Here is a 57,671-nt window from a genome sequence, read left to right as displayed (position 1 = left end):
TTTAAATTTTGTTGATTTATTCCTTTATTATATTTTAATCAACATCTTTTTTATTTTTCCCTGAGAAGGCTGGTTTACCTAGAAAGAATACAGATGAACAAGCCGCTATTATACAAATTGTCGAGACTCCAGAGGGATAATATATAACAGCTAAAATAGTGGATATAAGGAATATTAAACCATGCACAACTAGTTTTTGTTTACTGATGCTATTATTACGCATTACTCATCATGCAATGCATTACATGCCCACCTAAACATCCGGCACAAACTGCAGCACCCCAAATATTCCCTCCAAATACAACGCTGAAACAAGCAGAAGAGCAAACTGTCCTTAACCAACTTAGGATTTTACTCCAAGAATTCTTAATACAACTTTGCAACATCGCTCCAATAGCCATTCACTTGATTATCATGGTATTCAATCTTTTCCAAATATTCACCATCCTCACTAAATAAGAATCCAGCAACAGCAACGTTATCAAGGGTTTTATATTCGACACTTGGCCGTTCATCATTTTCTTGTGGGTTAATTTCCATCAAAATTGGGTTTAGAATCTACCCATCTTCCACTGAATAACCAGCCATTAGAAATACTAAATTACCACCTTGTTCAAGTTTGGTAGAAGGTACAACTAATGAAGAGTCACCATTTTCGTATTTTGTTAGTGTAACTTCATTCCAATACAACAGCAATCAATAATTTTAAATCTCAGTATAATCAGTGGGAATCTTTAGGAGTAACTTATTATAATACCAATGAGTTTACTTTAATGGATTCTTTCACTAATTATTTTTCAATATTATCGTTTTCACATGATTAAGGAAAGATTTATAAAGAGCGTTTACTTACCTTTATTTCTTTCATTACTTTAGTTTTAAGGTCTTTCTCGAAGCCATCTAATTAAATAATCATAGAAATTGATAACACAGTTAACAATTATATTTATAGATTGCTCACTTCTTTTTGCTTTTTCTCCATAAAGGTATTTAACTTTCCCTTTTTGTTGCGGCATCCTCAACCAACCTATGAAACTTGCTAATAAATTTAGATCAACTTCTTTAAAGCTCTTATCGTGGCTAAGTAGGAACTCCCAGTAAAGCTTTAAATGATAACAATAGGATATGAGTGTATTAGGAGCCTTTCCTAGACTATCAAGGTACTTTATATATTTCATTATTGGAATGACTGGCTCAATTTGATTAGTTAACACTATCCACCTTTTCTCCCCTGAAGGTATAACAACCTCTCTTACTACAACCATCTTGTTCCTCCGTTTGATTAATCATTAATTACTATAAGATCTATATAGAATTAAATATTGATAATGAACTTACAACGTAAAAAAAGAAGGGGAAGTATATCGTTAAAAACGATTTAGCCTCCCCTATATTATAGTATTGTTTAAATTCTGCCCCGATCGCGAATCATAAGCTGACCCCCCTTTTACATTTTATGGCCGCCGACCAATGTCGCACGGTGTTTGGCGGTTCCTGCACCTGTATAAGAAACGGCTCTCAGCAGAGCTCCTCCTCCAAACTTGGAACGGATCCGGTCGACAGTATAGCCGAGCTCCCTTTTTTTCCAGCCATCCAAGTCGAACAGACTCAGCTGCATTTCGCTATCATCCGTAATATTGCCGAGGGAAATGGAAATCTGCCGTACTGTTTTCCCCTCATAATTCTCGTCAAAAAGCTCGAGGCAGACCCGATAAAGATCCATCGTAATATTGGTTGGCTGATCGACGGTCCTGGAGCGATAAAAACCCCCTCCGAATTCATCCTGGCTGTAGCCAAGGCCAAAGCTGATGGTTCTGCCGACTTTGCGGTGGCTGCGGGCCCTTCTTGCCACTTCTTCACACATCTCAAGGACCACATGCTTAATTTCCTTTTCCTCTTTGTAATCTCTCAGTAATATCTGGCTTTTACCGAAGCTGATCTGTCCTGCCATGATCGGCGCACCTATTTCCGACAAATCAATCCCCCATGCGTGGTGATAGAGCTGATTGCCCATAATCCCAAACTTCTTCTCCAGCTTAGCCAGATCATAGCGGGCAAGCTGGCCGACTGTAAAAATCCCCATTCCATTCAATGTCTTTTCAACACGGCGGCCGATGCCCCACATTTCCCGTAACGGAGATATATTCCACAGCTTTGTTTTTACATCTCCATACGTCCATTGTGCAACTCCCTCTTTTTTCGCTTCAAGGTCCAGGCAGAGCTTTGACATTAATAAATTAGGCCCTATTCCTATGGCACAGGGAAGCTGAAATTCCCGTTCAATATCATCTTTTATTTTCCAGGCAATCGTCTGGGCATTACCCCAGAGGTGCACTGCGCCATCAACTTTTATGAAGCTTTCATCGACACTGTACGTATGGATGGCTTCCTTGGGGACATAACGGTTAAACACCCTGGTGATTTCAGTGGAGATTCTTAAATAAGTCGCCATTTTCGGCTCCTCAATTCTAATGCGTGGATCTTGGGGGACCTCAAAAAGACGGGACCCTGTCTTTATTCCAAACTCTTTTTTCATTCGCGGAGAGGCCGCCAGAACAACGCTCCCCTTCCGTTCCACATTCCCTGCAATTACAAGATAGCAGTCAAGAGGATCCAGACCAAGCATGACAGCAGAACAGCTTGCATAAAAGCTCTTCATATCAACACACAAAATTTGATGGTTCGGCATTGAGCTGTAATCAATCATGACTTCGACATCCTCCTTCAAAAAAGCATAAGGCTCTGCTTATCAGCTTCTATGCTGCATAGCCCCTATAAACCCAAAAACACACCGAGAACATTCGTTCTGTATATGTATACCCATTATATTAAGCGAATATGCGTTCGGTTTCAATGGAAATTTTACGCGTTTTTTCTTAAAAATAGTACTTTCTCCCCGGGATAGGCGCCTACCCAGACAAAAATAAAGGCTCTTTTCGTATAAATTGTTGTTTTTCGCTTATCAATGTTGTCCGTTGATTGCAGTGAGAGGATGCTCAGCAAACCACGGGGCGGGCGGTGAGCATCCTCGACGCTACGCGTCTGTGGGGTCTCACCTGTCCCGCTACTCCCGTAGGACGTTGAATAGGCTACCTTGAGTAAACACCGCACGAAGAAAATGCGCATGCATTTTCGAGGATCTCGCACCTTCCACTACAATCAACTCAGTAAATATAATATAAATAGCAACAAACTTTGCGAAAACAGCCAAAATAAAAGAAGCTGCAGGCATTTGGCTGCAGCTTCTAGCTTATTATTTTTGATTGAATGCGCGCTTTCCAATTTTTTCGAACAAACCCGGAAAAAGGGCATAGATGATGCTCCCCGCATTCATCCACCGCGGAAGGTTGATTTCCCTGACCGGCCGGAGCATGGCATTGACTACCTTGCGGGCCACGTATTCAGGCTTGAGCATAAATTTGCTGACATTTTTCACATATGTGCCCTTTTCATCTGCAATCGAAAAGAAATTCGTTTCAATCGGTCCGGGGTTAACTGCTGTCACGAAAACATTGCTGTCAGCCAGCTCCATCCGAAGGCTGTTTGTATAGCCAAGAACTGCATGCTTGGTTGCGGAATAGACACTCGATTTCGGTGTGGCCATTTTGCCGGCCTGTGAAGCGATATTAATAATATGACCGCTCCTCTGTCTCCTCATCACTGGAAGCACCATGCTCGTACAGGCCATTAAACCTACAACGTTCACATCAAACATTCCCTTTATTTCTTCAACTTTTGCTTCATGTGCCTCGCGGAAAACACCGAAGCCGGCGTTATTCACAAGCACATCTATGTGACCAAACCGGGCAATGACCTCTGAGAAAACAGCCGAAATTTCGTCAGTGTCTGAAACATCAAGCTTATGCACATGAACATCGACTGAAAATCGCTTTCGCAAGTCTGCCTGCAGCTCCTGCAATTTGTCAAGGCTGCGGGCAAGAAGGACAAGATTTGCTCCCCTTTCGGCACAAAGGACGGCCATTTGCGCCCCGATCCCGCCAGATGCACCGGTGATAATCACATTTTTATTTTTTAATCTGTCTGACAATCAAACCACCTCTTTTGATGCGGAATACAAGAATGCTTTCTCCTCTTTATTTATATAAATCTCTCCTATTGAATGCAAATAGTCAAGCTGTGCGACTGTTTCGGAAATGGTGAGGGAAAGCTCCTTCTCATAAACCTTCGGAAAAAGGCGGCGGCACACCTCAAAAACAGTGAGAGATTCAGACTCAAGCCATGCTTTTACTTTCATCGCCCGCTCATGCTGACGGCCAAGCCTTTCGTTTATTAACCCATTCACATTTATAATCTCCTCTCCATGTCCGGAATAAAAAAGGGATATCGGCAGCTGCCGCAGTTTTTTCAGAGATTCGTTATACTGAAGCTGAGGCTTCGGCCTTTCCGCATGGCCGGGAAGCGGCGGCTCCAGTATAGGATTGGGTGAAATGTGTGCAAGCAAATGGTCTCCTCCAAGGAATACACCATCCTTCTCTCTGAACAGACCTATATGGCTCTGTGCATGCCCGGGGGTCTCTATTACCGTCCAATCCTTTAGCCCTTCAGCCTCTCTGCCTTCCTTCAACTCTCCTGTCAGAGTACGATTGCAGGAATAGCGCAAAGTCTTTTTCATTTTGTTAATAAAGGAAGCATACCGTTCAGGGATTCCAAATTCGTTAAACAGTTTTATGTAGAACTCATCATGAAATTTTAGAAATTCGTCAGTGCGGGACAGCCACCTTTGGTTAACCGGGTGCCCGAACACATCAAGATTGTCCGGGAAAAAGTCAAGCAGCCCGGCGTGATCGGGATGATGATGCGTGAGAACAACCTGTTCAAAATCTTCGGGTGTTAAATTTAGCTCTTTAAGCTGGGATTTTAAAGCTTCCCATGCTTCATCCGTTTTAGGGCCGGCATCGACAAGAGTCAGCTTTTCCCCTTTTACTGCATATACATTTACGTCGCCGACAGGAAATGGTGTCGGGATAACAAGCTTTGCAATTCCATCCTTCCATTTTGCCATTTTACAATCCCCCTAAAATCACTATATTTAAATAAAATAAAGCTGTTTTTTATATACTTCCGCAGGCATGCTTCCTTTAAGTAAAATGTTCTGTTAACCCTTGAAATATCAGCATTTGCCATACAAAAATATTACCGAAATTCAATAACACAATTTAGAAATTTACATATATAAAAATAAGTGTACCGTTCTTTTTAATAATTGTCATTATTTTCACATAATTTTTATGCAATATTGATAATTTTCCAAAAAATACTGCTTGACAAATAAGTGTGTCTTCTTGCATAATCACAATTAAATTTTGATTTTCATAAATCAAAGCTGTACTTCTGTACAGCAGAAAAATAGCGATGAATAAGATTAGTAAATGGAAAACGGCGAAAGAGAGTGAAGCTCGAGCGGCTGAAAGGCTTCACCGTCCACTTGACCATTGAACCTGCCTTATGAGCTGTTAGGAAAACCTAAACGCACCCCCGGCGTTATCGGGATCGAGATGCCTTTTCAAATACACAGCGGCAGCGGCAGGCTTGCTGCACGAATAAAGAAGGGGCAATGAAGGTGGTACCGCGAAAGCAAAGTCTTTTCGTCCTTTACAGGATGGAAAGGCTTTTTTATTTTGACAGCCGGCAAATAGAGCACCAATAAGGAGGAGTTATAAGCATATGAAAAAATTAGCTATTGTGGGAGCAGGATCAATGGCAGAAGCGTTACTCTCAGGAATCGTAAAAAGCCGGCTCATTGCCGGAAGCGATATTTGGGTGACAAACAAATGCAGCCAAGAAAAGCTGCAATCCTTGCAAAAAGCCTATGGCGTTCAGGCCACTTACAATCTCAGTGAGCTGTTAAGCGGAGCCGACGCTGTTATTTTAGCGATAAAGCCAAAAGATGCTCAGGAGGCCATCAATCTTATAAAGCCTTATTTACAGGAAGACATGCTGGTCATTTCCATTCTCGCCGGCGTTTCGATCGAAAGCATTGAACGATTGGCAGAGAAAAAACTGCCTGTCGTGAGAGCCATGCCGAATACATCAGCCGCAGTCGGAAAATCAGCAAGCGCCTTATCTGTTAATGAAAGAGTGACCAAAGAACAGATGAAAACAGTAAGTGACATTTTTGATACAGTGGGAAAATCAGCATTTGTTGAGGAAAGACAGCTGGATGCTGTAACAGGCCTGTCAGGCAGCGGTCCGGCATATATATACTATCTCGCGGAAGCTATGGAAAAAAGCGCCGAAGAAATCGGGCTCGAAAAGGGTATGGCGAAAGAGTTTATTATCCAGACACTCATCGGGGCAGCCGAAATGCTGGCCAGATCAGCCAAGGACCCCGAGCAGCTTAGGAAGGAAGTTACAAGCCCTGGCGGCACCACTGAAGCAGGCGTAAAAGTGCTTGAAGCGAATGGAGTGCAGGAAGCTTTCATTGATTGCATCAAGGAAGCGACAGCCCAATCGAGGCGGCTTGGCCAAAGCTTCAGCAGCACCGTCAAAACATAACTGACTGCACCTCCCCTAAAAAAGTGCCTTAGTGCAAACTATGAAAAAAGGATGCGAAATCTGCAAATGCTCATTATTCTATTAAGCGCAAGCCTTCTGGTATGGATTGCAGTACTAATTGATGCCGTTCTGGGATTAAAAAGCCTGGACCGCCTTGAAGAAAGCGTTGCGATGACCGAAGGCCCCCTTCTATCCGTAATTACAGCGGCAAGGAATGAAGAAGCCATGCTGGCGGAGAGTATAGAATCCCAGCTGCGGCAGAGCTACAAAAACATTGAATGGATATTGGTCAATGACCGTTCAACCGACAGGACAGAAAGCATCATGGACCGTATTCAGAAGAGTGACTCAAGGGTTAAGTGTATTCATATCGATTCTCTCCCAAGCGGATGGCTGGGGAAAAACCACGCTCTTTATAAGGGCTATCGGGAATCATCAGGGGAATTAATTCTTTTTACAGATGCCGATGTATTATTTAAAAAGGATGCCTTCAGCAAGGCTGTTCATTATTTCACCAAGAATGAACTTGACCATTTAACCGCGGCACCGAGCTTGACGGGCAGGAGTTTCTGGGTCAGCACGTTTATTGCTTTTTTCCTTTTCGGCTTCTCCTATTATAAACGTCCGTGGCTGGCGAACAATCCGCGTTCTAAGAGTGGAATTGGCATTGGAGCGTTTAACATGGTGTCCAAAAGTTCCTATGAAGCAGTTGGAACACATAAGGCAATAAAAATGAGGCCTGATGATGATTTAATGCTCGGAATGAAAATAAAACAAAATGGCCACAGGCAGAAATTAGCAACGGCGATGGACCTCATTGAAGTTGAATGGTACGAAAGCTTGCCAGAAGCCTTCAAAGGCTTGGAGAAGAATACTTTTGCAGGTCTGCATTATCGGATTAGCATGGTGTTATTTGCAATTGCCGGCACATTCATTTCACAAGTACTTCCCTTTCTCACCATTTTTTCAACTGACAAATTTATTTTCAGTTTAAGCTTTGCAAACATTATTTTTTTAGCAGGTGTTTATACCATCATCATAAAAAGAATGACCAAATTTACTCCGCTTCTGTTTACAGTATTTCCAATTACAGCTCTCCTGTTTATTTATTCTATCATCCGTGCCAGCATCCTAACCTTTGTGCGGGGCGGCATAGTCTGGAGAGGCACATTATATAAGCTAAGTGAGCTAAGGAATAAACGCTGAGTGCATGTTCTTTTCCAATTATGAAACTGCCTGATATACTTAATATTTAGGATAGCGAAATAAGGGAGGAAGAAATTATGGAAACAAAGCTTTTTTCACCTTTAACAATTAAAGGCGTCACCTTTAAAAACAGAATTGTTATGGCACCGATGTGCATGTACTCCAGCCATAATGAAGACGGAATGGTTGAAAACTGGCACAGGACTCATTATATGAGCCGGGCTGTCGGGCAGGTGGGATTAATTATTCTGGAGGCAACCGCTGTGACTCCGCAGGGCCGGATTTCTCCTCAGGATCTGGGGATTTGGAGTGATGATCACATCGCAGGACTGAAAGTATTAACCGGTCTAATGAAAGAACATGGTGCTTCACCTGGAATACAAATTGCACATGCGGGCAGAAAAGCCGCTGTCGAAGGAGACATTATCGCCCCTTCAGCTATTGCTTTTAATGAAAAAATGAAAACACCAAAAGAAATGACAAAAGAAGAAGTTTCAGAAACTGTGGAAGCATTCAAAAAAGGCGCTGAAAGAGCGAAAAAAGCCGGCTTTGAAGTAATTGAAATTCATGCGGCACACGGCTATCTGATCAATGAGTTTCTTTCACCCTTAAGTAACAAACGGAATGATGAGTATGGGGGATCGGCTGAAAACAGATACCGCTTCCTACGTGAAGTCATTGAAGCCGTTAAAGCCGTTTGGGATGGACCTTTATTTGTCAGAGTATCAGCCCATGATTATCATGATGAGGGGTTAACCGCAGAGGATTATGCAGAAATGGGAAAATGGATGAAGGAGCAGGGAGTGGATCTAATTGATGTAAGCTCCGGAGCAGTAGTGCCGGCCAGAATACATACTTACCCGGGCTACCAGGTCAAATTCTCTGAAACCATTAAAGAAGGTGCGAATATCCAGACTGGTGCAGTCGGGCTTATTACATCCGGCCTGCAGGCTGAAGAAATTCTCCAAAACGAACGGGCGGATTTAATCTTTATTGCCAGAGAATTACTGAGAGACCCCTATTGGCCGCGGACAGCAGCAAAAGAACTTGGCGCAACAATCGAACCTCCTAAGCAATATGACCGGGGATGGCTGTAATATAGAACGAGGGATGGCATCTGTTAGCTGCCATCCCTCGTTTTTATTATATAATCTGCAGTGAATCAAGGAATACAATGATAATAACCAGAGGAACCACATAGCGCAGAAGCAAATACCACGCTGAAAAGATTCCATTCAGTGACTTTGACCCCTGAAGCAATTCACTTCTCAGCAGGTCTTTCTTCATTTTATAGGACACAAATATGGAGATCAGCAAAGCTCCAACCGGCATCAAGATGTTGCTGACAAGGAAATCAGCAGCATCAAAGATAATTTTGCCGTAAATTGAAATATCGGATAAGATACTGAAAGATAATGCAGACGGAACCCCGACGATAAAGATTGCCAGTCCTGTCAGCCAGGCTGCACGGGTTCTGCCACTGCCCTTCTTATTCGTCAAAGCAGCCACCACAATTTCAAGCATTGAAAAAGCGGAAGTTAAGGTTGCAAAAAGAAACAGTGCAAGAAAGAAAAGCAAGAATACCCGCCCAAACATAATCTGATCAAAAACAGATGGCAGGACAATGAACAATAAGCCAGGACCTGCGGCAGGCTCAAAGCCCAATGAGAATACAGCAGGGAAAATAGCCAATCCAGCCAGAATTGAAATAAATAAGTTCATTCCGACAACAGAAAATGCAGGCTGCATCAAATTTTCTTTTTTAGATAGATAAGAGCTATACGTTACCATGACCGATACCCCGACACTTAGAGAGAAGAACGATTGGCCCATCGCATATAGTACGGTTTCAGACGTCAGGTTTGAAAAATCAGGCTTTAAAAAGAACGAAACGCCTTCCATCGCATTATCCAATGTCAGGGATCGTGCAATCAAAATAATAAATAAAAGAAACAAAGCAGGCATCATAATTTTGCTGACCTGTTCGATCCCCTTCTGAATGCCTTTTGCTACCACTAAGACAGTTATGAATAAAAAGATTCCCTGTGCCGCTACAACAGATACAGAGTCTGACACGGCTGCGCCAAATAGCTCCTCATAATTGCCTGCACCATTCATAGACCCGGTAACGCCGTATACAATGTACTTCAGAATCCACCCGCCTATTACACTATAGAAGGATAAAAGCAGAAAACACGTGAATACGCCAAGGTAGCCAATCCAGTGCCATTTAGTTCCCGGAGCAATATCTTTGTATGCCGAGATTGCCTCCTTACCTGTACTGCGGCCAACCACAAACTCGGCCAGTAATAGCGGAAAACCAATCAAAAGGGAAAATAACAGAAATAATAAGATAAATGCCCCGCCTCCGCTTGTTCCTGTCACATAAGGAAGCTTCCAAATAGCTCCAAGTCCGATTGCCGAACCAGCCGATGCTAAAATAAATCCTATCTTCGATGACCATTGCTCATTTTGCTGCATACCTGTACCTCCAAATTTTTTTAAAAACAAAAAAGCCACATTCTTCAAAAGGGACGTGATTTTAGGTTCACGCGGTACCACCCTTTTTGAAAGCATGTGACTTTCCACTCAAAAATATAACGGATTTACCGTCTTTTCTGCTATATGCAGGAAAGATAAGCTCCAAGATGAAATTCATTTTATCTTTGTGCCAGTTTCCACCATCCACTGGCTCTCTTTAAACAGGGAGATAAAACTTACTAGAGTCTCTTCATAGCTTTTTACTATATTGTTTTAAAGTATAAGTGTGATTATAGTATGCAAGCATAAAACCGTCAATGCCAAATTTGAAAAATTCAATTTTTCCAGGCATTACTTTTCATTCCAAATACGCTTCCAAACAGTATCTTCACCATTTACTTTAATTTCGAAAACATCCGGATTGCTCATCTTCATCAGATGCTCAAAGCCTGCACTTTCATCAAAATAGCGGAGCAGCAGCGTTGATAAATTGCCATGACTGACCAGTGCGATGTGATTCTCATTGGACGCGATCAACTCATCCAGCAGGGAGGAAGCCCGTCTCATTCCTGATGAATGAGATTCTCCCCCTTCAAAAACAAGATCAAAATCGAAAAAGCTTTGTTTAAGCTTGTCCTGCCAATCTTCAAAAAGAAAAGAGCTCAGCACCCTTTCACCCAACCGGCTTTCCTCAATAATCTCCAGATTTCGGAACTGTGCAAGGGGCCGGATTGTTTCAATCGCCCGCACATAAGGGCTTGAATATATGCTATCAATTTCTTTGCCTTTAAAGAAATCAATTAATTTTAATGCCTGTTGCCTTCCGCTTTCGGTCAATTTGGCAGAAAAAGGCTGGCCCTCCGCCTTTGCATGGCGCACGATATAAAAGGTTTTCAATTAATCCGCCTCCCCTCTATCAAGCGGTATCTGAATTTCTTTAAAGTCCTCAGAAATGACTGTATTGGGGAAAATAGTCTGTGATTCTTTGAGAAGCTGTTCCCAATCCTTCCGTTCATATCGTGAACTGATATGATTCAGGCAAAGTTTCCTGGCATTCGCCTTTAGCGCAACTTGAGCAGCCTGCAGGGTTGTCGAATGAAAATAATCGTATGCAAGCTTCTCTTCCCCCCCTGAGAAGGTTGCCTCATGAATTACCAGGTCAGCACCGGCTGCTAATTCTATTGCCGCATCACAAATTCTGGTGTCTCCCAGAACTGTGACAATTCTTCCTTTTTGAGCCGGCCCCAGGAAATTTTCCGCTTCGAGAATCCTTCCATCCTCAAGCTCTATGTCTTCACCATTCTTTATTTTTTTATATATCGGACCGGGTTTGATCCCCGCTTCTGCAAGTTTGTCCGCAAGCAATGTGCCCGGACGGTCCTTTTCTGTAATCCTGTAGCCGTATGAGGGTATTCCATGCTCGAGCAAACGGGCTTCCACCTTAAAATCTTCTTCATCAAGTACAATACCCTCATTGATTTCATCTATCTTTAAAGGATACTTAAGATATGTGCCGCTTACAGAAAGCGAGACTTCAATAAATTTTTTCAGACCCTTTGGCCCATATAAGGTCACCTCCGTGTCACCACCCTGGAAAGAGCGGCTGGAAAGCAGTCCGGGAAGACCATATATATGATCACCATGAAGATGTGTAATAAAGATTTTCTCAATTCTTCTCGGTTTAATGTTTGTATGTAAGATTTGATGCTGGGTCGCTTCTCCGCAGTCAAAAAGCCATATGCTTCCTCTTTCATCCAGGAGCTTTAAAGCCATCGAGGATACATTTCTCAGCTTAGCGGGAATTCCTGCTCCCGTTCCCAGAAAAAATATGTCCATGTGTAAAATACCTCCTTCCGGCAAATCAGGGATTAAGCCTGTCTTGTCTCGCCATTATGAATATAAACAATATACCATAGCAGCTTGGGAATTCATTCATTTAACAATTGTTTTTTGTGTTATTTAAAAGGATAGTTCCTGGCCGTTAGATAGAAACTATGGTAAAAAGGACAAACTTAATATTTGCGAAAACAGCTGTAAACAGATACAATTTTATACTTGTACAGACGTTTTTTTGCAATGCAATATAACAGCTTCTTCTCAAGCTGAGGACTGACAAAAATCAGTCCCGCCTTACATACAGAAATTTTGTCGAAAAGAGGTTCTAGAATCGTGAAAACAAACGAAAAACCAGCCGGATTAATTATGATATTTGGAGCAACAGGAGATTTGGCAAAAAGAAAATTGTTTCCCTCACTTTACCGCTTATACAAAAAGGGAAGGCTGTCCGATCGCTTTGCCGTAGTAGGGGTTGCCAGAAGGCCGCTATCAAATGATGAATTTCAGGCAAGTGTTAAAGCCTCTGTTGAGTCTGCTATAAAAGATAGCAGAGAACTTGAAGATTTTATTTCTCACTTTTACTATCATTCGCATGACGTTACGGACTCCAATTCCTATTTGGCATTAAAGAGCATGGCCGAAGAATTGGATGCTCACTATTCCCTTGAAGGCAACCGCATTTTTTACCTTGCCATGGCACCTGAGTTTTTCGGAACCATTGCAGAGCATTTAAAAGCAGATGGTCTGACAGATGTAGATGGGTTTAAGCGTCTTGTCATTGAAAAGCCATTTGGCCATGATCTTGAATCAGCGAAGCTGCTTAATAAGCAAATCCGAAAAGCCTTTTCAGAAAATGAAATTTACCGGATTGATCACTACCTGGGGAAAGAGATGGTGCAGAACATTGAAGTTATCCGTTTTGCCAATGCCATTTTTGAACCATTATGGAACAATCGCTACATTTCAAATATTCAGGTTACATCAAGCGAAGTACTGGGTGTTGAAGAACGCGGCCGTTACTATGAAAAAAGCGGCGCACTTCGCGATATGGTTCAAAACCATATGCTGCAAATGGTTGCCTTATTGGCAATGGAACCGCCAATCCGATTGACCACAGATGAAATTAGATCTGAAAAAGTAAAAGTTTTAAGAGCCATGCGTCCAATTGAAGGCGATCAGGTAAGAGATTACTTTGTCCGCGGCCAGTATGGAAAAGGCCATTTGAATGGACAGGAAGTACCTGCTTACAATCAAGAGCCGATGGTGGATGAACAATCAAACACCGAAACGTATGTAGCAGGCAAGCTGATGATTGATAATTTCCGCTGGGCAGGTGTGCCTATCTATATTCGTACAGGTAAAAGAATGGCTGCTAAATCAACGAAAATAGTTATTCAATTTAAGGACATTCCGATGAACTTATATTATCAGACTGAGCAAACGCTAAATCCTAACCTGCTGGTGATCCATATTCAGCCTGAAGAAGGCATTACCCTTTATTTAAATGCCCAAAAATCAGGTCAAAACATTGAAGCCACACCGGTAAAATTAAACTTTGCCAACAAAGGCATCGATGACATGAATACACCTGAAGCTTATGAAAGGCTTTTATATGATTGCATGCGCGGTGACGCAACAAACTTTACACACTGGGATGAAGTGGCCCTTTCCTGGAGCTTTGTCGACAAAATTTCCGAAGTGTGGGAAAACACAAGAGAAATAGGATTCCCTAACTACGAATCCGGTTCAATGGGTCCAAAAGAAGCAGACCAGCTGCTTGAAAAAGACGGTTTCTTCTGGTGGCCAGTAACTGACCTTGATGTTGAACAGTGTTAATAATTCTAAGCCCCCTGCTCTCTAAGGGGGCTTATTTTTTTGAAAGACAAAAAACAGCGCCGCTAGGACGCTGTTTTTTTATTATTCCATCCAGTTTGTATGAAAAATGCCTTCTTTATCTGTACGCTGATAGGTGTGTGCACCGAAGTAGTCACGCTGTGCCTGAAGAAGGTTTGCAGGCAATGTTTCTGTTCGGTAGCTGTCATAATAGGACAATGCAGCAGCAAAGCATGGTACAGGAATGCCGTTCTTTACAGCTACGCTGATAATTTCACGCGCAGCATCCTGATAGCTTTCCACGATCTCCTTGAAATACGGATCAAGAAGGAGATTCTTCAAGCCCGGCTCACGATCATATGCTTCCTTGATTTTCTGCAGGAATTGGGCACGGATAATGCAGCCGCCGCGGAAAATCATTGCAATATCACCATATTTCAAATCCCATCCATATTCTTCGGAAGCTGCTCTCATTTGGGCAAAACCTTGTGCGTATGAGCAGATTTTGCTCATGTAGAGGGCTTTGCGGACACTCTCGATAAATGCTTCTTTATCGCCTGTGAATTCCGGCGCAGCTGGACCGCGTAGAACTTTGCTCGCATTCACCCGTTCGTCTTTCATAGCAGAAATGAATCGGGCAAAAACGGATTCAGTAATGATTGGAAGGGGTACGCCCAGGTCAAGCGCACTTTGGCTTGTCCATTTGCCGGTTCCCTTTTGTCCTGCCGTGTCAAGGATGACATCTACCAGAGGCTTTCCGGTTTCCTCATCTTTTTTCGTGAAAATATCAGCCGTAATTTCAATCAGATAGCTGTCAAGCTCGCCTTTATTCCATTCTGCAAATACCTCATGAAGCTCTTCAGCAGTCAGGCCAAGCACATTTTTCAATAGAAAATAAGATTCGGAAATCAGCTGCATATCACCGTATTCAATGCCGTTGTGCACCATTTTCACATAATGCCCTGCTCCATCCGGACCGATGTATGTTGTGCATGCTTCGCCATTAACCTTTGCCGCGATATCTTGAAAAATAGGGGCAACCAGCTCGTAGGCTTCTTTTTGGCCGCCAGGCATAATGGAAGGCCCCTTCAGAGCGCCCTCTTCACCGCCGGAAACGCCGGTACCGATGAAATGGATGCCCAGCTCACTTAATTCTTTATTGCGGCGCTGTGTATCCACAAAGAAGGTATTTCCTCCATCAATTAGAATATCCCCTTTATCCAGCAAAGGCTTTAACTGATCAATTGTCGCATCTGTCGGCCCCCCTGCTTTCACCATAAGCATAATTTTGCGGGGCTTTTCCAAAGAATCCACAAACTCTTCAATTGTGTATGTACCTTTAAAATTTCTTCCTTCTACTTCCTTAAGCATCTCATCCGTTTTTTCACGTGACCTGTTAAAAACAGATACAGAGTACCCTCTGCTCTCTATATTCATGGCAAGATTTTTCCCCATGACCGCTAAGCCGATAACCCCAAACTGTGATTTCGTCATCTACTATTACATCCCTTCCGCCTTTTATACGTTGAAACAAAATCCAATTAAATAATCCACTTTACTTTAGCAAGATTCCTACCCTGATTCAACTTTCCTGTCTTAGTTTTGCATATAACTGCCTTAAAAACTCATGCATTATCATCTTTTTCATTTTTATCGCCTGTTCCTGACCTTCCATGCAAGAAGTCTTTATTAAAGCTGGTGTCAGTGCCAATTTTGGGGCTGGTCAAGTTCATGTCCGACAGTGAACCCGCATTATCGATTATTTTTGTGCCGTATTTCTTGCGTAAAAGTTCCATTGTCTGATAAAGCGGCTCCTTTCTCGCATCCTTTTCAAAATTGAACAGATCAAGCTGTTTAACTGCCTGTTCAGGTTCCACAAGATCAGTTCCTGTAATGCCAAGCAGCCTTACTGCATCCCCATTCCAATGTTTTATAAAAAGCTCTTTGGCCTGCTGGTAAATTTCTTCATGATGCTGAATCGGATTCTTCAGCTTGCGGCCCCTGGTAATGGTTTTCCGGTCCTTATATCTGATAGTAATCCCGAGAGAAACCGCCATTACCTTTTTCCTCTTCAATCTGGAAGAAACCTGTGCAGCCAGCTTTTCAAATACCCGGAACAGCTCTCTTTGATTTGAAACATCCCTCGGCAGCGTGGTCGAATTCCCCACACTTTTAAATTCAGATGCCGATTCCGGATCAACTTTTCTATGATCTTGCCCATTGGCCTTTTGCTTCAGTCTCGGTCCATTGATGCCCAGTGCCGCTTTAAGAACAATTTCATCCGCTTTTGCCAATTCGCCAATTGTGGTGATGTTTAGGTTTCTCAGTTTTTCTCCGGTTTTTGTGCCGACTCCGTGCATTTCTTCCACTTCCATCGGCCATAGGATACGCGGTACATCCCTTTTTCTGAGTACTGTGATCCCCATTGGCTTTTTCATGTCAGAAGCCATCTTGGCTAAAAATTTATTGGGGGCAACACCGATGCTGCAGGGCAAATCGAGTTGCTGAAAAACCTGCTTTTGTATCGTCCCGGCAATCTCTATCGGGCTCCCAAACTCATAGCTGTCTGTTATATCCACATATCCTTCATCAATGGATACGGGTTCAACAAGGGAGGAGTATTCGCGCAATATATCAAACATTCCCATAGAAGCAGCACGATACCTCTCGAAATTAGGCTTCATGATAATCAGCTGGGGACAGAGCTTTTTGGCCTCCCATAGAGGCATCGTCGTTTTCACACCGAATTTCCTTGCCTCATAGCTGCAAGTTACAATGATTCCGCGTCTCTCCTCCGGATTGCCTGCGATTGCTAAAGGCTTACCCTTTAATGAGGGATCATAAGCCATCTCAACCGAAGCATAAAAACTATTCATATCAACATGGAGGATAACCTTCCCTTTTTTTGGATACATTTGTTTCATGCCGGCACTTCCCTATAAATATCATTCAGTTCTATTTTAGCAGATATTTTTCTTTTCTATTAAATAGAGACTTTTTGAAAACGAGAAAACAGGGAATCTTAGATCCCCTGTTTTTTAAATTCGTCCGTTATGCAGTTGTATGCTGTGTTTTCATATACTCTTTTATTTCTCTTATTCCCTCCAGTGATTCCACCAGCTTCAAAGGATCGATTATAGTAATCAGCCTATTATCGATATTAGCCACACCTGTGAAATAATTGGTTTTTTGATAGGCAATCAGGCCTGGCTGTTTTAGGCAGTCTTCTGGAATATCGAGAATTTCCTTGGCTTCATTTACAAGAACGGCGAATGATAGCTCGTCTGTCTTCAGAACAATCATTCTTGCAGACTCACTATCGGCTAGTGTCCGGCTGTATAGAATTTCTTCAAAATCAACAACTGGAATAAGCTCTCCCCTGACTTTAACTATTCCTCTTACATAGCTGGGCAAATGAGGTATCGGTGTAATGCCGTCCATTTTCTCAATGGATATAACAAAAGGAACCGGTGTAGCATATTCCTCATTTCCTGCCCTGAAAACAACAGCTTTATTATTTTCAATCATCCTATTTCCTCCTCGGAAACACTTATGTATAGAACTAATATACCACATCCATTATTTTCTAACTAGTAAAGAGGTAACAGATTGCTGCAGTAAAAAAGAGAACCCTATTGGTTCTCTCATTTGGTGTTTAAGCTGATACTTCTTCAATAATAGCAATGACCATTTCAGCCAATTTATTTAATTCTTCAATAGGCATGCGCTCATTGGTTGTATGAATCTCTTCATAGCCAACAGCAAGATTGACTGTAGGAATGCCTAAGCCGGCAATCACATTTGCATCGCTTCCGCCGCCGCTGTGGAGAAGTTCTGAGCTGCGGCCGATTTTTGAAGCCGCTCTGCGTGCTACTTCAACGACATGATCACCTTCGGCAAATTTAAAGCCAGGGTACATAACCTGCACATCCACTTCAGCTTTTCCGCCCATTTCTTCGGCAGCACTTTCAAAAGCTTCCTTCATTTTAGCTACCTGCTGTTCCATTTTTTCAGGAATTAATGAACGTGCTTCTGCTAATACATTAACATGGTCACACACGATATTTGTCTGCTGCCCGCCTTCAAAACGCCCGATATTAGCAGTTGTCTCTTCATCAATGCGGCCCAGAGGCATTCTTGAGATCGCTTTTGAGGCCATGGTGATGGCAGAAATACCCTTCTCAGGAGCAACACCTGCATGAGCTGTTTTCCCTAGAATAGCAGCTTTCACTTTAGCCTGGGTTGGAGCGGCAACGATTATATTTCCAACTTTGCCGTCACTGTCCAATGCATAGCCGAACTTTGCTTTAACAAGTGAAGGATCAAGAACCTTGGCTCCAACCAGTCCGGATTCTTCACCCACTGTGATAATGAACTGAATAGTTCCATGAGCGATATTCTGCTCTTTCAGGACTTTAACAATTTCGAGCATAACGGCAAGTCCCGCCTTGTCGTCTGCCCCTAGGATCGTTGTTCCATCGGTTACAACATAGCCATCCTTGATGGAAGGTTTAATTCCTTTTCCAGGAACAACAGTATCCATGTGTGAAGTGAAATAAATGGTATCAATACCTTCTTTCGTTCCCTGAAGAGTGCAGATGAGGTTGCCTGCACCGTGTCCGGTCTGTGCAGTTGTATCGTCTTCGTACACCTCAACCCCAAGATCCCTGAATTTTTTCTTCAAAACTTTAGCAATTTGAGCTTCATACTTTGTTTCAGAATCAATTTGCACCAGTTCCAGAAATTCGTTTAATAAGCGTTCCTCATTAATCATTTATGTACAAACCTCCAAATTTAAGCTTACTAAGCAAGTATAACTCCAAAATTTTAGCACAGCAAATCAGGAATTCATTATAGCGGGATATTTCCATGCTTTTTATGAGGCCTGCTTTCTTTTTTATTGCGAAGCATTTCAAGAGCCTGAATGAGCTTGATTCTGGTTTCACGCGGATCGATGACATCATCCACCATGCCCCGGCTTGCCGCCACATATGGATTGGCGAACTTTTCTCTGTACTCTTCGATTTTTTGTGTCCTGGTGGCCTCGGGGTCATCACTGTTTTGGATTTCCCTTGCAAAAATAATGTTGGCTGCACCTTGAGGACCCATAACGGCTACTTCCGCATTCGGCCATGCAAAAACAAGATCTGCGCCAATAGACTTACTGTTTAGGGCAACGTAAGCTCCACCGAATGCTTTTCTTAGAATAACAGTAAGCTTCGGCACCGTTGCTTCTGAGTAAGCATAGAGAATCTTTGCTCCATGCCGTATAATTCCTCCATGCTCCTGTTTAACCCCCGGGAAAAATCCTGTAACGTCCTCAAATGTTATAAGTGGAATATTAAAGGAATCACAGAACCGGATAAATCTTGAAGCCTTATCAGAAGAATCTATATCAAGGCCACCTGCCATGACCTTCGGCTGATTGCAGACAAGTCCCACCGTTTCGCCCTTGATCCGGGCAAGTCCGACTACAATATTTTTAGCGAAGTCGCGCTGTACCTCCATAAAAGTATCGTTATCCACAACCTGTTCAATGACTTTTCGGACGTCATATGGACGAAGGGCATCAAAGGGAATAACATCTGTCAAATCCGGGCGGTAATCATCTTCTTCATCCCATTTGGACATAGGAGGTTTTTCTTCGTTATTCTGCGGAAGGTAGCTTAACAGACTCCGCACCTGCCCAATCACTTCCTCTTCGGACTCTCCTCTAAAGTGCGCGTTTCCGCTGATCGTATTGTGCACTCGCGCACCGCCCAGATCCTCAGGAGAAATTTTCTCCCCAGTCACCGTTTCAATTACTTTTGGTCCTGTTATGAACATCTGGCTCGTCTTTTCCACCATAAAGACAAAATCCGTAATCGCTGGAGAATATACTGCACCACCGGCACAAGGCCCCATGATGACTGATATCTGCGGAATCACTCCTGAATAAATGGAATTCCGGTAGAATATATGGCCGTATCCATCAAGAGAAACAACACCTTCCTGAATTCTGGCACCGCCGGAATCATTCAAGCCTACAAATGGGGCCTCATTTTCAGCTGCTAAATCCATTACATTGGCAATTTTTTTTGCATGCATTTCCCCGAGAGCGCCCCCAAAAACGGTAAAGTCCTGTGAAAATAAGAAGATAGGACGTCCGTTGACCTTCCCATAGCCAGTTACAACACCATCTCCAGGCCCTTTTTGGTTTTCCAGTCCAAAATCCGTGCTGCGGTGCTCAATAAATGGATTCAGCTCAACGAAAGTTCCTGGATCTACTAATAAATCGATTCGTTCCCGGGCAGTCAGTTTTCCTTTTTCATGCTGTTTTTGTATACGCTCATCTCCGCCGCCCAATTCTACTTCCCTGCGCCTGTCGTATAACTCATTTATTTTCTCATAGATGTCTGCCATGCTTTATTTCAATCCTTTCTTTTCACAGAATTCATATAAAATACCGCCTGTTGATTTCGGATGCATAAAGGCTACATGGGCACCGTCCGCACCAATCTTAGGTTCATCCTGCAGCATCCTGATACCCTGTTCTTTCATTTCGTTTATGCGTTCTTGTATGCTGTCAACTCCCAGTGCTACATGATGCAGCCCTTCTCCACGCTTTTCTATAAACTTGGCAATTGGACTTTCTTCACTTGTTGGCTCCAGCAGCTCGAGTTTCGTTTCCCCCGCTTTAATAAACGCCACCTTTACTCCCTGGCTGTCCACTTCCTCTATTCCGAGAAATTCAAGCTTTAACGTTTCAGTATAAAATGGAAGCGCTTTATCAATAGACCTGACTGCAATTCCAATATGGTCCACCTTCTTAATCATTCGTTTCCCTCCTCTGGGATGTCGAAATATATCACTTTCCCACAGAATGTGGGCATATTATTAAATCTATTATTTAAATATTCGTTATAAATGTCGAAAATCCTTTTAAAAAATTGAGCGGTTGTTCAATTTGATGATTATTAGTAAAATAAGAGTATGAATTGGGACGAGGAGGCATAGAATGTCAAATAAGAAACTGACTAAAGTCATTGTCTATCTAATGATATTTGCAATGCTCGCATCTACCCTCATTATGGGTATGGCGATGTTTTTATAACAAGGAACATTTATTACTCAGCTGCGAGGGATGACAATCCCCCGCAGCTTTTTTCTAGACATAAATATGAACTGGAGAATCCAAGCTGACGTTCATTATGCTCATAAAAAAACTGCATCCATTCAGATGCAGCTGTACAGTCTTTCAATTATCTTTTTTTAAGGCGCCGTACTCTTTTCCAAGTTCGTCAAAGCTTTTAGTTGAGGTAACTACTAAGATTTTTGTTCCAAGCGGCACGGATTCATATAACGACTCTACAGCCTCATTCTGTAATCTGATACATCCATTGGAGACATATCTGCCGATGGACGAAGGATCGTTCGTTCCGTGAATGCCGTAAATTCTGCCGTCAGTATTTTCTGCGTCAAACCCAATCCACCTTGTGCCGAGCGGATTCCGGGGGTCACCGCCTTTTATGTCCTTTTTTCTGTAGTAAGGATCGGCTGCCTTTATAGTCACAGTAAACAGCCCTTCCGGTGTAAGGTCATCCGTTTTCCCGGTTGCAGCTGTGATGACATTCTGCACTTTGTGATTCTGGATAAACGCAACTTCATTTGTGCGTTTATTGACAATCAGAAATGGATCTCCAGGCAGCGGGTTAATTCCCAATGGCCAGATTGGAGAAAGTGAAAAAAACAGGATGGCCGCTGCAGTAAACTTCAGCATGACAATTCACGCTCCAATTCCTTTTCCTTAGTTTGCTCCTCCAGTCCCGCTTTGATTCATTTCCTTATCCTTTAACCCTCTAAATGAGCTCTTAATAATCAAATACTGTTCCATTTCTTTTACAAAGTGAAGCAGGGCAGCACGTGCTTCAAATTCCTCCCTCGTTTTGGGGAGCTCCATATTTTCAAAAGAAACCTTCATACGGTACAATTTCTCCAGGAATAGCAGGGCCGTATTTCCCGGGTGGATATGATCCGATAATTCTTCAATAAAATCAGCGATCATCTCTCCCTGTTCAACAGGAAGTGCAATGGATGTAACACTTGGGAGAACCCTCTCAATAATTTCAAATTGTTTTTCCCTCATTTTGAAATAATGATAATATAAATTTTCATCTCTTCGAAAGTGGTTTTCAACATCCCTGAATGCCAGTGCTTTTGCCTCATCGATCAATTCCATTGTTTCGGTAATTTCTCTGCCGTCCCAGCTGCTTTCATGGGTACGTAAATACCTCACGATTTCGTCAAAGATGACTTTAAAGTTTTCCTCTATTTCCTGTCTATATTCCTTAAGCTTCGATTCCAGACTCGGCATATAAAGGTTTGCGATTAGTGCAACACCTATTCCGACAATAATTATGCCCAATTCATTCAACAAGAGGTCCTTTGAAACCTTGCCTGCAGAATAAATATGCAAAATGATAACTGAGCTAGTGACAATACCATCACTGGCCTTCGCCATGACAGCTGTCGGAATAAAAAACAGCAGGAGGAGTCCGATTACAAGCGGATGGTAAGCAATGCTCTCAAAAAACAAGGATGAAAAGGCCATTGCCAGCAGACACGCAAAAAATCGGTCCCATGAAGCCCGAAGTGATTTTTTCTTTGTGACTTTTATGCATAATATAGTCAGGATACCTGCAGAAACAAAATTATCAAGCTGCAGCATCTGTGCAATCATGATGCTGATGGAAGTTCCCACTGCAGTCTTGATTGTCCGGTAGCCAATTCTGTACTTCATTTATTCTAACTCCTATATTCCAATTGCCCCATCTAATTTTAAGAAGGCCGTCAGGTATTTAAATGCGAAAGAGAAGATGATCAAATTGACCATCTTCTCCCATAGCATATATCGATTATAGCATTTTTTGCAAGAAATCCTTTGCGCGTTCACTCTTAGGATTAGAAAAAAATTCTTCAGGCGACGAATCCTCTACTAGCACGCCACCATCCAGGAACAGTACCCTGTCTGCTACTTCACGTGCGAAGCCCATTTCATGGGTTACAATCGCCATTGTCATACCAGTATGTGCTAAATTCTTCATAACGTCCAGCACTTCTTTCACCATTTCCGGGTCAAGAGCAGATGTTGGCTCATCAAAAAGCATAACTTCAGGCTGCATGGCAAGAGCTCTTGCAATAGCAACCCTTTGTTTCTGCCCTCCTGATAAACGATTGGGGTATTCGTGTGCTTTAGCGGATAATCCTACCTTCTCCAAAAGCCCGAGCCCTATTTTCTCAGCTTCCGATTTTGAAATCCCTTTCACCTTCATCGGTGCGTAGGTCAAGTTTTGAAGGGCCGTTTTATGGGGGAATAAATGAAAATGCTGAAATACCATTCCAACATTTTGACGCACTTTCATTATGTTCGTGCTTTTATCCGTGATGTCCTGCCCATTAATCATAATCCTGCCGTCTGTTGGCATTTCCAGAAGATTTATGCAGCGGAGGAACGTTGACTTCCCGGAACCGGACGGACCTATTACAGCCACTACTTCGCCATCTTGAATATTGGTTGAAATTCCTTTAAGAACTTCAAGTTTACCGAAATGCTTATGCAAATTTTCCACTTTAATCACTGCGTCTCATTCTCCTTTCAATCCCTTTTCCAAGCACAGTCAGGACCATAACCATCATGTAATAAATCAGCCCAGCAATCAGGATTGGTTCGAAGTAGGAAAACTTTTCGCCTCCCACAATGTAAGCCCGGCGCATCACGTCTGTTACCCCAATGACTGTTACGATTGCAGACTCTTTTGTAAGTGTAATAAATTCATTCATTAAAGCAGGCAAAATGTTTTTCATTGCCTGCGGAAGTATGATATCCATCATGGCTGGCCTGTATGGTACGCCCAGTGCCATTGCTGCTTCACTCTGACCTTTATCCACTGCCAGAATTCCAGCTCTGATAATTTCCGAAATATAAGCAGCTGAATTAAGCCCAAAAGACAGGACGGCAGCTGTGGATGGATCTATTTTATACCCGATCAGCTGTGGTGACCCATAATAAATGAGCATCAGCTGAAGAACAAGAGGTGTTCCTCTAAAAACGGATGTGTAAGCATCTGCAATCCATCCAAGAAATTTAAATTTGCTAATTTTAAAGAATGATAGAATAATACCTAATACAAAACCCAGTATGCCAGCCATAGACACAATTTGCAGCGTAACGCCAATGCCTTTAAGTATATATGGAAGGGAGGGAATGAACTGCTGAAAATCCAGATTCACTATCTTTCCATCCTTTCTGCAAGTAATTTATTTTCCGGGAAGAATAAAGCGTCCAAAGGAAAATATGCCTTGGACGCTAATTCCCAGCGATTTATTTGTTATCAAACCATTTTACAATCAATTCTTCCAATTCACCGTTTTCTTTCATTTTCAGGAGCTCTGCATTAAATTTTTCAGTTAATTCACTGCCTTTAGGAAAAGCAATGGCAGAACCTGCCTCCGTTTCATCCTCTTCAATTGTAAAGCCGGCAAGGTCTTTATTTTTTTCGAAATATCCTTTTGCTACCGTATCTTCAATCATGGCTGCATCAAATCGGCCTGCCATAATTTCCTGAACCAATTCAGGGATGCGGTTACGGTTTTCCACCGTCATATCCACTGTCTCACTAATTTCTTCGGCTTTATCTGCCTGAATCGAGGTAAGCTGAACACCTAAAGTTTTTCCGTTTAAATCTTCCAATGATTCAATTCCGCTGTCTTTTTTAGAAACAATCATATGGCTCGCTGTATAATATACATCGCTGAAATCAACGTTTTCTTTACGTTCTTCAGTAGGGGTCATACCCGCTAAAACAAAATCAACCTGGCTAGTTTCCAGGGCAGGGATCAGTCCGTTAAAGTCCATATCCTTCACTTGGATTTCATAGCCCAATTTATCAGCAATTGCTTTGGCCAAATCCACATCAAAGCCTATGATTTCTTCCCCTTTTGCTGAATCTACATATTCAAATGGCGGATAATCCGCTGACGTACCCATTGTTAAAACCTTTTTATCCGAGCTTTCTCCAGAGCCGCTTTTACCATCTTCTTCACTAGTCCCGCATGCAGCTAATAAACCAACTATCAGCATGCTTAAAGCAATCATGATCACTTTTTTCATTTTAGTTTCCCCCTATAAACATATGAATAATCTCTGCATATCTATTAATAAATATTCACTAAAATGAATTTTAACAGATTTTTATATTTATGCAATACGGTTTTTAATTATTTAATAGAAGTTTAACTATTCAGATAAGTTTGCCGAAAAAAGCCCCGAATTTCGGGACCTTTTCCTATTTAAACTTCTTCGCAATATTTCTCAAAGGCATCCTGCAGTTTCTGGACAACTGCCATTGGCTCATGGCCTTCGATTTCGTGTCGCTCGATCATCGTGCAAAGCTTTCCATCTTTGAGGAGTGCAAAAGATGGTGATGATGGCGGATAACCTGTGAAATAAGATCTTGCTTTTTCAGTTGCTTCTTTATCCTGTCCGGCAAATACCGTAACTAAATGGTCAGGGCGCTTATCATAATGCAAGGAATGCATGGCCGCAGGACGGGCAATTCCGCCTGCACATCCGCAGACAGAGTTCACCATTACAAGTGCAGTTCCCTTTTTATTAAGGGCTTCATCCACCTCTTCAGGAGTCGTTAATTCTGTAAAGCCGGCATGTGTTATTTCCTGACGCGCCTGCCTGACAACATCATTCATAAATAAATTAAAATCCATATTCAAAGTCATCGCTCCTCATTTAAAAATTCTTTTGACTATATACATAATACCAATACAACAGTAAATTTTACAATCAAGTCAATTTTTTGATTAAAAAAGTTTAGCTTTTGGAATAACGGGGAAAGATAAAACTACAGCTAGATCCATACCCCTAAACTCCCTAGATTCGCCAGTGCCCGCAAGGCACTGGCCATTTTTTTGCATTCAGGAAACAGCCTGCAGGAACAGAAGGTTCTAACTTTTTGTGTAAACATGAAACAATTCTTCAACTGCAGCTGTAACCGTCCTGTTTCCTGCAATAACCTCGTTCTCAATTTTTGGAAGAAGCAGTTTTATGGCAGGATGATAAAAAAAGCTGAATTGCAGCTGATCCAGGATCATGGAATGAATCCATTGTTTTGCCTGGTGTCTTCTTCTTTCTTCAAAAACTCCTGACGCCTTTGCCATATTTTCAAACGTTTTGATCATATTCCAGATCTCAGGGATGCCCTCATTAAAGACAGATGAGCAGGTATAAGCTTTTGTTTGCCATCCTTTAGTAGCCGGCTGAAGAAAGTGAAGGATACGGTTATACTCAGCTTTTGTTTTCTCGGCTAATTTTTTATTACTTCCATCGGCTTTATTGACAATTACCGCATCAGCCAGTTCCATAATGCCCTTTTTCATTCCCTGCAGTTCATCACCTGCCCCTGTCAATGTTAAAAGCATAAAGAAGTCCACCATTTCCCTGACGATGACTTCACTTTGCCCCACACCCACAGTTTCAACGAGAATAACATCAAAGCCTGCAGCTTCACACAGGAGCATGGTCTCTCTTGTTTTTCTGTGGACACCTCCCAGTTTCCCTGCTGAAGGAGAAGGTCTTATGAAAGCATGCGGGTTTCTTGAAAGCTGCTCCATTCTTGTTTTATCGCCAAGGATGCTGCCGCCGCTCAAGCTTGAACTTGGATCAACGGCGAGCACAGCTGTTTTTAAACCCGCATCACATAGGTATGTTCCAAAAGATTCAATGAACGTGCTCTTTCCTGCCCCCGGCACTCCGGTTATACCAATCCTGAGCGATCTCCCTGAATGAGGCAGAAGCCTGTGCAGGAGTTCCTGTGCATGACGAAAATGGTGCTCTGCGTTACTTTCAATCAAAGTGATTGCTCGTGCAAGAACAGGTCTGCTGCCACTCATAATTCCTTCTTCAAGAGCGTCAAGATCCGGCAGAGAGGCAGATTTTTTTTGAAATCTGCCTATTTTCTCGAATTTCTGCTTTGGCTCACCTGAATCCACACCACTTCTTACTGTACTTGAAAAATTTTCTGCCTTTTCTTCATCAAACCATTCCGGTTTTTTATCCTCAGTCATTTACCGTGTCACTTCCTCGTACCCGAGACGGCTGTATATCTCTCTGATGACCTTTTGGGCAGCCACTGGAATGACCGTGCCCGGGCCAAAAATGGCTGAAGCGCCATGCTCATATAAATATTGATAATCCTGTGCAGGAATAACCCCGCCGATGACTACAATAATATCTTCCCTATCCAGCTTCTTCAGTTCAGAAGCAAGCTGCGGCAAAAGGGTTTTATGACCTGCAGCAAGTGAACTGATGCCAATGACATGAACATCATTTTCGACCGCCTGAAGAGCTGTTTCTTCTGGAGTCTGGAACAGAGGGCCGATATCAACATCGAAACCAAGATCGGCAAAGGCTGTTGAGATGACCTTTGCTCCCCTGTCATGGCCATCCTGGCCCATCTTAGCAATTAGAATCCGCGGTCTTCTTCCTTCGTTTTCAAGGAATTCATCTGTCATCTGCTTTACTTCTGCAATTTCTTCTTCATTGGAAAAAGCAGAACTGTAAACCCCGCTGATTGAACGAATAATCGCTTTATGGCGGCTGGCCACTTTTTCAATTGCTTTGGAAATTTCGCCAAGTGTAGCTCTAACCCGCGCTGCATTTACTGCAAGCTCAAGAAGATTGCCTTCCCCTGATTCAGCAGCTTTTGTAATAGCCTCCAGGGCCTCAGCAACTTTCTCATTATCGCGTGAGGCCTTCAGCCGTTCCAGCTTTTCGATTTGCTTTAATCGTACAGCTGTATTGTCGATATCCAGAATGTCAATCGGCTCTTCTTTTTCAAGCCTGTATTTATTCACACCAATAATGGTTTCTTTTCCGGAATCGATTTGTGCCTGCCTTCTGGCGGCAGCTTCTTCGATTCTCATTTTTGGCAATCCTGTCTCAATTGCCCTGGCCATTCCGCCAAGATTCTCGATTTCCTCAATATGCTCCCATGCTCTCTTAATTAACTGATCTGTTAATGCTTCTACATAATAAGAACCGCCCCATGGATCAATTACATTGGTGATACCTGTTTCCTCCTGAAGGTATAGCTGTGTATTTCTCGCTATACGGGCTGAAAAATCCGTCGGCAATGCAATGGCTTCGTCCAATGCATTCGTATGAAGAGATTGAGTATGCCCCATCGCTGCTGCATGCGCTTCAATAAGAGTCCTTGTAACATTATTGAATGGGTCTTGCTCGGTTAAGCTCCAGCCTGAGGTTTGAGAATGCGTTCTGAGCGCCATTGATTTCGGATTAACGGGTTCGAAGGCCTTCATCATTTTTGCCCAAATGTAGCGGGCTGCCCTCATTTTTGCCACTTCCATAAAATAGTTCATGCCGATAGCCCAGAAAAACGAAAGTCTCGGTGCAAAGGAATCAATATCGATTCCGGCTTTAAGTCCGGTTCTTACATATTCAAGTCCATCTGCGAGCGTATAGGCAAGCTCAATATCTGCTGGTGCACCCGCTTCCTGCATATGATAGCCTGAGATGCTGATGCTATTGAATTTCGGCATGTATTTTGATGTATATTCAAAAATGTCGGCAATGATCTTCATAGACATTTCCGGTGGGTATATATATGTGTTGCGCACCATATATTCTTTTAAAATATCATTCTGGATCGTTCCCGAAAGCTTCTCCTGGCTTACTCCCTGCTCTTCCGCTGTGACGATATAGAAAGCCATAACAGGCAAAACTGCGCCATTCATCGTCATGGATACAGACATTTGATCTAAAGGGATCCCATCAAACAGTGTCTTCATGTCCAGGATGGAATCAATGGCCACGCCAGCTTTCCCTACATCCCCTTCGACTCTTGGATGATCAGAATCATAGCCTCTATGGGTGGCAAGATCAAACGCGACTGATAAACCCTTTTGCCCCATGGCAAGATTGCGGCGGTAGAATGCATTGCTTTCCTCTGCAGTAGAAAATCCTGCATATTGACGGACAGTCCAGGGCCTATTCACATACATGGTTGAATAAGGTCCCCTTGTATATGGAGGAAGCCCCGGCTTATCGTTTAAGTGCTCCATATCTTTTAGGTCTTGATTTGTGTATAGCGGCTTTATTTTTATTCTCTCGTTAGTTTCAAAGAGAAGATGATCAATGGATGAATTGATTTCTTCTTCCGCTTTTCTTTTCCAGTCATCCTTTGATGATTGTTTTACTTTATGAATATCCAGGCTTTTAAAATTCGGTTTATTGGCCACTATTTGCCACCTCCATCTCGTTCAGCATAGTCAAGAGAGTTTCATAGCAATCGCTTTTCACGTGAATGTATCCGCTGATTTCAGCACCTTTAAGTTCGTCCCTTTTCCTCTCTTCAGGAAAGCCGGCTATATAGATTGCAGTCGACGCGAAAGCTTCTTTCAGTTGTTTAACTAAAGGAACTGCCATGCTGTCATATTGGTCGTTTGAACCGCAAATAAAATAATGCCTGCAATTTGTTTCTAGGATAAATGCTTTAGCATCTTCAAAGTTCTCTACAGAGCCGCTTCTCACTGCCTCAACCCCTCCGGGTGCCAGGAAGCCTGCAATAAAATCAGCACGGGCCTTATGATTCTTCAATTCTCCCAGACAGATTAGCCCTGCTTGAGGATGTATTTTCTTTTCTTTTAATCTCTCCGATAAACTCCTCAAACCTTCGAAAGACTCCGAAAGCCTAACCTGCGGGATTGGCTTAATAACACCCTTGCTGTTTTCTATGGTCTCGACCCCTATTTGAAGAGGCTTTTCATCAGGGTTAGCATAGATATTTGTTCCAATGATACTTTGTTTTCTTGTATGAACATCCTTCTGCCTCTTGTCATGAACTTGAGTAATTTGATCTTGAACCCACCCTGTCTGTAAGGCTTCGGCCATTCCTCCAAGCTCTTCTATTTCAAGGAAAAGTTCCCACGCTTTATCAATCAGTTCATTCGTCAGATGCTCCACATACCAGGAGCCGCCCGCCGGGTCAGAGACCTTCAGCAGATGCGCTTCTTCCATTAAAACGAGCTGGGTGTTTCGGGCAATTCTGTCTGAAAGAGGGGATGGTGCTCCTTCCGGTTCATTATATGGACTGACATGCAAGTATTGGACTCCTCCCAATACTGCTGCAAATGCTTCATTCCCTGATCTCAGCACATTCACATAAGAATCATAAGCAGACTTAGTAAATGAGGATGTTTCTGCTGAAATGACCATTTTTTTACTGTCACTTTCAGCTCCATATGCTTCTGCAACTTTGCCCCATAAAACCTTTGCCGCACGAAGCTTGGCAATCTCCATAAAAAAGTTTGAGCCAACAGAAAATTTGAATAGCATTTTGGATAGAATTTCTTCAAGTTTTTTGCATTTTCCAAGAAAATACTGTAGGTGATTTACTCCTGCTGCCAGTGCAAAAGCAAGTTCCTGGACGGCATTCGCGCCTCCATTATGATAAACAGCCGTATTTACCATGATGGTTTTCAAGCTTGGCATATGTTCAGCTGCCGCATTGGCCGTTTCATTCAACTCTCCGTAAATTTCTTCAATTGAGCGATCGTTCATTTTGTCTGATGCAGCAATTGCAAGCGGGTCTGATGCAATATATCCTGTGATTTTTTCGCTTTCATTTAGCCTCGCAAGTTCTTCTATTAATTGACGATGACTTTGACCGGCATCCACACTGAAAGGGTATTTTTTATAAAGTTCTCCTGTAGCGATGCTGATTTTTTCTAGATTTGTTAACTGTTCCGGCTGGAAAGCCAGTGCTGTCTGCCCCTTCCCAACAGCAGCAAGGAGTTTTTCTGCCAGCTCTTCTGAAGCTGAGGCACTAACTTTCTGTGCAACCTTCCATTCCTCTCCCAGGTAGCCGGAAGCATATGAACCCCTTCTGAAATCTTCTGCGCCAGGATACTGAGATAACGAGCTTTCATTCAGGTCTTCTTTGGAATAAAGCGGTTTCAATTTTATGTTTTCATATGTATTTCGTGATAAAGTTTCTAAGGATTTCCCTTTAAGTGCTTTTACTGCACTTTGCTCCCAATCTTCATTCGTCTGCTGCGGGAATTTTTCTTTAATCATTTTCTTTAATGACATAATTAAGCTGTCCTGGTAGCTGACAGCGTTCCCTCCCCTCATGTGGCAGCGGACCCGTTTCTATTAAGAAACAATGCCGCAGAAAATTATAATAAAATTCTAAATTCTCCATACACCTATTTTAGTATACAAAGAAGAAACAAGCAATGAACAATAAGAAACCGCTGTCCCAAGCAGGACAGCGGTCATTTAAATTATTAATAAATAGATGTATTTTCTTTAGATGTATTCTCCAGAATTTCCTTTACGCGCTGCAGGAAGCGTCCGCATACAAGGCCGTCAAGCACACGGTGATCAAGCGACATGCAAAGGTTAACCATATCACGGACAGCAATCATGCCGTTGTTCATGACAACAGGACGTTTCACGATGGATTCAACCTGAAGAATAGCAGCCTGCGGATAATTGATAATGCCCATGGACTGTACAGAACCGAATGATCCGGTATTATTCACAGTGAAAGTTCCACCCTGCATTTCAGCAGAGGTCAATTTTCCTGAACGAACTTTTAAGGCAAGGTCATTTATTTCACGGCCAATACCTTTAATCGTTTTTTCATCAGCCGCTTTGATAACCGGAACGAATAATGCGTCATCTGTTGCAACTGCAATGGAAATGTTGATATCCTTCTTCTGGATGATCTTATCTCCTGCCCACATGGAATTAATTTGCGGGAATTCCTTAAGTGCCTGTGCGACAGCTTTTACAAAGAAAGCAAAGAATGTAATATTAAAGCCCTCTTTTTGCTTAAACTCCCCTTTAATGCTGTTGCGGTACTCAACAAGATTTGTAACATCAACTTCCATCATTGTCCAGGCATGAGGAGCTTCATGCTTACTGCGGAGCATATTGGCAGCAATCGCTTTACGCACTCCGGTAACAGGGATTTCAACATCACCTGGCATAACCGGTACATTAGGTGCTGGCGCTGCCTGTTTGGATGCTGCAGGCTGGGAAGGTGCTGCTGACGGTGCTGGCGCTTCTGTCTTTTCCGGTGCGGCTGCAGCTGTAGGAATATCCCCGGACTCAATGATCTTCATAAGATCTTTACGGGTGATGCGTCCGCCGCCGCCAGTACCTGTCACCTGGTTTAAGTCGATTCCATGCTCTTGAGAAAGCCTTAATACTGCAGGTGAATAACGGACTCCTTTTGGAGCATCTGCTGCTTTAACAGGTGCAGCTGGTGCTGAAGGAGCTGATGCTGAAGGTGCAGCCGGAGTTTTATCCTCAGCTTTTGTTTCTGCTTGAGCATCGTTGGCTGCTTCACCGCCGCCTTCAGTTTCAATTGTCAAAATCACCTGGCCGACTTCATATGTTTCACCTTCTTCTGCAATCAATTCTTTGATTACACCAGTGAAAGAGGACGGTACTTCCGCATTTACTTTGTCAGTCATTACTTCAGCAAGCGGGTCATATTTATTTACTTTATCTCCAACGGAAACCAGCCATTTGCTGATCGTCCCTTCTGTAACACTTTCCCCAAGCTGGGGCATTTTAATTTGTTCAATAGCCACCTGAGTAACCTCCTTCTAGCTGCCCGCAATTTGCGGGTCATGCAGCAGGTGCAGCCGATCCGGAATGTAGTCCAGCCTAAGAGCCGCAACCTCTGCGAGCTTTCCATTTTTATTAACTATGTGCCATTATTAAAATTCAGCCAATTCACGCATTGCTTTTTCTACTTTATCAGGGTTAACCATAAAGTATTTCTCCATAGTAGGAGCGTAAGGCATTGCTGGTACATCAGGACCTGCAAGACGTTTAATCGGTGCATCCAGCTCAAACAGGCAGTTCTCTGCAATAATCGCTGCAACTTCGCCCATGATGCTGCCTTCTTTATTATCCTCAGTAAGAAGAAGCACTTTCCCTGTTTTGGAAGCAGCTTCAATAATTGCTTCTTTATCTAACGGATAAACCGTTCTTAAGTCCAGGATATGCGCTGAAATGCCATCTTTAGCAAGTCTTTCAGCAGCCTGAAGAGCAAAATGGACGCATAGGCCATAAGTGATGACCGTGATATCTTCACCTTCTCGTTTTACATCTGCTTTTCCAATTGGCAGCACATAATCATCATCAGGAACCTCACCTTTAATCAGACGATATGCGCGCTTGTGTTCAAAAAACAGCACAGGATCCTCATCACGGATTGCCGCTTTTAATAATCCCTTAACATCATAAGGGGTAGAAGGCATAACGATCTTTAGCCCCGGCTGATTCGCAAATACTGCTTCAACAGACTGGGAATGATAGAGTGCTCCATGAACACCGCCGCCATATGGTGCACGTACAACAATCGGACAGCCCCAGTCATTATTGGAACGATAGCGGATGCGTGCCGCTTCTGAAATAATCTGGTTAACAGCCGGCATAATGAAGTCGGCAAATTGCATTTCTGCAATTGGACGCATTCCATACATTGCTGCACCGATTCCAACCCCTGCAATCGCAGATTCAGCAAGCGGAGTATCAATTACGCGGTCTTCGCCAAATTTATCATACAATCCTTGCGTCGCTTTAAATACGCCACCTTTTTTACCTACATCTTCACCTAAAACAAATACCTTTGGATCTCTTTCCATTTCCTCGCGGATTGCCATAGTTACCGCATCGATATAAGAAATTACAGCCATATTCTCTCCCCCTTACTGTTCAGCATATACATGCTTTAAAGCAGATTCCGCTTCTGCATATGGAGCGTTTTCAGCATAATCAGTTGCTTCGTTTACCAGATTCATAACCCGGTCATTGATTTCCTTTTCAATCGCATCATTCATAACGCCATTTTCTTTCAGGTATGCGCCAAAAGTAATAATCGGATCTTTTGTTTTCGCTTCTGCCACTTCATCAGGAGCACGGTAGCTTCGGTCATCATCATCTGAAGAGTGTGGTGTTAAACGATATGAAACGGTTTCGACTAATGTCGGCCCTTCTCCACGGCGACCTCTGTCTGCTGCTTCTTTCACAGCTTTATAAACTTCAAGCGGGTCGTTTCCATCAACTGTTATACCTGGCATACCATAGCCAATAGCTCTGTCAGACACATTTTCACAAGCAAGCTGCTTTTCAATCGGAACAGAGATTGCATATTTATTATTTTCACACATAAAGATAACAGGAAGCTTATGAACACCTGCAAAGTTCGCACCTTCATGGAAATCTCCCTGGTTAGAAGAGCCTTCACCGAAAGTTACAAAAGTTACCAGATCCTTCCCTTCAAGCTTTCCACCGAGAGCAACACCAACAGCATGGGGGACCTGTGTAGTAACAGGAGAAGATCCTGTAACGATTCGGTTTTTCTTTTGACCGAAGTGTCCAGGCATTTGGCGTCCGCCTGAGTTTGGATCTTCCGCTTTAGCAAACCCTGACAGCATTAATTCCTTTGCGGTCATGCCAAATGTCAGAACCACACCCATGTCACGATAATATGGAAGAACATAATCTTTCTCGCGATCAAGAGCAAATGCGGCACCTACTTGTGCAGCTTCCTGTCCTTGGCATGAAATAACGAACGGAATTTTCCCAGCACGGTTCAAAAGCCACATGCGCTCATCAAGACGGCGGGCTAATAGCATCGTCTCATAAATTTCAAGAACTTTCTCATCACTTAAACCTAATTCTGTATGACGGTTTTCAGCCATTTATACAACCTCCTAAGCTAATATGTATCAGCCCGGGCTCCCATTTGGGACCTGGACTTTTTTAATTATTTGGATTTTTATCCGTGGATTGCTTTTCCATCTACAGCAAGGGCAGCTTCACCGATTGCTTCAGATAACGTCGGATGCGGGTGGATAGTATGTGCTACTTCCCATGGAGTTGCATCGAGAACGCGCGCAAGTCCTGCTTCTGAAATCATATCTGTTACGTGCGGTCCGATCATATGGACACCAAGAATATCATCGGTATCTTTATCTGCCACAATTTTTACAAACCCGTCGGATTCGCCAAATACAAGCGCCTTTCCAATTGCCCGGAATGAAAATTTGCCAGTTTTCACATTATGGCCTTTTTCCTTTGCTTCATCCTCTGTTAATCCTACACTTGCTGCTTCCGGTGAGCTATATATGCATCTAGAAACCAGGCTGTAGTCAATTGGAGAAGGATTCTGGCCTGCGATGTGCTCCACTGCAACAATTCCCTCATGAGAAGCAACATGTGCGAGCTGAAGTCCGCCAATTACATCGCCAATAGCATAGATATGTGATTCCTTTGTCTGGAAATATTCATTCGTGACAATAAATCCCTTTTCAATTTGAATATCCGTATTTCCAATGCCGATGCCTTCTGTATTTGCCTGACGGCCCACAGAAACAAGCAATTTCTCAGCAGAAAATTCCTTTTGGGAACCTTTCACTTCAGCTGAAATAGTTACTCCTTCACCTTTCTTAAGGGTCTCAGGAAGAACCTTTGCTCCAGTAACAATTTTGACTCCTTTTTTCTTCATAAGGCGCTGCATTTCTTTTGAAATTTCTTTGTCTTCTGTAGGAATTATGCGGTCAGCATATTCAATTACAGTTACATCTGCACCAAAGTCTGATAACATCGAAGCCCATTCGATACCGATGACTCCGCCACCAACTATGATAATAGAGCTTGGCACTTCTTCTAATGCTAATGCCTCATCCGAAGTCATCACAAGTTGTCCATCAATGTCCAATCCAGTCAGGGTACGGGGACGAGATCCAGTTGCTACAATAACATTTTTAGGGATCAGCATTTCATTTTCATCCCCATTGTTCATTTCAATAGAAATTGTCCCTGGCATTGGAGAAAAAATTGAAGGTCCAAGGATTCGGCCTGTGCCTTCAAATACATCAATCTTGCCTTGCTTCATCAAATGCTGAACACCTTTATGAAGCTGATCAACGATCTTGTTTTTTCGTTCCTGCACCTTACCAAAATTGATTGATACATCACTTGTCATTACGCCAAAATCTTCACTGTGCTTTGCAGTTGCAAACACTTCAGCACTTCTTAATAACGCCTTGCTTGGTATGCACCCTTTATGAAGGCAAGTTCCTCCAAGTTTTCCTTTTTCAACGATTGCCGTTTTTAAACCAAGCTGTGAAGCACGGATGGCTGCTACATAACCGCCTGTGCCTCCGCCTAAAATCACCAAATCATATTCCTGTGCCAAGTTGCTTCCCCCTTCTATTTCAATGCTGCTTTCCCAGCTGTTTTTCCAGGATATTCTTTTTCAGTCTCTTCACCGCGCAGGACGCGAAGTGTACCTTCCGCCAGTGCCTGAAGTTCATTTTCACCAGGCTGGACGATGACATCTGCTATCCAGTTAATCCGCTCACTGATTTCTTTTACAAAGCCCTTGCCATAGGCAAGACCACCTGTAAGGATAATGGCATCAATCTTTCCGCCAAGTACTGCACTGGCAGAACCGATCTCTTTAGCCACCTGATAAGCCATTGCAGAGTAGACAAGCTTTGCTTTCTCATCTCCGCTTTCAATCATCTTTTCAACCCTTACGGCATCATTTGTTCCCAGGTAACCAACGAGACCGCCTTGTCCCACAAGCTTCTTCATCACTTCTTCACGATAAAAGCTGCCGGAGTAGCAAAGTCCCACCAGATCACCGGCAGGTACTGTACCTGCCCGTTCCGGACTGAACGGCCCGTCTCCATGAAGTCCGTTATTGACATCTACTACTCTGCCTTTTTTATGAGCTCCAACAGTAATACCTCCGCCCATATGTGTGACGATCAGATTAAGCTCCTCATACTTTTTGCCGAGCTCCTTAGCCACTCTCCTGGCAACAGCTTTCTGATTCAAAGCATGGAAAATACTTTTTCTTTCTATCATTGAAAAGCCTGAAATACGGGCAATTGGGTCCAGTTCATCAACCACAACCGGATCAACAATGAACGATGGAATATTTAAACCCGAAGCAATCTCATATGCCAGAATTCCGCCAAGGTTAGAAGCATGCTGACCAGCAAAACCGGCACGAAGATCCCCAAGCATAGCATCATTAACAGAATAGGTGCCTCCTTCGATTGGGCGAAGCAGCCCTCCGCGGCCGCACACTGCACTTAATTTGGAAATATTGATTCCTTCATGATCCAGCGTCTCTAAAATGGTCTGCTTGCGGAATTCATACTGATCGATAATACTTTCATAAGAGTTAATGACATCTGCATCATGGCGTAATGTCTTCTCCAGGACAGAGATCTCATTATCGAAAACTCCAATCTTAGTTGAAGTGGATCCCGGATTGATGACGAGAATTCGATTTTCTTGTTCTAGCACATTTAAACCTCCATAAAGAGCGGAAATCTCCCTTGTAAAAGCATACTCTTACTTCAGGGTACTTTATCTGCCGCTGCATTTTTTCTACTATGCTTTTAAAGGCAAAGACGCTGAATTCATAATTCAGCGCTTTGCCTTTCAGGAAGACAGGCAAAATTCCTCTTCCTCCTAAAAACTATCTGCGGCTCAGGATATGATGGCCATTTTGAAGGAATTGTCCGCGCGAATTACGCATTCTTTCAATTCTTTCCTCAACCATACGATCAGCCGCTTTATATGTCGGAATTCCATCCCTTTTAGCAATATCAATAACTTTTTCAATATTATTGTATACAGTTTCAACCTTTTTCATTGCACGTTCACGGTTGTATCCGTACAGTTCATCTGCAACATTGATAACTCCGCCTGCATTAATTACATAATCAGGTGCATAAACAATGCCCATCTCATGGATTAAATCACCATGGCGGGTTTCTTTAAGCTGATTGTTGGCAGCCCCGGCAATTACTTTTGCTTTCAGCTGCGGAATTGTATCATCATTAACTGTTGCGCCTAAAGCACATGGTGCATAAATATCACACTCAACACCATAAATTTCATTTGGTTCAACTGCTTTAGCCCCGAACTCTTCAACCGCACGCTGAACTGCTTCTTTATTAATATCTGTTACAATTAGCTGTGCACCTTCTTCATGCAGATGACGGCAAAGATTGAACGCTACGTTTCCAACACCCTGAACGGCAATTGTTTTGCCTTCTAAAGAGTCAGTTCCGAATGCAGCCTTTGCTGCTGCCTTCATTCCTCTGTATACGCCATAAGCTGTAACTGGTGAAGGGTTGCCTGAAGAACCAAAGGCAGGTGAAATACCTGTTACATAATCTGTTTCCTCATGAATCAGATCCATATCAGCTACAGTTGTGCCTACGTCCTCTGCCGTAATATAGCGTCCATTTAACCCTTGGATGTAACGTCCGAAAGCACGGAACATCTCTTCGTTTTTGTCTTTGCGCGGATCGCCGATGATTACTGTTTTACCGCCGCCAAGGTTTAAGCCTGCTGCTGCATTCTTATAAGTCATGCCGCGTGAAAGGCGCAAAGCATCCTCAATAGCTGCCTCTTCAGATTCATAAGTCCACATGCGTGTACCGCCAAGCGCAGGTCCTAAAGTAGTGTCATGAATAGCAATAATAGCTTTTAGGCCTGATTGTTTGTCCTGGCAAAACACCACTTGTTCGTAATCGTAAGTTTCTAAGTATTTGAAGATTTCCATGTTCTATTTCCTCCCCGGATTATGAAAAATTTATGTTCGTTTGATTAATATTAATGCCGAATATCAGCAAATTAATTTGCTGAGCATATCGCTAATGCCAATGAATAAACCTTGCTTTCAGCCGAATCAGCCCTTGAAGTAAGAACGATTGGCGCTTTTGCTCCTGCTATAACAGCTCCTACTTTTGCTTTTGCAAAGTAGACAAGTGATTTATATAAAGTATTCCCAACTTCTATAGTCGGCACCAATAAAATATCTGCCTGTCCGGCAACTTTGCTTTTGATTCCCTTATGTTCAGCTGCTTCAAAAGAAATAGCATTGTCCAGAGCCAGAGGACCATCGACTATACAATCTTTAATCTGCCCTCTTTGATTCATAACAGTTAATGCAGCAGCATCCAAAGTAGCCTGCATAGCAGGATTAACAGTCTCGACTGCAGCAATCGGAGCTGCCAGAGGATTTTCAATCCCTATGCTTCTTGCAATATGAACGGCATTTTTCAATATTTGTGCTTTTTGATTAAGATCAGGTGCAATATTCATAGCTGCATCCGTTACGATTGTAAACCGTTCAAAACCTGGTACCTCAAAAACAGCCACATGTGATAAAACATTTCCTGTTCTTAAGCCAAATTCTTTATTTAAGACAGCTTTTAAAATGCCTGCCGTTGGGATATTACCCTTCATCAGCACATTGGCCTTCTGTTCCTTCACAGCCCTTACTGCCAATTCCGCTGCATGCGCTGCCGAGTCCGTATGAACAACTTCAACTATAGGGCTTTCTGATGCTTCTCTATGCTTCCCGTTCAGGATTTTCCGGATTTCCCCTTCATCCCCGAACAATAAAAAACTTGCTAAGTTCAGCTTAATTGCTTCTGCAACTGCTTCGAGAACCTCTTCGTCTTCCGCTGCAGCTACGGCTACCGTTTTCTCACCATATTGGGTTGCTTTCGTTAGAAGCGAATCCAATGTCATCTGTTCAACCCCCTTACATGAAAAACACAGGCGTCTTAGGTTCAGGAAACTTAAAATGATCGACGCCATTTTCTTGATGTTCTTCCGTTTATTATACTTGCAAGAAGTGTGCCAACTTTAATAACGTGAAAACGCTTTATTCACCAAACCGAATCATGCAATTTATTGCACACTATGAAATCTATTGCATGCCATATTTTGCAATTTCGTATTTCTCTAATTTGTAGTAAAGGTTCCTGACTGAGAGTCCGAGCACTTTAGCTGTCTTAGTTTTATTTCCATCCAGCTTTTGAAGAGTTTGCCTGATTACTCTAGCCTCATATTGCTCAACCATCTTATTTAATGATTTATTTTGCACTTCTTCACTTACTTCAATAGTGGGTGACGGATTATTGGCACCCAGATCTGGAATATGCCGTTCTTCTATTTGCGTTTCGTTGTAATTCATAAAAATGATGGCTCTGCCTAGGATATTATCAAGTTCCCTCACATTCCCCGGCCAATTATAGGCCATCAGCTTATCCACTGCTTGTTCTGTCACACCTTCAACATTCCGTCCATATTCCTGGTTTATCTTTTGAATAAGTCTGCTGCACAGCAAAGGAATGTCCTCCTTCCTGCGTCTTAAAGAAGGAATATGTATGGGCATTCTATTCAGCCTGTAGTATAAGTCTTCCCTAAAGGTGCCGTCTGCAATTCCTTTCTCTAAATTGACATTGGTCGCGGCAATAATCCGGACATCAATTGAAATAGGCTTGGTCCCTCCCACTCTTGTAATTTCATGTTCCTGAAGAACCCTGAGCAGCTTCGCCTGAGTGTTAGCTGTCAGCTCGCCAATTTCATCCAGAAAAATACTGCCTTTATCAGCTTCCTCAAATAAACCTCTTTTGCCTCCTCTTTTTGCACCCGAGAATGCCCCCTCTTCATAACCGAATAATTCACTTTCCAAAAGAGATTCTGATAAAGCGGCACAATTTACCCTGATAAACTTGTTATATTTTCGGTCGCTCGCATTGTGTATAGCATGGGCAAATAGCTCTTTACCTGTCCCGGACTCTCCTCTCAGCAATACAGTGGCAGGAGTTTTAGCTCCAAGTCTCGCTTGTTCGATTGCAATGGTCATCTCTTCAGATGTTCCAATTATATCCTCGAATGAGTATTTCGCTTCCAGGGTACGAATAATCTGTCTGGCCCGGTTTAATTCACGGTTCAGATTTTGAATTTCCGAAACGTCGTGAATAACACCAACACTCCCTTTTAATTTCCCATCAACAATAACAGGCGCAACGTTTACAATTACATCCTTTCTCTTTGGCCCAACCCTCATAGCCACACCTCTCATAGCTCTACGCGTTTGAAGGACCTTCATATGAACACTTTCACCTTCTGATATATCTGCTGTAGCAGGCTTTCCGATTACCTTTTCCTCTTCCAGCCCTGTAAGCCTGGAGTATGCCGGATTGATCAAAATCCCTTCCCCATTTTCATCAACAACTGAGATGGCTTCCTCACTTGATTGAATAATTGCCTGAAGCATCGTCTGTATGTCTTTCAAATTCGTTATTTCTTCCGCAAGGGAAACTACTTCTGTAATATCCTTAAAAACAGCAAAGGCACCCATTAATTCATTATTTTCACCGAGCATAGGTATTCTTGTCGTAATAATCTTGAGGCCGTTAGCTAAAGTCATTTCCTGATTCGCTTCAATTCTCCTTGTCGCCATAACTCTGGGAAGCATGCTGTCGGTAATGATTTCATTAATTTTTTTCCCTAAAGCGTCTTTCCTCTTTATTCCTGTCATTTTCTCCGCACTGCGATTAAAGACTATAATTTCAGTTAGGTTATTTATTACAATCATTCCATCATCGGTCGAATTAAATATCAAGTCATGCTTGTATGTTTCATTTCTGAATTTTGAAATCAGCTCTTCCTTTTCCTCAAGTAATTTCGCGATTAAAAAAGCTACACTTCCAGGTATTAGAACCGTATTTTTGCTTCTGGCTTCCCTAATGTCGATAAACACCTGCTCAATTCCGGTAACTTCAATAATGATGTCAATATCTTGTTCCATGAACTGTCGCCAATCAGCACCTGTAGGGATGCCGCTTTCATTGGCGAGCAGAAGCCCTTCGGCATCAGGGTCGATATCCACCACGGCTTTTACATCCAAAACTGCCGTTTCTTTTATTATTTTCAGGATTGCGGTACCGCCTTTTCCCGCACCGACAATCATCACTGTTTGCATAGTCATACCTGCTTTCATTGAAAATTCTTGCATGATCAATAGAAACTTCTGCAATATTCTTCATGTTTTATTTTAGCATAGCAGAAGCACTTGACAAATTTCTTTAATGATTTATGATTTCGGTATGCAACTCGATTTGAAGGGAATTTTTTTATGATAAGACTAATTGCTTTATTAATTTTACTCCTGCCGGGCATATTGGCTGTGTATGGGATAAAATTAATGAGAGATATGGTCTTTGGCATCCTGCAAAGCCCATTTCCATATTTATGGCTTCAATTTGTGTCAGGTTTCCTTTTCTTGATTATAGGGCTTGGCTTCATCGCAGGGTTTATTCTTTATCGTGACCGAAAAAGAAACAAAGTCCAGGATCGTTTTAAATCTAAATAGTTAGTAGGGGATAATAGTGAAGCCGATGCAGATATCAGCTGAAACAGCATTAAAGTTCGCTGAAAAACTAAATCTTCCTCTTGAGCAAATCATGCACATGCCCCAGCATATCTTGATTCAAAAAATGATGGAGCTTGAGAAAGAAGAAAACAAATAAAAGTAAAGGTTCAGTTTGAAGTATTCAAACTGAACTTTTTTTCATGAGGAAAAATAAAAAACGCCCCAATAGGAGCGCAGCAGATTAAATAAAATTTGTTAAAAGTCCTTACCCTTTCAAGAAGCCCTATGTTCGAGACGAAGTTTATCTGCCACCATGGCAATAAACTCGGAATTAGTCGGCTTTGCTTTAGTCATGCTGACTGTATATCCGAAAAGAGAGGAGATTGAATCTATATTACCACGGCTCCAGGCAACTTCAATCGCATGGCGGATCGCACGTTCAACCCGGCTTGCAGTCGTATTGAATTTTTTAGCAATATCAGGATACAGCACTTTTGTAATGGAACCGAGCAGCTCGATATCATTGTACACCATTGAAATAGCTTCACGAAGATATAAGTATCCTTTAATATGAGCAGGCACGCCAATTTCATGAATGATGCTCGTAATGCTGGCATCCAGGTTCTTCGGCTTCGCTTCTGCCTGGGGACGGTAAGATGGAACGGGTTTGCGGAGAAATGAGCTGGATTTTCCGCTGACCTGACGGATATGGCTTGCCAAATTGTCCATATCAAATGGTTTAAGAATAAAGTAAGATGCTCCCAAATCCACGGCCTTTTTGGTGACATCCTCCTGGCCGAATGCAGTAAGCATAATTACATTAGGAAGTGTATTCAAATTTAATTCTCTCATTTTCTCGAGTACAGCAAGTCCATCCAAGTGAGGCATGATGATATCCAACACGAGAACATCAGGCTGTGTCTGCACTAAAATGTCGAGGCAATCCTGTCCATTATGTGCAACACCCGAAACTTCCATATCCTCCTGGGAAGATATATATTCCTCTAAAAGCCCGACCAGTTCCCTATTATCATCCACAACACAAACTTTTATTTTTTTCACTTACTTTCCTCCTCGGCCCATTATGGTCTCTTTAATGTATGTTCATTTAGAACACGCACTTTTTTATGATATCTATGTTCTATTCTAAATGAGAAATTCGACAATGCAACAAAAATTCCTCTACTTTTTTGAAATTTTCTTAAAAAACCAGCGAAACCTTATTTTTTCTTTTATTTTCTTCTGTTTTCGACCAGTTTCGCCATACTCTTTGCAATTCGTGTATTGTTGTCGAAAAATCTTTAATTATCGTCTTTTTAACAAAAAATCAAAAAGACGGGATTTCACCCGCCTTTTTTAGATCCATCCTTTATTAAGATGCTTTTTCTTCAGCTTTTTCATATATATTGATGCCTGCTTCATTTAGCATCCATTCGATATGAACACCATATCCTGAAGTAGGATCATTAACAAACACGTGAGTTACCGCTCCAATAATCCTGCCATCCTGAATGATCGGGCTTCCGCTCATCCCCTGTACAATCCCACCTGTTTTATCGAGGAGCTTCTGATCCGTCACTTTTATGACCATTCCTTTTGTTGCCGGAAACTTTTGCGGTATCGTGCTGACAATTTCAATATCAAACAATTGTACTTCATCATTGTCCACTACAGTCAGTATTTGAGCGGCTCCCTCTTTTACTTGATGAGATAATGCTATTGGCATCGGTTTGTCAAAGATCCCATTTTTCATGTCGCGGTTTAATTCCCCAAAAATCCCGAAAGGACTGTTCCTGACAATATTCCCGATTATTTCTTTATCTGAGGAAAATCGTGCAAGTTTTTCACCAGGATTGCCATTGCTTCCTTTTTCAATGGAAGTAACAGTCGATCTTACAATTTGGCCGTCTTCAACAACAATGGGTTTTTTTGTATCCATATCGGAAATAACATGTCCGAGTGCTCCATACTTTTTCGTTTCCGGGTGATAGAAAGTCATCGTCCCAATGCCCGCTGCTGAGTCACGTATATATAAACCGAGTTTATAGGTTTCTTCCCCGTTTTCTTTAAGAGGAGTCAGCTCCGTTTTCACCTTCCCGCTTTCACGGCTGACAATGATTTGGAGCGGATTGCCGCTTTTACCCGCTTCTTGAACAAAAGGGGCAACATCTGACATCTTTTCAATTTTCTTACCATTGATTTCCGTAATGATATCTCCGATTTTTATCCCGGCCATTTCTCCTGGAGAAGCTTTTCCTTCAGCCGTATTAACCTGATGGTGCCCCACTACTAACACACCTACTGTATTTAGTTTAACCCCGATTGATTGCCCTCCTGGAATTACTTTAAAATCTTTTAAGACATTAACATCAACCTTCTTTATCGGAAAACCTGCCAGTTCGAGAAGCATTTCATTTTTTCCATTTTCTTTTGCTGAAAGCGAAATCGAATGGTTACCTTCTTTAAGAGCCACACTTGTATTATCTATGGACAGCCCGGATGACACTGCTTCTGCCTTTGCAATATCAAGCTGCTGCCCTTCAAAAAGGGTAATATTTGCAGGTATTTGCAAATATTCCTGAACAGGCTTGGAAAAACCTAAAGCAATTAATGAAACAAGGAGAATTCCACCAATTATTTTGCGCAAAACATCATATATCAAATTTTTCACTCTCCTCGCTTCTAGTCCATCCACGTCAAATGGCTACATCTTTAATTTTGCCTGCATCGATGGCATTTATAACTGCCAGTGACATAAAAAAAGCTATCCTGCTTTGGATAGCTTTTCAAGGTATTAGATCTCGCTGAACTGCTTAATGGCGCACACCGGATATTGGATCATAATTATTTCAGCTGTTTTGCCATATGCAGCAGCTCTTTTGCATGCTCTTTTGTCAAATCGGTAATTTCCACTCCAGAAATCATACGGCTGATTTCTTTTATCTTCTCTTCTTCATTCAGAGGCTTCACTGTAGTTTTGGTCCGCCCTTCCTTCGTGTTTTTAGCAATAAATAAATGAGTATCTGCAATCGCTGCAACCTGTGGCAGGTGAGAGATACAAAGCACCTGTGAGTCCACGGAAACATGATGAATCTTCTCCGCGATAGCTTGCGCCACTCTTCCGCTCACACCTGTGTCCACTTCATCGAAGATAATACTTGTAACACCCTGGTGTTTTGAGAAAATACTCTTTAAGGCAAGCATGATTCGGGATAATTCCCCTCCAGATGCAATCTTAGACAGAGGCTTGAGCGGTTCTCCCGGATTGGTCGAAATATAGAACTCCGCCCTGTCAACTCCATTTTTTAAAAGAACTTCGGGATCAGAAAAGAACCTTACCTCAAAAACTGTTTTTTCCATGTATAATTCCTTAAGCTCTTTATGAATTAACTTCGTAAGCTTTAGGGCAGATTTTCTCCGCAGTTTGCTCAGTTCTTCCCCTTCAACCATCAGGTCTTTTTTCAGGGCAGCAACTTCTTTTTGCAGCTTATCAATATGGGTCTCTTTATTTTGCAGCGTTTCGATTTCTTCTTCTATTTTTGCTGCGTATTCCAGCACTTCATCGACTGTTTTTCCGTATTTTCTTTTTAATCCATTAATTTCATTCAGTCTGGTTTCAATTTCATTAAGCCTATGGGGATCATATTCCATAAAGTCCATTTCATTACGAAGGGAACTGGCTGCATCTTCAAGCAAATAAAAGCTGTTTGCCACATTTTCCGCAATTTCTTTATATGAAGGGTCCAATTCAGCAGCATCATTCATATATCCCATAACCATTCCAATCCAATCGAGACCCCTTTGCTCTCCTTGCAGAGCGTTATAGCCTGACTGAACAGAATCGAAAATACGTTCATAGTTGGAAAGCTTTCGCTTTTCTTCAATTAAGTCCTCATCTTCATTCAGTTTCAGCTGTGCAGACTGAATTTCATCAAGCTGAAACTGAATTAGATCAAGCCGGTGCGCCATTTGCTGTTCATTCTCACTTAGATTCTTAAGCTTTTTCAATGTACTTTCATATAACCTATAAATTTCCTGGTATTCCGAAAGGGAAGATGTAATTCTCAGTCCACCGAACTGATCGAGGAGTGGAAGATGCAAGGTTTCATTCATTAATTCCTGATGTTCATGCTGGCCGTGTATATCAATAAGAGAACTGCCGATTTCCCTTAGGGCAGAAATGGTTACTAATTTCCCATTCACTCTGCAGACGCTTTTTCCTGACTTTGATATATCCCTGCGAAGAACAATCATTCCATCTTCAATCTCTATCCCGAATTCAGCTGATCGCCTGTAGCAAGGGTGCTTTGGATCATCAAGGATAAAAAGCCCCTCTAGTTCAGCCTTATCTTCACCATGCCGGACAAATTCTGCAGATCCCCTGCCGCCGGCCAGCAAGTGAATGGCATCAATAATAATGGATTTCCCCGCTCCTGTTTCACCAGTTAAAACAGTTAAGCCCTTTTCAAAAGAGACAGAAAGGGCTTCGATAATAGCAAAATTTCGTATGGTTATTTCATTTAACAAACATATCACCTCATTAGAAAAGCAGAAGCGCCTTGCCTGCTGCGACACCTCGATCGAGGCAGGCGCTCTGAGCTTGAAAAATATCTACAGCATTTCAAGAAAGCGGTTTGAAATGGCTTCTGTGTCTTCAGGGGTTTTGCAAATGATCAGGCATGTGTCATCCCCGCAGATTGTCCCCAGAATTTCTTCCCAATCAAGATTATCTATCAGTGCGCCAATAGCCATGGCATTGCCCGGAAGAGTTTTCATTACAAGGAGATGTCCTGCGGTATCCACTCTAACAAAGGCATCCATTAAGTTTCTTTTAAGCTTTTGCAGAGGATTGAAACGCTGATCAGCCGGAAGACTGTATTTATACCTTCCGTCCATCAACGGTACTTTTACCAGGTGAAGCTCTTTAATATCTCTTGAAACTGTCGCCTGGGTAACATTAAACCCTGCGTTTTTTAATTCATCCACCAGGTCATCCTGTGTTTCAATATCGTTATTAGTAATAATTTCGCGTATTTTAATATGTCTTTGCCCTTTATTCATTTTTTCACCTCTATAATCAGCCGCTTGACAGCAGGCAGAAAAAATTATTTATAGTGTTTTGTATTATAATGTTAGCTGATTTTCTCAATAAAGTACAATTTTCCCGTATAAATTATTATAATTCGTCCTTACCCGACAAATTCCTCTAAAAAAAGGAACAGGCATCAGCCTATTCCTCTTCTTTAACCTGCTTTGTTTTCAGTTCGGCGTGGGCTTCTTTTACAATCTTATCAGTCGGGGCTTTAAGGAGATTTTCACCTTCTTCTTTGCTGCCTGACCAATACAGATGGAGAAGAAACTCTATGTTGCCATCTCCGCCGGTTATCGGTGAATAAGAAACGTCTTTGACATCATAGCCAAGACTTAAAGCAAATTTGATAATTTTATCAAGGACGGCTTCGTGTATTTTAGGATCTCTGACAATTCCTTTTTTTCCAACCTGCTCCCGTCCGGCTTCAAATTGCGGTTTCACTAAGGCAACTGTGTCACTGCCTGGAACCAGCAATGTTTTTAATACAGGCAATATAAGCTTTAAAGAGATGAACGAAACATCGATGGAAGCAAAATCAGGCATACCGGCTGAAAGATCTGCAGGAGTTACATACCTAAAATTGGTCCTTTCCATGACAACAACGCGCTCATCCTGCCTTAATTTCCAGGCAAGCTGATTATACCCGACATCCAAAGCATAGGACATGTTTGCGCCATTCTGCAGGGCACAATCCGTGAAGCCCCCAGTTGAGGATCCAATGTCAAGGAGGATCTTGCCTTCGATTTCTAAATCAAAAACTTTCAGAGCTTTCTCAAGCTTTAAGCCTCCGCGGCTGACATAGGGCATAACCTTTCCCTTGATGGTCAACGGAATATCTTCACTAACCTTTTCGCCCGGTTTATCCAATCTGCTTTCATTGCTGAACACCAAACCCGCCATAACGGCCCTTTTCGCTTTTTCTCTCGTTTCAGCAAGACCTCTTTCAACTAATAAAACGTCTAATCGTTCTTTCTTTGTTTTCATATTTTAAGCCCTTTTTTGTTTTTTTCTTGCCAGTATTTCCATTCTTTCCACAACATCGTCTACTGTCAGCCCGATTTCTTCCAATAGTTCATTTACACTGCCATGTTCAATAAATTTATCAGGTATTCCCATCCTGTCTATTTCGGAATGGTGGAAGCCTTGCTCATGTGCATATTCAAGAATGGCACTTCCAAAGCCTCCCTGCAGGACAGCTTCTTCTATCGTAAGAATAGGCATATTCGCTGCAAATAATTCATGCAGCATTCTTTCATCAAATGGCTTAATAAACCTTGCATTAATGACTTTAATGGAATGCCCTTGTTTTTCCATGAGCTGAGCTGCCTTCAATGCCATTGAAATAGTTGTCCCAAAGGTTAAAATAGCTCCGTCGCTGCCATCGCGCAGGACTTCCCATGTTCCAATTGGAATAGCTTTAAGTTCCGCGTCCATCGGCACCCCGATGCCATTTCCCCGCGGGAACCGCATAGCAATTGGGCCATCGTTATATTCAATCGCTGTTTTTACCATATGCTGGCCTTCATTTTCATCCTTCGGCATCATCAAAACCATGTTGGGCAAATGCCTTAAAAATGCGATATCGAATACACCCTGATGTGTTTCTCCATCTGCACCAACGAGTCCTGCCCGGTCGATTCCAATGAATACATTCAAGTTCTGGCGTGCAATATCGTGTACGACCTGATCATAAGCACGCTGGAGGAAAGTAGAATAAATCGCAAGGAACGGCTTCATGTTTTGCGTTGCGAGACCGGCAGCTACTGTTGCTGCATGCTGTTCGGCAATACCCACATCATACATCCGATCCGGAAATTCACCTGCAAAACCTTCAAGCTTGGAACCAACAGGCATTGCCGGTGTGATTGCCACAATTCTTTCATCTTCTCTCGCAAGTTCCCTGACAGTTTCTGACACAAGCTTGCTCCATGCAGGAGGCGGCGCAGCTGCAGGTTTCACAAAGTCCCCTGTTTCCATTTTATAAGGCCCTGTACCGTGCCAAGTGCCAATCCTGTCATTTTCTGCAGGGTTATAGCCTTTCCCTTTTTTCGTAATTACATGGAGGAGGACTGGGCCTTCTGTTTTCTTGGCATACGCAAGGTTCTCAAATAAAGCTTCATAATTATGCCCATCGACAGGTCCCAAATAGGTAAAACCTAATTCCTCGAAAAACATACCTGACACAAACAAATACTTTAAGCTGTCTTTCAGTCTTTCAGCAGTTGAGGCCAATTTGCCGCCGACTGCCGGCACCTTTTTTAATAAATATTCAAGTTCATCTTTAACCCAATTATACTTCCCTGCAGTCCTTAACCTTCCAAGAACATTGTGCAGGGCACCTACATTAGGAGCAATCGACATTTCATTATCATTTAATATGACAATCATATCTTTTTTTTCATGGCCGATATGATTTAAGGCCTCTAAAGCCATTCCGCCTGTTAAGGCACCATCCCCAATAACGGGAATGACATAATTATTTTCTTTTTTCAAGTCTCTTGCAATGGCCATTCCCATTGCGGCAGATAAAGAAGTTGAGCTATGGCCTGTTTCCCATACATCATGCTCACTTTCAACCATTTTGGGAAAGCCGCAAAGACCTTTATATTGCCTAAGAGTATCAAATTGACACGCCCTGCCAGTAAGAATTTTATGGACGTATGACTGATGTCCGACATCCCAGATAATTTTATCCTTTGGGCTGTCAAAACATTTATGCAATGCAACAGTCAGCTCAACAACACCGAGATTAGGGCCAATATGCCCCCCTGTGCCTGATAGCTTTTCGATAAGGAAATTGCGGATATCCTGGCTGAGACTTTCCAATTCTTTATTCGAGAGCCCTTTTAAAAAGGACGGGTCTTTAATTGATAACAGATCCATACAGCGGACCACTCACTTTCGTTTCTTATTCGACCGTTTTTTTACATAGGCTGTTTTTTTCAAAGATTGTTGTTTTTGGGTTTATGGATTTTGCCCGTTGATTTCCCCTCCAGGCACTTGCTTTCCGCGGGGAGGAATGTGAGCCTCCTCGGCTTCGCCTGCGGGGTCTCACACTTCCCTCTCCTCCCGCAGGAGTCAAGTGCCCTCCGCTCCAATCAACTCAGCAAATTAAACTAGGTTATGAAAAAGCAATAACTTTACGAAAACAACCTTTACATATATCTTGGCAATCATGTTTATAGCAAATCAAAGCCTGTTTTTTACGGTGTCCAGCCTGTCCAAAAGATAATAACTTAAGATTACCTTATTACAGGAGATTTTCCAAATGCTTTTCATTATAAACAGCCTCTCACCCAGGCTGGTTTTGCCGGGGAATACTCCCGGCAGCAATTCCTATCATACCAAAATATATACATTCATGACCAACATTTTATAAACAGCAAATACCGCTGGTACAATCAGTACAGCGGCAAGAGCGTCATTTCTTTAGTCATATTAGTATCCTGATCATTTCAATTATGAGTATGGTATAATGGAAAAATTAGTGGTCCCTGTTTGCAATTAAATCTGTTATTTCTTCCAGCAGCTCTGTTTGGAGACCGGTTTCCCTCAGCTTCTCTTTAGCAGATTTGATATGGTAATCGAGCGCCTCTTTCGCACCATTCATTGTAAGAAGTGCGGGATAGGTACTTTTATTTTTTGATTCATCACTTCCAACAGGCTTCCCGATTATCTCTTCTGTCCCCTCTAGGTCGAGAATATCATCTCTGATTTGAAAAGCCAGTCCCAGATGAAAAGCAAAATGGGAAAGAGTCTGAATCGTTTCCTCATTAGCATTTGCCAAAATAGCACCTGAAACCACACTGGATTCAAGCAATTTGCCGGTCTTATGCACGTGGATATACTCTAAGTCCTCTATTTCCAGCTGTTTGCCTTCCCCTTTAATGTCTTCAGCCTGCCCGCCAACCATCCCTTCAACACCTGCAGCTCTTGACAGCACCTTAATCAGTGACAGCTTCATTTCGGCTGAAGCGAATTCCTCTGGTGTTTCCGCAATTGTCTGGAAGCTGTATGTGAGCAAGGCATCACCTGCTAGAATGGCAAATGCTTCTCCATATACTTTATGGTTAGTAGGCTTGCCTCTTCTTAGATCATCATTATCCATGCTTGGCAAGTCATCGTGAATAAGCGAATAGGTGTGAATCATCTCAATCGCCGCCGCACTCCACAGCCCTTTTAACGTATCTTCGCCAAATGCAGCCAATGTAGCAAATAAGAGCATCGGCCTGATTCGTTTCCCTCCGGCTTCGAGTGAGTATAGCATCGATTCCTTGATTTCAGCTGGGGCTTTTAATTTATGTACGCATTCTCTTAGGTGTATTTCAAGTTTATTCTTATGAAATTCAGAGAAAGAACTTAATGATTGCTGCTGCAAGATTATTCCTCCTCCGGAATGGCGAAGTTCGTTTTTCGCCCGTCTTCCGTCAGTATTTCCGTAAGCTGTGATTCCACATTTTTAAGCTTATCATGGCATAATTTTGAAAGCTCCATGCCCTTTTTATATATATTAATTGCCTCTTCAAGAGGAACATCGCCCTCTTCAAGCTTTTCCACAATCACTTCAAGTTCTTCCATCGCTTGCTCAAATGAAAGTTGTTTTTCATCCGCCATCCCAATCACTCCTCAATATCCGTTACCCTGCATTCAATAGTTCCATCAGATACCTTCAATTTTAACATATCATCCACTTTAACCTGAGACACAGTCTTTACGAGGGATTCCTTTTCTGTATAAGCAAGGCTATAGCCTCTATCCATGATTTTGAGAGGACTGAGTGCCTCAAGGGTTGAAATGACCCTCGCAAAATCCTTTTCCTTTGCAGCCAGGGTATTTCCCATTGTTTTATTTAAAAGCTTTTGGAGCCGATCATGTCTTTCTTTCGCCTGATCCTTCAGCTGGCCAGGATGACTTCGAACCAGCCTTTTCCTTAGAATATCAGCTTGTTCCTGCTTTAAATCATGCAGTCTTTTGGATCCCCGTAACAACTGTTCAGTCAATTTATCCAGCTGTTCCAGTTTTTGTTCATACAATTTTTGCGGGTATCTGAAAGCATATGATTTCTGTACCCTTAGAAGCCTTTCATTTTGCAGTGCAGTTTGTTCCTTCATCGCTCTTATCAGCCTTGACTGCCTGTTAAAAAGCCTTTCTTTCAGGTCATCAATGTGCGGGACTGCCAATTCAGCAGCTCCGGTTGGGGTAGGAGCCCTTAAATCTGCAACAAAATCTGCTATTGTAAAATCTGTTTCATGGCCGACAGCTGAAATTACAGGTATTACTGACTTAAATATGGCCCTTGCCACAGCTTCCTCATTAAAAGCCCAAAGCTCTTCAATAGAACCTCCGCCCCGGCCGATAATTAAGACGTCTGCTTCCCCTGAGGAATTAGCATCCTTAATCGCTTTCACAATAGATGGTGCTGCCTGGTTCCCCTGCACAAGCGCAGGGAATATAAGTATGTTCGCGATTGGATAGCGCCTTTTGAGCGTTGTCAAAATATCTCTGATTGCAGCACCAGTAGGAGACGTGATAACCGCAACTGTCTTTGGATAGCGCGGGATATTTTTTTTATGTTCAGAGGAAAAGTATCCTTCTTTCTCCAGCTTCTCTTTAAGCTGCTCGTATGCCAGATAAAGCTCACCAATCCCGTCCGGCTGCATTTCCTGTACATACATTTGATATTGCCCGCTCGATTCATAAACGGAAATCGCTCCACGGACCAAAACCTTCATGCCGTTCTCCGGCCTGAATTTCATGGATCTCGCATTTCCTGCAAACATTACGGCTAAAATTCTGGCTTTCTCATCCTTTAAAGTGAAATACATATGACCGCTGGAGTGCTGTTTAAAGTTTGAGATTTCTCCCTTAACCAAAATATTTTGCAAATGAGGGTCGGCGTCAAATTTTCTTTTTATGTATTTGGTCAGTGCGTGAACTGTCAGATACTGCTGTTCCTTCATAACAATCTCCTTTATGCAGGGGTTGTATGGATCTCCTGCAAAGCAATAACACAAAAAAACTGCCCTTCCATTCAGCCTGCATGACAGGCTTCCTAAGTACAGGATAATGGAAATGGACAGATTTTGCATCTATGGCGGCCATGATTTTAGATTTTGCTAATAGACTTTGCTGCCTTCAACGTGTTGTGCATTAACATGGTAATGGTCATCGGCCCCACTCCGCCTGGAACAGGAGTAATGTACCCTGCAATGTGCTTAACTGTCTCGAAATCAACATCGCCGCAAAGTTTTCCTTCCGCATCTCGATTCATACCCACATCAATCACAATCGCACCATGTTTTACATGGTCTTCAGCAATTAACTTGGCTTTACCTGCTGCTGCCACCAGAATGTCTGCCCGCTTTGTATATTCCTTGAGATTAGCTGTTCTCGAATGACAGTAGGTAACTGTTGCATCTTTATTAAGAAACAGCTGTCCTGCAGGCTTACCTACGATGTTGCTTCTGCCAATAACCACTACATGCTTTCCGGAAATATCTGCCCCGATGCTCTCCAGCATTTCAATGATCCCAGCAGGAGTACAAGGGAGATAGGCATCCTGAGCTGTCATCATTCTGCCAATATTTATAGGATGAAATCCATCCACATCTTTCTCAGGTGATATGGTCTCAATGATCACTTTTTCATTAATATGGCTTGGGAGCGGCAGCTGGACGAGGATTCCATGAATTGCATCACTTTTATTCAACTCAGTGATTTTTCTGATCAGCTCTTGTTCACTGACGCTTTCAGGAAGTTCAATAAGCATGGAATACATGCCCAGCTTATTGCAGGTTTTCTGCTTGTTGTTCACATATGTTCTGGATGCCTGATTATCCCCCGCTAAAATAACAGCCAATCCCGGCGTGACTCCTTCTGCCTTCAGCTTTTGCACTTCAGCACCGATACGATCCTGTTTCTTTCTTGCAATTTCTTTTCCATCTATTAATTCTGCAGCCATTTGTATCCCCCTATCAGAAACTCGAAAGCGCCTTTGATAAGGACTGCCGGCTTGCTTACATCCAGAAAGCGCCAGCATATCCAGTGAATTTTTTATAGTTTTTCTTTTACCTTTGACAAAACACCATTAATAAACTTGCTTGACTGATCATCGCCGTAAAGTTTGGCAATCTCAATTGCTTCATCGAGCACCACATTGGCTGGCACTTCCTCTGTTAAATACTGCAGTTCAAAAACAGATAAGCGCAGAAGATTGCGGTCTACAGTGGCAAGTCTCTCCAGCGTCCATTTTTCAAGAAACCCTTTGATTTCATTATCAATTGTTTCTTTATGCTCAAGCACCCCTGATACAAGTTTGCTTAGATATTCATCGTTCTTTTCGCCATCTAAAACATGCTCAATTGCGGTCTCTGCTTCTGTCCCGCTTACATCAATTTGAAATAAAGCCTGCAATGCCTTTTCTCTGGCTGTTCTTCTCTTCATCTTTATAAAACTCCTTTATGGCTAACATAGTATTTTCATTTTTGAGCATTTGCACGTCCAAAAATTGCATAAGAAGATAATAGCATAAGTAAGGAATCTTCGCACTACAACAAGAGCAATATGTTTGGACAGAAACATGATGCAAGTAACCTTATAATATTAATTTTCCCTTTACAAACTCCTTTATAACGTTTAGAAAGTGAATGATGAAGAGAATGAACCATAAGAAAAGCCAAAGACGAGTCTTATGTCTTTGGCTTGATGTGTTTTTTACATTTCCTGTTCGTATTCAACTTCATGCTTTTGGTTTTCAAACATGATTCCTACTACATGAATGTTTACTTCCTGGGCGTCAAGAGCAGTCATATTCAACAGTGCCTGGCGGATGTTATCCTGGATTTTTTGGGCAACGTTAGGGATGGATACGCCGAATTTCATCAGACAATAAACATCGACTTTGATGCCTTCTTCTGTCAATTCAACTTTAACACCTTTACCGTGGTTCTTTTTACCAAGCCGTTCAACCACTCCTGTAGCGAAGTTTCCGCGCATTTGCGCAACACCTTCGACTTCTGAAGCAGCAATCCCGGCAATTACCTCAATAACTTCCGGTGCAATTTCCACCTTGCCCAGGCCTGAATTTTCAGGGCTCATTTCGAGAATATTATTTTCGTTCATTTTAGCACCTCCACAAGTCTTAAGAATTCATTACATCATGCAATTCAAGAAATTTCGTATTAAACTGCCCTTCCACAAAGTTTTCATGGCTTAAGAGCTTGAGATGGAACGGGATTGTTGTATGAACCCCTTCCACTACAAATTCGCTTAATGCTCTTTTCATTCTGGAAATGGCTTCTTCTCTAGTATTGCCATAAGTGATCACTTTTGCAATCATTGAATCGTAATATGGTGGAATCATATAGCCCGGGTAGGCAGCAGAGTCGACTCGGACACCAAGCCCGCCAGGAGGCAGATACATATTGATCCTTCCTGCTGATGGCATAAAATTCTTCTCCGGGTTTTCCGCATTAATTCTGCATTCGATTGACCAGCCGTTAAATGTCACATCACTCTGTGTAAAATTAAGCTTTTCTCCTGAAGCAACCTTAATCTGCTCCTTGATTAAATCGACCCCCGTTACCATCTCTGTAACAGGATGCTCAACCTGAATACGTGTGTTCATTTCCATGAAATAAAACTTGCGATTTTTATAATCGTATATAAATTCTATCGTGCCAGCCCCTGTATAATCGACCGCTTTTGCAGCTGTTACAGCAGCATTTCCCATCTCTTCGCGTGTTTCACCGTCAAGGGCAGGTGAAGGCGTTTCCTCAAGCAGCTTTTGCAGGCGCCTCTGAATGGAACAATCCCTTTCCCCGAGATGGACGGTGTTTCCGTAATTGTCAGCAAGAACCTGAATCTCCACGTGGCGGAAGTCCTCGATGTATTTTTCGATGTAAACACCAGGATTCCCGAATGCTGTCAGTGCTTCCTGCTGTGTGATCGTAATCCCTTTAATAAGCTCCTGCTCATTGCGCGCTACGCGGATTCCTTTCCCGCCTCCGCCCGCAGTGGCCTTAATAATTACCGGATATTCAATCTTTTCTGCCAGCTGAATGGCATCTTCCACATCCTTGATGATTCCATTAGAGCCCGGAACAATCGGAACTCCTGCTTCCTTCATCGTTTCCCTTGCAATATCCTTTGTGCCCATTTTGCTGATGGCTTCTGGTGTCGGGCCGACAAAAATAATATTGCATTCTCTGCACAGTTCTGCAAAGTCCGCATTCTCTGCAAGAAATCCATAACCTGGATGAATAGCGTCACAGTCAGTAAGCTTGGCGACACTTATTATATTTGTAAAATTTAAATAGCTGTCCTTGGATGCTTTCGGACCAATGCAATATGCCTCATCCGCAAGTTGTACATGGAGCGCTTCCCTGTCAGCCTCTGAAAAGACAGCAACAGATTCAATCCCCATTTCACGGGCTGCCCTGATAATGCGGACAGCTATTTCTCCTCTGTTGGCAATCAAGAGTTTTTTTATCATTCTTTAACCGCTCCTTATTCAGGCTTAACTAAAAATAGTGGCTGGCCATATTCTACTAATTGGCCGTCTTTTACAAGCACTTCTACAATTTCGCCATTAATTTCAGCTTCAATTTCATTAAATAATTTCATTGCCTCTACAATGCATACAACGGAATCCTTCGTAACCTTTGAACCGGCTTTTACATATGCATCAGCATCAGGGGATGATGACTGATAAAAAGTCCCTACCATTGGTGAGACAATCTTATGTAAATCATCTGCGGCTTCAGCCTTTGGTGCAGGAGCAGCAGCTGGCGCTTCTGCTTTAGACTCTTCCACTTTTACAGCAGCTGGCTGGACAGGCTGTGGAGCAGGCGCTGACACTTGGACAGCTGCAGGCTGAACCTGCTGCACAATTGCTGCTTCATTGCCTTTTTTCTTCATTTTAATTTTAGACCCTTCATGCTCGTATACAAATTCATCAATATTTGACTGATCTACCAATTTAATCAGTTCACGGATTTCTTGTACTTTTAACATTTTGGCACCCCTTGTTTTCTCATTGCATGATTATCCCTTTTATCCGTATGCATGTATTGCTGAAAGAGTCGGAAAGCATACGGCTGGAACGTTCAGCATGGTTTGAATTATGACTAGATACTAATATCATACGATAAGACCTTATAAAACTTCAACATTCTATTATGTACTGGATAATAATTTCTCTATCCATCCTAAGTTCCATTTTAATATTTTTCTAAATGTTTGTGAAATGTTTCATTGGATTTAGCTGAGTTTCATCTAAAACTACTTCTGAACAAGGGCTTTCGCACTATCTTTTATATGTAATAGTTACCAAACCATAAATTAATTAGTCTATTTTTACATATATTGCTTTTTTTCCGCCAATAATGAAGTCCGTTGATTTACACTAA

At 42.3% G+C, this 57,671-nt stretch carries 52 protein-coding genes and 1 other annotated feature; of the genes, 7 read left to right on the top strand and 45 right to left on the bottom strand.

Features of this window, described 5'->3' with window-relative positions:
- Positions 1 to 366: 366 nt before the first annotated feature.
- The 5 genes from M3205_RS02735 to M3205_RS02715 all read right to left on the bottom strand — a co-directional run bounded on the left by M3205_RS02735 (position 367) and on the right by M3205_RS02715 (position 5,023).
- Positions 367 to 540: a hypothetical protein gene (locus tag M3205_RS02735; RefSeq protein WP_251168519.1), complete on the bottom strand. Its 174-nt coding sequence runs from the start codon at positions 538 to 540 to the stop codon at positions 367 to 369.
- Positions 541 to 878: 338 nt separating this feature from the next.
- On the bottom strand, positions 879 to 1,265 hold the full coding sequence (locus tag M3205_RS02730; RefSeq protein WP_251168518.1) for a site-specific integrase: 387 nt from the start codon (positions 1,263 to 1,265) through the stop codon (positions 879 to 881).
- 182 nt (positions 1,266 to 1,447) lie between these two features.
- Positions 1,448 to 2,707 carry a Y-family DNA polymerase gene (locus M3205_RS02725; protein ID WP_251168544.1) on the bottom strand — a complete coding sequence of 420 codons (1,260 nt, stop codon included), beginning with the start codon at positions 2,705 to 2,707 and terminating at the stop codon, positions 1,448 to 1,450.
- Between the two features lie 546 nt (positions 2,708 to 3,253).
- On the bottom strand, positions 3,254 to 4,048 hold the full coding sequence (locus tag M3205_RS02720) for an SDR family NAD(P)-dependent oxidoreductase (protein WP_251168517.1): 795 nt from the start codon (positions 4,046 to 4,048) through the stop codon (positions 3,254 to 3,256).
- A complete protein-coding gene (locus M3205_RS02715) occupies positions 4,049 to 5,023 on the bottom strand; it encodes an MBL fold metallo-hydrolase (protein ID WP_251168516.1) in 975 nt (324 codons plus the stop codon).
- A gap of 662 nt (positions 5,024 to 5,685) precedes the next feature.
- Here M3205_RS02715 and proC point away from each other — a divergent pair.
- The 3 genes from proC to namA all read left to right on the top strand — a co-directional run bounded on the left by proC (position 5,686) and on the right by namA (position 8,819).
- Entirely contained in the window at positions 5,686 to 6,516 is an 831-nt protein-coding gene (proC, locus tag M3205_RS02710) for a pyrroline-5-carboxylate reductase (RefSeq protein WP_251168515.1), read from the top strand.
- A gap of 66 nt (positions 6,517 to 6,582) precedes the next feature.
- Entirely contained in the window at positions 6,583 to 7,722 is a 1,140-nt protein-coding gene (locus M3205_RS02705; protein WP_285886005.1) for a glycosyltransferase family 2 protein, read from the top strand.
- 77 nt (positions 7,723 to 7,799) lie between these two features.
- Positions 7,800 to 8,819, top strand: a complete 1,020-nt coding sequence (gene namA / locus M3205_RS02700) for an NADPH dehydrogenase NamA (protein ID WP_251168514.1) — start codon at positions 7,800 to 7,802, stop codon at positions 8,817 to 8,819.
- A gap of 46 nt (positions 8,820 to 8,865) precedes the next feature.
- Here namA and M3205_RS02695 read toward each other — a convergent pair whose 3' ends face one another.
- The 3 genes from M3205_RS02695 to rnz all read right to left on the bottom strand — a co-directional run bounded on the left by M3205_RS02695 (position 8,866) and on the right by rnz (position 12,039).
- Positions 8,866 to 10,203, bottom strand: coding sequence for a sodium-dependent transporter (locus M3205_RS02695; RefSeq protein ID WP_251168513.1), 1,338 nt, complete (start codon positions 10,201 to 10,203; stop codon positions 8,866 to 8,868).
- 46 nt (positions 10,204 to 10,249) lie between these two features.
- Positions 10,250 to 10,466, bottom strand: a binding site (T-box leader).
- Positions 10,467 to 10,554: 88 nt separating this feature from the next.
- Positions 10,555 to 11,100, bottom strand: coding sequence for a histidine phosphatase family protein (locus M3205_RS02690; protein ID WP_251168512.1), 546 nt, complete (start codon positions 11,098 to 11,100; stop codon positions 10,555 to 10,557).
- Positions 11,101 to 12,039 carry a ribonuclease Z gene (gene rnz, locus M3205_RS02685; RefSeq protein WP_251168511.1) on the bottom strand — a complete coding sequence of 313 codons (939 nt, stop codon included), beginning with the start codon at positions 12,037 to 12,039 and terminating at the stop codon, positions 11,101 to 11,103.
- A gap of 366 nt (positions 12,040 to 12,405) precedes the next feature.
- On the opposite strand from rnz, the gene zwf reads away from it, so the two are divergent.
- The gene (gene zwf, locus M3205_RS02680) at positions 12,406 to 13,875 is read left to right on the top strand and encodes a glucose-6-phosphate dehydrogenase (RefSeq protein WP_251168542.1); all 1,470 of its coding nucleotides are present in this window, start codon (positions 12,406 to 12,408) and stop codon (positions 13,873 to 13,875) included.
- An 81-nt stretch (positions 13,876 to 13,956) separates the two neighbouring features.
- On the opposite strand, the gene gndA is transcribed toward zwf, so the two are convergent.
- The 6 genes from gndA to mce all read right to left on the bottom strand — a co-directional run bounded on the left by gndA (position 13,957) and on the right by mce (position 20,688).
- Positions 13,957 to 15,366 carry an NADP-dependent phosphogluconate dehydrogenase gene (gene gndA, locus M3205_RS02675; protein ID WP_251168510.1) on the bottom strand — a complete coding sequence of 470 codons (1,410 nt, stop codon included), beginning with the start codon at positions 15,364 to 15,366 and terminating at the stop codon, positions 13,957 to 13,959.
- A gap of 131 nt (positions 15,367 to 15,497) precedes the next feature.
- Entirely contained in the window at positions 15,498 to 16,796 is a 1,299-nt protein-coding gene (locus M3205_RS02670; protein WP_251168509.1) for a DNA polymerase IV, read from the bottom strand.
- Positions 16,797 to 16,923: 127 nt separating this feature from the next.
- Complete coding sequence (locus M3205_RS02665) at positions 16,924 to 17,400, bottom strand: chemotaxis protein CheW (RefSeq protein ID WP_095244777.1); 477 nt, start codon at positions 17,398 to 17,400, stop codon at positions 16,924 to 16,926.
- A gap of 127 nt (positions 17,401 to 17,527) precedes the next feature.
- A complete protein-coding gene (locus M3205_RS02660) occupies positions 17,528 to 18,646 on the bottom strand; it encodes a tripeptidase T (protein WP_251168508.1) in 1,119 nt (372 codons plus the stop codon).
- A 77-nt stretch (positions 18,647 to 18,723) separates the two neighbouring features.
- Positions 18,724 to 20,274, bottom strand: a complete 1,551-nt coding sequence (locus M3205_RS02655) for an acyl-CoA carboxylase subunit beta (RefSeq protein WP_251168507.1) — start codon at positions 20,272 to 20,274, stop codon at positions 18,724 to 18,726.
- 3 nt (positions 20,275 to 20,277) lie between these two features.
- The gene (mce, locus tag M3205_RS02650) at positions 20,278 to 20,688 is read right to left on the bottom strand and encodes a methylmalonyl-CoA epimerase (protein ID WP_251168506.1); all 411 of its coding nucleotides are present in this window, start codon (positions 20,686 to 20,688) and stop codon (positions 20,278 to 20,280) included.
- 181 nt (positions 20,689 to 20,869) lie between these two features.
- Here mce and prli42 point away from each other — a divergent pair, with 181 nt between their 5' ends.
- Complete coding sequence (gene prli42 / locus M3205_RS02645; RefSeq protein WP_251168505.1) at positions 20,870 to 20,965, top strand: stressosome-associated protein Prli42; 96 nt, start codon at positions 20,870 to 20,872, stop codon at positions 20,963 to 20,965.
- A 144-nt stretch (positions 20,966 to 21,109) separates the two neighbouring features.
- On the opposite strand, the gene M3205_RS02640 is transcribed toward prli42, so the two are convergent.
- The 17 genes from M3205_RS02640 to M3205_RS02560 form a co-directional block, all read right to left on the bottom strand.
- Complete coding sequence (locus M3205_RS02640; RefSeq protein WP_251168504.1) at positions 21,110 to 21,631, bottom strand: L,D-transpeptidase; 522 nt, start codon at positions 21,629 to 21,631, stop codon at positions 21,110 to 21,112.
- 27 nt (positions 21,632 to 21,658) lie between these two features.
- Positions 21,659 to 22,651: an aromatic acid exporter family protein gene (locus tag M3205_RS02635; RefSeq protein ID WP_251168503.1), complete on the bottom strand. Its 993-nt coding sequence runs from the start codon at positions 22,649 to 22,651 to the stop codon at positions 21,659 to 21,661.
- 115 nt (positions 22,652 to 22,766) lie between these two features.
- Entirely contained in the window at positions 22,767 to 23,489 is a 723-nt protein-coding gene (locus tag M3205_RS02630; RefSeq protein WP_251168502.1) for an amino acid ABC transporter ATP-binding protein, read from the bottom strand.
- Positions 23,482 to 24,141 (bottom strand): amino acid ABC transporter permease, encoded by a 660-nt coding sequence (locus M3205_RS02625; protein WP_251168501.1) that lies wholly within the window; start codon positions 24,139 to 24,141, stop codon positions 23,482 to 23,484. Before M3205_RS02625 ends, M3205_RS02630 begins: the two co-directional genes overlap by 8 nt.
- Before the next feature lie 91 nt (positions 24,142 to 24,232).
- A complete protein-coding gene (locus tag M3205_RS02620) occupies positions 24,233 to 25,021 on the bottom strand; it encodes a transporter substrate-binding domain-containing protein (RefSeq protein ID WP_251168500.1) in 789 nt (262 codons plus the stop codon).
- A gap of 179 nt (positions 25,022 to 25,200) precedes the next feature.
- On the bottom strand, positions 25,201 to 25,638 hold the full coding sequence (locus M3205_RS02615) for a BrxA/BrxB family bacilliredoxin (protein ID WP_251168499.1): 438 nt from the start codon (positions 25,636 to 25,638) through the stop codon (positions 25,201 to 25,203).
- 231 nt (positions 25,639 to 25,869) lie between these two features.
- Entirely contained in the window at positions 25,870 to 26,988 is a 1,119-nt protein-coding gene (gene meaB, locus M3205_RS02610) for a methylmalonyl Co-A mutase-associated GTPase MeaB (RefSeq protein WP_251168498.1), read from the bottom strand.
- Positions 26,989 to 29,181, bottom strand: coding sequence for a methylmalonyl-CoA mutase (gene scpA / locus M3205_RS02605; protein WP_251168497.1), 2,193 nt, complete (start codon positions 29,179 to 29,181; stop codon positions 26,989 to 26,991).
- Positions 29,171 to 31,075: a methylmalonyl-CoA mutase subunit beta gene (locus M3205_RS02600; protein ID WP_251168496.1), complete on the bottom strand. Its 1,905-nt coding sequence runs from the start codon at positions 31,073 to 31,075 to the stop codon at positions 29,171 to 29,173. Before M3205_RS02600 ends, scpA begins: the two co-directional genes overlap by 11 nt.
- A gap of 155 nt (positions 31,076 to 31,230) precedes the next feature.
- On the bottom strand, positions 31,231 to 32,547 hold the full coding sequence (locus tag M3205_RS02595) for a dihydrolipoamide acetyltransferase family protein (RefSeq protein ID WP_251168495.1): 1,317 nt from the start codon (positions 32,545 to 32,547) through the stop codon (positions 31,231 to 31,233).
- Between the two features lie 129 nt (positions 32,548 to 32,676).
- Positions 32,677 to 33,660 (bottom strand): alpha-ketoacid dehydrogenase subunit beta, encoded by a 984-nt coding sequence (locus tag M3205_RS02590; protein ID WP_222497781.1) that lies wholly within the window; start codon positions 33,658 to 33,660, stop codon positions 32,677 to 32,679.
- A 12-nt stretch (positions 33,661 to 33,672) separates the two neighbouring features.
- Positions 33,673 to 34,668 carry a thiamine pyrophosphate-dependent dehydrogenase E1 component subunit alpha gene (locus M3205_RS02585; protein WP_251168494.1) on the bottom strand — a complete coding sequence of 332 codons (996 nt, stop codon included), beginning with the start codon at positions 34,666 to 34,668 and terminating at the stop codon, positions 33,673 to 33,675.
- Between the two features lie 77 nt (positions 34,669 to 34,745).
- Positions 34,746 to 36,167 (bottom strand): dihydrolipoyl dehydrogenase, encoded by a 1,422-nt coding sequence (gene lpdA / locus M3205_RS02580; protein ID WP_251168493.1) that lies wholly within the window; start codon positions 36,165 to 36,167, stop codon positions 34,746 to 34,748.
- Between the two features lie 14 nt (positions 36,168 to 36,181).
- A complete protein-coding gene (gene buk / locus M3205_RS02575) occupies positions 36,182 to 37,291 on the bottom strand; it encodes a butyrate kinase (RefSeq protein ID WP_251168492.1) in 1,110 nt (369 codons plus the stop codon).
- A 175-nt stretch (positions 37,292 to 37,466) separates the two neighbouring features.
- Positions 37,467 to 38,561 carry a branched-chain amino acid dehydrogenase gene (bcd, locus tag M3205_RS02570; RefSeq protein ID WP_251168491.1) on the bottom strand — a complete coding sequence of 365 codons (1,095 nt, stop codon included), beginning with the start codon at positions 38,559 to 38,561 and terminating at the stop codon, positions 37,467 to 37,469.
- Positions 38,562 to 38,632: 71 nt separating this feature from the next.
- Complete coding sequence (yqiS, locus tag M3205_RS02565) at positions 38,633 to 39,535, bottom strand: phosphate butyryltransferase (RefSeq protein WP_251168490.1); 903 nt, start codon at positions 39,533 to 39,535, stop codon at positions 38,633 to 38,635.
- Positions 39,536 to 39,716: 181 nt separating this feature from the next.
- Positions 39,717 to 41,780 (bottom strand): sigma 54-interacting transcriptional regulator, encoded by a 2,064-nt coding sequence (locus tag M3205_RS02560; protein WP_251168489.1) that lies wholly within the window; start codon positions 41,778 to 41,780, stop codon positions 39,717 to 39,719.
- Positions 41,781 to 41,933: 153 nt separating this feature from the next.
- Between M3205_RS02560 and M3205_RS02555 the strand changes: the two genes are divergently transcribed.
- The gene (locus tag M3205_RS02555; RefSeq protein WP_048008222.1) at positions 41,934 to 42,170 is read left to right on the top strand and encodes a DUF2627 domain-containing protein; all 237 of its coding nucleotides are present in this window, start codon (positions 41,934 to 41,936) and stop codon (positions 42,168 to 42,170) included.
- Positions 42,171 to 42,186: 16 nt separating this feature from the next.
- The gene (locus tag M3205_RS02550) at positions 42,187 to 42,327 is read left to right on the top strand and encodes a YycC family protein (protein WP_251168488.1); all 141 of its coding nucleotides are present in this window, start codon (positions 42,187 to 42,189) and stop codon (positions 42,325 to 42,327) included.
- Between the two features lie 116 nt (positions 42,328 to 42,443).
- On the opposite strand, the gene spo0A is transcribed toward M3205_RS02550, so the two are convergent.
- From spo0A to accB, 14 genes are all read right to left on the bottom strand, one after another.
- Positions 42,444 to 43,232, bottom strand: a complete 789-nt coding sequence (spo0A, locus tag M3205_RS02545) for a sporulation transcription factor Spo0A (RefSeq protein ID WP_251168487.1) — start codon at positions 43,230 to 43,232, stop codon at positions 42,444 to 42,446.
- Positions 43,233 to 43,542: 310 nt separating this feature from the next.
- The gene (spoIVB, locus tag M3205_RS02540; RefSeq protein ID WP_251168541.1) at positions 43,543 to 44,832 is read right to left on the bottom strand and encodes a SpoIVB peptidase; all 1,290 of its coding nucleotides are present in this window, start codon (positions 44,830 to 44,832) and stop codon (positions 43,543 to 43,545) included.
- A 182-nt stretch (positions 44,833 to 45,014) separates the two neighbouring features.
- Positions 45,015 to 46,697 (bottom strand): DNA repair protein RecN, encoded by a 1,683-nt coding sequence (gene recN, locus M3205_RS02535; RefSeq protein ID WP_251168486.1) that lies wholly within the window; start codon positions 46,695 to 46,697, stop codon positions 45,015 to 45,017.
- An 84-nt stretch (positions 46,698 to 46,781) separates the two neighbouring features.
- Positions 46,782 to 47,231, bottom strand: coding sequence for a transcriptional regulator AhrC/ArgR (ahrC, locus tag M3205_RS02530; protein WP_009332889.1), 450 nt, complete (start codon positions 47,229 to 47,231; stop codon positions 46,782 to 46,784).
- A 169-nt stretch (positions 47,232 to 47,400) separates the two neighbouring features.
- On the bottom strand, positions 47,401 to 48,246 hold the full coding sequence (locus tag M3205_RS02525; protein WP_251168485.1) for a TlyA family RNA methyltransferase: 846 nt from the start codon (positions 48,244 to 48,246) through the stop codon (positions 47,401 to 47,403).
- Positions 48,247 to 48,249: 3 nt separating this feature from the next.
- The gene (dxs, locus tag M3205_RS02520; protein WP_251168484.1) at positions 48,250 to 50,145 is read right to left on the bottom strand and encodes a 1-deoxy-D-xylulose-5-phosphate synthase; all 1,896 of its coding nucleotides are present in this window, start codon (positions 50,143 to 50,145) and stop codon (positions 48,250 to 48,252) included.
- A 601-nt stretch (positions 50,146 to 50,746) separates the two neighbouring features.
- Positions 50,747 to 51,640, bottom strand: a complete 894-nt coding sequence (locus M3205_RS02515) for a polyprenyl synthetase family protein (RefSeq protein WP_251168483.1) — start codon at positions 51,638 to 51,640, stop codon at positions 50,747 to 50,749.
- A 2-nt stretch (positions 51,641 to 51,642) separates the two neighbouring features.
- Positions 51,643 to 51,876, bottom strand: coding sequence for an exodeoxyribonuclease VII small subunit (xseB, locus tag M3205_RS02510; protein ID WP_048008230.1), 234 nt, complete (start codon positions 51,874 to 51,876; stop codon positions 51,643 to 51,645).
- A 5-nt stretch (positions 51,877 to 51,881) separates the two neighbouring features.
- Positions 51,882 to 53,222 (bottom strand): exodeoxyribonuclease VII large subunit, encoded by a 1,341-nt coding sequence (gene xseA, locus M3205_RS02505; RefSeq protein ID WP_251168482.1) that lies wholly within the window; start codon positions 53,220 to 53,222, stop codon positions 51,882 to 51,884.
- Between the two features lie 146 nt (positions 53,223 to 53,368).
- Positions 53,369 to 54,223, bottom strand: coding sequence for a bifunctional methylenetetrahydrofolate dehydrogenase/methenyltetrahydrofolate cyclohydrolase FolD (folD, locus tag M3205_RS02500; RefSeq protein WP_251168481.1), 855 nt, complete (start codon positions 54,221 to 54,223; stop codon positions 53,369 to 53,371).
- A gap of 92 nt (positions 54,224 to 54,315) precedes the next feature.
- Positions 54,316 to 54,705, bottom strand: a complete 390-nt coding sequence (gene nusB / locus M3205_RS02495; protein WP_251168480.1) for a transcription antitermination factor NusB — start codon at positions 54,703 to 54,705, stop codon at positions 54,316 to 54,318.
- Between the two features lie 270 nt (positions 54,706 to 54,975).
- Positions 54,976 to 55,383, bottom strand: coding sequence for an Asp23/Gls24 family envelope stress response protein (locus M3205_RS02490; protein WP_251168479.1), 408 nt, complete (start codon positions 55,381 to 55,383; stop codon positions 54,976 to 54,978).
- Between the two features lie 19 nt (positions 55,384 to 55,402).
- Positions 55,403 to 56,755: an acetyl-CoA carboxylase biotin carboxylase subunit gene (gene accC / locus M3205_RS02485; RefSeq protein WP_251168478.1), complete on the bottom strand. Its 1,353-nt coding sequence runs from the start codon at positions 56,753 to 56,755 to the stop codon at positions 55,403 to 55,405.
- A gap of 14 nt (positions 56,756 to 56,769) precedes the next feature.
- Entirely contained in the window at positions 56,770 to 57,276 is a 507-nt protein-coding gene (accB, locus tag M3205_RS02480; protein ID WP_251168477.1) for an acetyl-CoA carboxylase biotin carboxyl carrier protein, read from the bottom strand.
- Positions 57,277 to 57,671: the final 395 nt, after the last annotated feature.

The sequence above is a fragment of the Cytobacillus firmus genome, from assembly GCF_023715565.1.
Classification (GTDB): Bacteria; Bacillota; Bacilli; order Bacillales; family Cytobacillaceae; genus Cytobacillus; species Cytobacillus firmus_C.
The sequence above is the reverse complement of the archived record's forward strand: the minus strand, read 5'-3'. Positions and strand labels throughout refer to the sequence as shown.

Coding starts and splice junctions, on each gene's coding strand:
- gndA (WP_251168510.1), bottom strand. CDS start 15,366: ATGACGAAATCACAGTTTGGGGTTATCGGCTTAGCGGTCATGGGGAAA.
- mce (WP_251168506.1), bottom strand. CDS start 20,688: ATGATTAAGAAGGTGGACCATATTGGAATTGCAGTCAGGTCTATTGAT.
- proC (WP_251168515.1), top strand. CDS start 5,686: ATGAAAAAATTAGCTATTGTGGGAGCAGGATCAATGGCAGAAGCGTTA.
- rnz (WP_251168511.1), bottom strand. CDS start 12,039: ATGGACATATTTTTTCTGGGAACGGGAGCAGGAATTCCCGCTAAGCTG.
- accB (WP_251168477.1), bottom strand. CDS start 57,276: ATGTTAAAAGTACAAGAAATCCGTGAACTGATTAAATTGGTAGATCAG.
- M3205_RS02705 (WP_285886005.1), top strand. CDS start 6,583: ATGCTCATTATTCTATTAAGCGCAAGCCTTCTGGTATGGATTGCAGTA.
- M3205_RS02670 (WP_251168509.1), bottom strand. CDS start 16,796: ATGAAACAAATGTATCCAAAAAAAGGGAAGGTTATCCTCCATGTTGAT.
- M3205_RS02525 (WP_251168485.1), bottom strand. CDS start 48,246: ATGAAAACAAAGAAAGAACGATTAGACGTTTTATTAGTTGAAAGAGGT.
- M3205_RS02490 (WP_251168479.1), bottom strand. CDS start 55,383: ATGAACGAAAATAATATTCTCGAAATGAGCCCTGAAAATTCAGGCCTG.
- M3205_RS02600 (WP_251168496.1), bottom strand. CDS start 31,075: ATGAGGGGAGGGAACGCTGTCAGCTACCAGGACAGCTTAATTATGTCA.
- namA (WP_251168514.1), top strand. CDS start 7,800: ATGGAAACAAAGCTTTTTTCACCTTTAACAATTAAAGGCGTCACCTTT.
- M3205_RS02655 (WP_251168507.1), bottom strand. CDS start 20,274: ATGGCAGACATCTATGAGAAAATAAATGAGTTATACGACAGGCGCAGG.
- dxs (WP_251168484.1), bottom strand. CDS start 50,145: ATGGATCTGTTATCAATTAAAGACCCGTCCTTTTTAAAAGGGCTCTCG.
- M3205_RS02585 (WP_251168494.1), bottom strand. CDS start 34,668: ATGGCTGAAAACCGTCATACAGAATTAGGTTTAAGTGATGAGAAAGTT.
- nusB (WP_251168480.1), bottom strand. CDS start 54,705: ATGAAGAGAAGAACAGCCAGAGAAAAGGCATTGCAGGCTTTATTTCAA.
- M3205_RS02635 (WP_251168503.1), bottom strand. CDS start 22,651: ATGAAGTACAGAATTGGCTACCGGACAATCAAGACTGCAGTGGGAACT.
- M3205_RS02665 (WP_095244777.1), bottom strand. CDS start 17,400: ATGATTGAAAATAATAAAGCTGTTGTTTTCAGGGCAGGAAATGAGGAA.
- M3205_RS02730 (WP_251168518.1), bottom strand. CDS start 1,265: ATGGTTGTAGTAAGAGAGGTTGTTATACCTTCAGGGGAGAAAAGGTGG.
- bcd (WP_251168491.1), bottom strand. CDS start 38,561: ATGGAAATCTTCAAATACTTAGAAACTTACGATTACGAACAAGTGGTG.
- xseB (WP_048008230.1), bottom strand. CDS start 51,876: ATGGCGGATGAAAAACAACTTTCATTTGAGCAAGCGATGGAAGAACTT.
- M3205_RS02725 (WP_251168544.1), bottom strand. CDS start 2,707: ATGATTGATTACAGCTCAATGCCGAACCATCAAATTTTGTGTGTTGAT.
- prli42 (WP_251168505.1), top strand. CDS start 20,870: ATGTCAAATAAGAAACTGACTAAAGTCATTGTCTATCTAATGATATTT.
- yqiS (WP_251168490.1), bottom strand. CDS start 39,535: ATGACATTGGATTCGCTTCTAACGAAAGCAACCCAATATGGTGAGAAA.
- M3205_RS02715 (WP_251168516.1), bottom strand. CDS start 5,023: ATGGCAAAATGGAAGGATGGAATTGCAAAGCTTGTTATCCCGACACCA.
- M3205_RS02660 (WP_251168508.1), bottom strand. CDS start 18,646: ATGATTAATGAGGAACGCTTATTAAACGAATTTCTGGAACTGGTGCAA.
- M3205_RS02695 (WP_251168513.1), bottom strand. CDS start 10,203: ATGCAGCAAAATGAGCAATGGTCATCGAAGATAGGATTTATTTTAGCA.
- folD (WP_251168481.1), bottom strand. CDS start 54,223: ATGGCTGCAGAATTAATAGATGGAAAAGAAATTGCAAGAAAGAAACAG.
- ahrC (WP_009332889.1), bottom strand. CDS start 47,231: ATGAATAAAGGGCAAAGACATATTAAAATACGCGAAATTATTACTAAT.
- M3205_RS02640 (WP_251168504.1), bottom strand. CDS start 21,631: ATGCTGAAGTTTACTGCAGCGGCCATCCTGTTTTTTTCACTTTCTCCA.
- M3205_RS02735 (WP_251168519.1), bottom strand. CDS start 540: ATGGAAATTAACCCACAAGAAAATGATGAACGGCCAAGTGTCGAATAT.
- M3205_RS02560 (WP_251168489.1), bottom strand. CDS start 41,780: ATGCAAACAGTGATGATTGTCGGTGCGGGAAAAGGCGGTACCGCAATC.
- accC (WP_251168478.1), bottom strand. CDS start 56,755: ATGATAAAAAAACTCTTGATTGCCAACAGAGGAGAAATAGCTGTCCGC.
- M3205_RS02620 (WP_251168500.1), bottom strand. CDS start 25,021: ATGAAAAAAGTGATCATGATTGCTTTAAGCATGCTGATAGTTGGTTTA.
- meaB (WP_251168498.1), bottom strand. CDS start 26,988: ATGACTGAGGATAAAAAACCGGAATGGTTTGATGAAGAAAAGGCAGAA.
- M3205_RS02555 (WP_048008222.1), top strand. CDS start 41,934: ATGATAAGACTAATTGCTTTATTAATTTTACTCCTGCCGGGCATATTG.
- M3205_RS02590 (WP_222497781.1), bottom strand. CDS start 33,660: ATGGCTGTAATTTCTTATATCGATGCGGTAACTATGGCAATCCGCGAG.
- xseA (WP_251168482.1), bottom strand. CDS start 53,222: ATGAAGGAACAGCAGTATCTGACAGTTCACGCACTGACCAAATACATA.
- zwf (WP_251168542.1), top strand. CDS start 12,406: ATGATATTTGGAGCAACAGGAGATTTGGCAAAAAGAAAATTGTTTCCC.